The sequence below is a fragment of the Pseudomonadota bacterium genome (assembly GCA_038533575.1).
Lineage (GTDB): Bacteria > Pseudomonadota > Alphaproteobacteria > Rhodobacterales > Rhodobacteraceae > Shimia_B.
On record JBCAYL010000004.1, the window covers coordinates 1 to 51,068 of the forward strand.

A 51,068-nucleotide genomic window follows, 5' to 3' on the forward strand; every position below is an offset into this window, starting at 1 on the left:
GTTGAGCTGATCGCGCCGATCGCGATGGAAAACGGCCTCCGCTTCGCCATCCGCGAAGGCGGCCGCACCGTCGGCGCCGGTGTTGTATCGAGCATCATTGAATGATGATGCTCGAGGTGAGTGGCAGGGGCTTCCGCAAGGAAGCTCCCGAGAACTCACACGGCGCAGAATAAAGTAAGGGGGCTGGCCACGAACCAGCCCCTCAATAACGAAGGTTCGACGTGGGCGGGAGCCGTCCACCTCTCAACGAAAGGAAACAAGATGGCCGCTAGCCAGACCATTCGCATCCGGCTCAAGGCGTTCGATTACCGCGTTCTCGATGCGAGCACGCAGGAAATCCTGAACACCGCCAAGCGCACCGGTGCGCAAGTGCGGGGCCCGATCCCGCTCCCCAACAAGATCGAGCGGTTCACCGTTCTGCGTGGCCCCCACGTGGACAAGAAGAGCCGTGACCAGTTCGAGATCCGCACCCACAAGCGGCTTCTCGACATCGTCGATCCGACGCCGCAGACCGTGGACGCGCTCATGAAGCTCGACCTCGCCGCCGGCGTCGACGTGCAAATCTCGGTGTAAGGGAGGCCTCACATGCTACGCTCTGGCGTTATCGCAAAGAAAGTGGGGATGACCCGCATCTTCCAGGAAGATGGCAAGCAGGTCCCCGTCACGGTGCTTCAGCTCGACAACCTCCAGGTCGTCGCGCAGCGCACCGCCGAGAAAGACGGCTACTCCGCCGTTCAGCTCGGTGCAGGCACGGCCAAGGCCAAGCGCACCTCCGCCCCCTTGCGCGGCCATTTCGCCGCCGCCAAGGTGGAGCCGAAGCGCAAGGTCGCGGAGTTCCGCGTGGCCCCCGAAAACCTCATCGAAGTGGGCGAGGAGATCATCGCCGACCATTACTTCGAGGGGCAGTTCGTGGACGTCACCGGCACCTCCATCGGTAAGGGCTTCGCGGGCGCGATGAAGCGGCACAATTTCGGGGGCCTTCGCGCCTCCCACGGTGTGTCGATCTCCCACCGCTCCCACGGCTCCACCGGCCAGTGTCAGGACCCCGGCAAGGTCTTCAAGGGCAAGAAGATGGCCGGCCACATGGGCGCGGCTCGCGTGACCACACAGAACCTGCAGGTCATCAAGACCGACAGCGACCGCGGCCTCATCATGGTCAAGGGCGCCGTCCCGGGCTCCAAAGGCGGCTGGGTGACGATCAAGGACGCGGTGAAAAAGCCCACGCCCGAGAACGTAATCCTGCCCGCGGCGCTCATGAGCTCCAAGCGCGAGGCCCAGAAGGCCGCCGAGGAAGCCGCCGCCGCCGCCGAAGCCGAAGCCCGCGCCGCCGAGGAGGCGCGCCTCGCAGAGGAGGCCGCCGCCCAGGAGGCCGCGCTGCAGGAAGCCGAGGCGCAGATCGCCGAAGAAAACTCGGAGACGGACAATTCCGAACCCGAAAAGAAGGAAGGTGACGAATAATGAAACTCGACGTCATCAAACTGGACGGCGGCAAGGCCGGCTCCGTGGAGCTCGACGAGGCCCTTTTCGGCCTCGAGCCCCGCGCCGACATCCTGCACCGCGTCGTCCGCTGGCAGCGCAACAAGGCGCAGCAGGGCACCCACAAGGTCAAGACGCGGTCGGAGACGTCCTACTCCACCAAGAAGATCTATCGCCAGAAGGGCACCGGCGGCGCACGCCACGGTGACCGCAACGCGCCGATCTTCCGCAAGGGGGGCATCTACAAGGGCCCGACGCCGCGCTCCCACGCCCATGACCTGCCGAAGAAGTTCCGCAAGCTCGGGCTCATGCACGCGCTCTCGGCCAAGGCCAAGGAAGGCGCGATCGTGATCCTCGACGCGGCCGAAGCCGACGGCAAGACGGGCGCGCTGGCAAAGCAGGTGAGGAACCTCGGCTGGAAGCGCGCGCTCGTCATCGACGGCGCGGAGGTCAACGAGGGCTTCGCCCAGGCATCGCGCAACATCGAGGGGCTCGACATCCTGCCGTCCATGGGCGCCAACGTCATGGACATCCTGAAACGCGACACGCTGGTGCTGACAAAGGCCGGTGTCGAAGCTCTGGAGGCCCGCCTGAAATGAGCGCTGCAGCCAACCACTACGACGTGATCCGCAGGCCGCTGGTCACCGAGAAGACCACCATGGCGTCCGAGCACGGCGCCGTCGTGTTCGAGGTCGACATTGCGTCCACCAAGCCGCAGATCAAGGAGGCCGTGGAGGCCGTCTTCGGCGTGAAGGTGAAGGCGGTGAACACGACCATCACGAAGGGCAAGTCAAAGCGCTTCCGCGGCCGCCCCGGCACGAGGAAGGACGTGAAGAAGGCCTACGTGACCCTCGAAGAGGGCAACACGATCGACGTGACCACCGGCCTCTGATCGCAGGGCCCCGGGCCCGCGCAGACAAGACAGGAGAGGCCCCGCCGAAAGGTGGGGCCTTTTCCTTTCTCCTTGACCGGACGCGCGTGGGAGCGCATAGCGCCCCTGCTACGTTACCCCATCGACCCTTCTCCGTTATCCGGCGTTCGGCACTCGATTGTGACTGACAACGCCACGCTGCCGCATCCCGCGGGCAGGACTGATATAGGAGAGACGGCATGCCCACTGGCACCGTGAAATGGTTCAACACCGATAAAGGCTACGGCTTCATCGCGCCCGAAGGCGGCGGCAAGGACGTCTTCGTCCACATCCGCGCGGTCGAGCGCTCCGGCCTCACCGGCCTCGCCGACAACCAGAAAGTCAGCTACGAGCTCGAAGCCGGCCGCGACGGCCGCGAAAGCGCCGGGTCGCTGGAGCTGCTGTAAGCTGCCGAAATGCTTTGGAAAGGCCCTGCCGAGAGGTGGGCCTTTTCAGTTTGTGAACTCGGCTTGCCAGTCTCGGCGGATGTGCAGCACCCGCATGATGAGCAGTTGGCCCTCCATCACACGATAGATCACATGGTGCTTTCCGCTTTGGTAGAGGCGGATTGGTGGCTGAAACTCGGTCCGCTCGCGACAGATCTCCGGATTGTTCGAGAGCCGCGAGAAGGCGGCATGCAAGCTCATGATGTAGCTATCCGCCTGAGCCACCGACCATTCCCGTGCCGTGTAGAGCCAGATGTCGTCGAGGTCGTCATCCGCCCGCGGGCGAATGACGATGGACAGATCAGACACGATGCTTGGCGTGCATCCGCTTCAGGAACTCATCTGGGTCCCAAGGCTGCGCCGGGCCGCTCGCCTCCGCCTCATCCACGAGCGCCTGCAACTCCGCAATCGCCTGCTGCCGCTCCTGGTCCTGCCGGATCAGGTGGCGGACATAGTCGCTCGCATTGGAAAACTTCCCATCCTCAGACTGCGCCTCGACGAAGGCTTTCATCTGGTCGGGAAGGGAGACGTTCATTGTGGCCATGGTGGGAATCTGGGGCGGATGGCAAAGTTTGTCAAGCGACTACGGCAAGGATGTCTTCGTCCACATCCGCGCGGTCGAGCGCTCCGGTCTCACCGGCCTCGCCGACAACCGGAAAGTCAGCTACGAGCTCGAAGCCGGCCGCGACGGCCGCGAAAGCGCCGGGTCGCTGGAGCTGCTGTAATCTGAAGTATCCCTTGAGAAGGGCCGAAGCGACGCTCGGCCCTCTTTTACGGGTCGTTTTACGCGATCTCATAAGCGTGACGCCCGTTTATCGCAAAAGAAATGGAGGGTTCTAATCTTTACAGTTGTTCGCAGTATGTTCACCCTTCGTCAAGCGCCGGAAGGAGGACCGCCTGTGGAAATAGAACAGGTGATTGAGCTAGCGGAATGGTTCGAACGTTCGCTGGCAGACATCGAAACCCAGTACGAGGCCTTGGTCTCAGTGCTTCAAAATAACTCTCAGCATCCCAACCAACAGCCGGTCTCCCAGCCTCTCAAGGACTTAATGCGAGAGCTCTCAGATATGACGACCTCAGAGCTTTCTACCATGCAAATCCACGTCTTGGAGCAACTGGATGTGGCACACCTCGTCGGTCGTGCAGGCAAGGATTGGGTGCGAAGAAAGGTTCAGTCGACAACCTTTGATCCAGCAACAACATTTCAAACGATCAAAGAAGGCCTAAGTGACCTTCAGCAGGCTAGGACAAAACTGAAATCGCTGAAGTCCGCCGCGATTCAAATTGGGTTTTCATCCCGAGCGTCCGGCGAAGGGTCTTCTCCTTATGTGCTTAGTGTAGTTTTTCAAAATGATGCATCAATCGAGACGATGCAAGAATGGAAGCGATCGGCCTCTGACTGGGAGTTAATTGTTGCCGGAGCGGCGGAGGTGGCGGGCGAAAAGTCCAGCGATGTTTCCGTCGTGGGGGCACAGAATGGCTCGATCATTTTGACACTTAGCGCAGCGCCAATTGTTACTAAAATTCTGGCCACAATTTCTAAGCACATTGCGAGCATGGCCAACGACTACCTCGATTTCCAATAAAAGCGCGAGGAGCTAGAGAAGTCCCGTATGATGTCGCAGGCCATTCGCGAAGATCTTCAACGCCAAGAGAACAAGCGAAAAAGCGAGGGAAAAAAGAAGATACTTGAGGACATCAAGAAAATGGCACCAGGGGCTTCGAAAGAGAAACTAGCGAAGCTTCAGAAAGGCATTGATAAACACATATCTTTTTCAGAAGCCGGAGGTGATGTGGATTACGTTCTGCCACCCAGCTTGAGTGCCGACGAAGCAGATAAAGAAATCAGCGAGGTCGTGGAAGAGCTGCGGCAAGTGATTCAAGTCTTACGCGGAGAAAAGCAGCAGATGAGGCTCCTTGAGTACAAGGAAGCGGACGTCGAGGACGACGATGTTTAAGATCCTCTTCGGAGAATATTGAGCGTCTATCGCCCTAGACACCCCACCCACCCCCTGCTACACGCCCCCATCTCGTGGCGGCCTCGGATTCTCCGGGGCCTCTGAGTTTTGTACAAAATGCCCATTTGGGCTCTGAGATTTGTACAAAACGAGACAAACCGGGGACCTTCGGGGCCCTATACTCCGCCGGGCCTGCCCGGCTTACATAGCCCCGGGCAACCGGGGTGTCTGAAAACGGAAGACAGTTAACATGGCACTCAAGTCGTACAAGCCGACGACGCCGGGCCAGCGTGGGCTGGTTCTGATCGACCGTTCGGAGCTGTGGAAGGGGCGTCCTGTCAAGGCGCTCACGGAAGGCCTCACCAAGAATGGTGGCCGTAACAACACCGGACGGATCACGATGCGCCGCAAGGGCGGGGGCGCGAAGCGTCTCTATCGGATCGTCGATTTCAAGCGGACAAAACATGATGTTACGGCCACGGTCGTGCGCATCGAGTATGACCCGAACCGCACCGCGTTCATCGCGCTCCTGAAGTACGAGGACGGCGAACAGGCCTATATCCTCGCGCCCCAGCGCATCGCCATCGGCGATCAGGTCGTGGCCGGTCAGAAGGTCGATATCAAGCCCGGCAACGCGATGCCGTTCCAGGGCATGCCCATCGGCACGATCGTCCACAATATCGAGCTGAAGCCCGGCAAAGGCGGCCAGATCGCCCGCGCGGCAGGCACCTACGCCCAGTTCGTCGGCCGCGACGGCGGCTACGCGCAGATCCGGCTCAGCTCCGGCGAGCTCCGCCTCGTGCGCCAGGAATGCATGGCCACGGTGGGCGCGGTCTCGAACCCGGACAATTCCAATCAGAACTTCGGCAAGGCCGGTCGCAACCGCCACAAGGGCATCCGCCCCTCCGTGCGTGGTGTCGTGATGAACCCGGTCGATCACCCCCATGGTGGTGGTGAGGGCCGGACCTCCGGTGGCCGTCACCCCGTCTCGCCCTGGGGCCAGCCCACCAAGGGCAAGCGCACCCGCAACAAGAACAAGGCCAGCCAGAAGCTCATCATCCGCTCGCGGCACGCCAAGAAGAAGGGGCGGTAATCCATGTCACGCTCTGTATGGAAAGGCCCTTTCGTGGACAGCTATGTCCTCAAGAAGGCCGAGAAGGCTCGCGAGAGCGGGCGCAATGAAGTCATCAAGATCTGGTCCCGTCGCTCGACGATCCTGCCCCAGTTCGTGGGCCTGACGTTCGGCGTCTACAACGGCAAGAAGCACGTCCCTGTGCTCGTCTCCGAGGAGATGATCGGCCAGAAGTTCGGTGAATACTCCCCGACGCGCACCTACTATGGGCACGCCGCGGACAAGAAAGCGAAGCGGAAGTAAGTCATGGGCAAGGAAAAGAACCCCCGCCGCGTGGCCGAAAACGAAGCCATGGCGAAAACGCGCATGCTTCGCACGAGCCCGCAGAAACTGAACCTGGTGGCCGCCATGATCCGCGGCAAGAAGGTGGAAAAGGCCCTCACGGACCTGACCTTCTCGAAAAAGCGGATCGCGGTTGACGTGAAGAAGTGCCTTCAGTCGGCCATCGCCAACGCCGAGAACAACCACAACCTGGATGTCGACGAGCTCGTCGTCGCCGAGGCCTGGGTGGGCAAGAACCTGACGATGAAGCGCGGCCGTCCGCGCGCCCGGGGCCGCTTTGGCCGCATCATCAAGCCGTTCTCGGAACTCACCATCAAGGTGCGCCAGATCGAGGAGCAAGCCTAATGGGACATAAAGTAAACCCCGTGGGGATGCGTCTACAGGTCAACCGCACCTGGGACAGCCGCTGGTACGCGGACACCAAGGATTACGGTGACCTCCTGCTCGAGGATCTCAAGATCCGCGATTTCATCAAGGAAGAGTGCAAGCAGGCGGGCGTCAGCCGCGTGATCATCGAGCGGCCGCACAAGAAGTGCCGCGTGACGATCCACACGGCGCGCCCCGGCGTGATCATCGGCAAGAAGGGCGCCGATATCGAGACGCTGCGCAAGAAGGTCGCGAACATGACCGACAGCGAGCTGCACCTCAACATCGTCGAAGTCCGGAAGCCCGAGCTCGACGCGCAGCTGGTGGCCGAGTCCATCGCGCAGCAGCTCGAGCGTCGCGTGTCCTTCCGGCGTGCCATGAAGCGCGGCGTGCAGAACGCGATGCGCATGGGTGCCCTCGGCATCCGCGTGAACGTGGCCGGCCGCCTTGGCGGTGCGGAGATCGCGCGGACGGAGTGGTATCGTGAGGGCCGCGTACCGCTTCACACCCTGCGTGCCGACATCGACTATGCGCTGGCCGAAGCCGTGACGCCCTATGGCATCATCGGCGTGAAGGTCTGGATCTTCAAAGGCGAGATCATGGAGCATGATCCGTCCGCACGGGATCGCAAGGCGCAAGAGCTTCAGGATGGTCCTGCACCGCGCGGTGCCGGCGGCCGTCGCTGAGGGAGGTAGAGAGACATGCTACAGCCAAAGCGTACGAAATTCCGGAAGGCCCATAAGGGCCGCATCCGGGGCGAAGCGAAGGGCGGGTCCGACCTGAACTTCGGCACCTACGGCCTCAAGGCCCTCGAGCCGGAGCGCATCACCGCGCGCCAGATCGAGGCGGCCCGTCGTGCCATGACGCGCCACATGAAGCGTCAGGGTCGCGTCTGGATCCGCATCTTCCCGGATGTGCCGGTGACGGCCAAGCCGATCGAAGTGCGGATGGGTAAGGGTAAAGGCTCCGTGGACCGCTGGACCGCGAAGGTGAAGCCCGGCCGCGTGATGTTCGAGATCGACGGCGTGAATGATGCCGTCGCGCGCGAGGCCCTGCGCCTGGCGGCGATGAAGCTGCCGATCAAGAGCCGCGTGGTGCTCCGCGAGGACTGGTAAACCGGGCGGTGCGCCCTGCGCACCCTACGGTGAGAGATGAAAGCGCGGCCCCTCGGGGCCGCGTTTTTCTTTGCGCATCGCTCCTCTTTGGACTGCGACGCCCAGGACCAATCGGAGAATGGAGCGCGCCGGGCCCGGCACTAGGATGCCCTCGCCAAAGTCCCGCGGATGGCTATGGTGCGCGCTGGAACCAAGGAGTGCACCATGAGCGACTATCACGTCGGAGAGCGCGGCGAGGATTTGCCCGAGCCCACGCAATTTGAGGCCAAACCGTTTAAAAAGGCCAAACCGCCTGAACCGCTCGAATTCGAGGTCGTGCTGACGGCGGAATCCGCCGGGCGGCAGAAGAAGACGGGCTCGGTGCAGGTGAATATCCCCGGCTTCTCCGCGGTGCGCCTCTACTGCGATGAGCAGACGCCGGTGGGCGATGATACCGCGCCGCCGCCGCTCGCTTTCATGTGCGCGGGCATCGGCTTTTGCCTGATGACCCATCTGACGGATATCTACACGGCGCGCGGCATCGAGATTAAGGCGATGAAACTGGAGCAAAAGGTGGGCTTCAAGACGAACCTCTCGAACATGCGCCAGCTCGGGCATACGACCGAGGGGTCGATGGAGGGGATCGAGACCCATGTCCTGATCGAAAGCGACGAGCCGGAGGAGCGCATCCGCGACCTGATGGAGGAGGCGGAGAATGCCTGCATGGCTCATTTCGCGCTGCGCAACCCGATTCCGTGGCGCTCGCGCCTCATCCACAACGGTGCCGAGGTGATGGCCCATGAGGGCTTGCAAAAATCTTGAACGCCTTGCGGCGCCACGAATTTTTGCAGACATTCGTGGCCCTCAGCCCCACCGATAATTGAAGCTGACGGAGATGCGGTCTTCTTCGGCCATGTTCATCGGGACCTCGTGGCGCAGCCAGCTTTCCCAGAGGAGGACGTCGCCCATGGCGGGCTTGGCGTAGACGAACTGGCGCAGGGCCTCGGGCGCGTCCGCGCGGCGGGGCGGGGCGGCCATCATCATGGCGAGCCGCGGGTCCTCGAGCTTGAGCGCCGAGGTGCCCTCCGGCATGGCGACATAGGTCGTCCCCGAGATCACCGAATGTGGATGCAGATGCGCCGTGTGGATCCCGCCCTCGGGCAGGATGTTAATCCAGATATCCTCGAGCAGGAGCTTCTTCTCGCCTAGATCAAACGCCAATGCGTCAGCGAATTCAGCCACATGGGCATCGAGCGACGCCACGACGTCCGCAAAGATCGGGAACCGCCAGGCGAGATCTGTGAGCGAGGCGTAGGAGGTGTATCCTGGAAAGTCATTCTCCTCGCACCACGCCTGGCCCGCCGCGTCATCCTCGGCGATGGCGAGGCACGAGGCCTCGAGCTCTTCCGCCGAAACGCCCGGCCCATGATCGTTCAGCCGGGCTTTGTAGAGGCGGGTGGTGAAGAGGTCTGAGATGGCCATGGCGCGGCCTAGCGCGGCGCGTTTACGTTTGTCCAGAGAGGCCGCGAGGCGCGGCCAGCTTGCGTATGGATAGGGTATGGCTTGCGTATGGCTTCTGCCCGCTCCGCGCCCGTGAAGGAACGCGTCGCAGGGCCCGTGACGGTTCATCCTCTGGCAAGGATGGCGGGGGCTTGCGCGGCGCCCCGCACGGCGCTACACGCGGCGCTCATTCAGACCCCACCGGGAATCGGGTGACCTGTCGCCAAACGGGCAGGGCCTACCGGTGAGACGAAAAGGAGAGCGTGATGAACGCCAGTGAACTGCGGGAAAAAACGCCCGACCAGCTCCGCGAGGAGCTCACCAGCCTCAAGAAGGAAGCCTTCAACCTGCGCTTTCAGCAGGCCACCGGCCAGCTGGAGAACACCGCCCGCATGCGGCAGGTGAAGCGTGATGCCGCGCGCGTGAAGACGATCCTCAACGAGAAAGCAGCGGGAGCAGCCGACAATGCCTAAGCGTATCCTGACCGGCACTGTGACCGGCGACAAGAACGACCAGACGATCTCTGTCAGCGTCGAGCGCCGCTTCAAGCACCCGCTCCTGCAAAAGACCGTGCGGAAGTCCAAGACCTACCGCGCCCATGACGAGAAGAACGAGTACAAGATCGGCGACAGCGTGCGCATCATCGAATGCCCGCCCAAGTCGAAGACGAAGCGCTGGGAAGTGTATTCGGGCTCAGACGCGTGAGGCCGCGCCGGGCTGAAGTCCGGCCTACGAGATTTGAAAGCGCGTCCAGAGAGGGGCGCGTTTTTTTATAGGCGGATGAGGGAGTATGGGGTTGGCGGCTTTGCGGGACGAAGTTGCCGTTGAGCGAATGTCTGCTTAACGCTCTTGTAGAGCGAGACGGACACCGAGGGCACAGTAAATGGTGCCGACGACTTTCCCTTGCCATTTGAGGACAGTTGGGTTGCGGCGCAAGAAATTTCCAAGTCCGCCAGCTGCGACTGAATAAACGATTGTGCTGAAAAACCCAATCAATGCGAAGATGATACCCAGGATGCTGAGTTGCATGACCACGAAGCCACTTTCCGGGGCAACGAATTGCGGAAGAAAGGCGAGGAAGAATAGCGCTGTTTTCGGGTTCAGGACCTCAGCCAAGATCGCCTGCCTGAAAGCCTGCGGGGCAGTAATTGGAACGCGCCCCTGGCCTAGATCGACCGATGTTTTCTCGAAGATGGCCTTCAAGCCAAGGTATACCAGATAGGCTGCGCCAAGGTACTTCACGATGGTGAAGAGTGTAGCGGAGGCCGCTATGATCGCAGAGATGCCGACAACGGCCATGATCGTGTGAAGGAAGTCACCAGCCGTAATGCCAGCGCCAGTCGCGATGCCCACTTTGGTCCCCGACGTCGTGGCGCGTGCCACTGTCAACAGCGTTGCGGGGCCGGGGATGAAAACGAAGCCAAGAACGATCAACGAGTAAGTCAGCAATACGTTAGTGTCGATCATTCTGTTTCCCTCATAAATTCTTGGGCTTGCAGAAATCCACAGATTGTGACGATCGGCAAGCGTCAGAACCGGACGTTCGCTGCACCCTGACGAATTCAAGAGTTGGGCTCAAACCCGCCCTTCGTCGTGGAGCGGCAACAAATCTATGCTTGAGGGGTTGCGAGACTCGAGGAGCTTCTTTAGGAGGCCCCATCCGCATCTTGCCGGAGGCTAGGTGCGACCATACGAAACCCGGGTGTCCATGTCCCCTGCAGGGCGGCACCCAAGGTCGGGAGTATACCGATGATTCAGATGCAGACGAATCTGGATGTTGCTGACAATTCCGGCGCGCGCCGGGTGCAGTGCATCAAGGTTCTTGGCGGCTCGAAGCGTAAATACGCCTCGGTCGGCGACATCATCGTCGTCTCCGTCAAGGAAGCCATTCCGCGTGGCCGTGTGAAGAAGGGGGATGTCCGCAAGGCCGTCGTCGTTCGCACCGCCAAGGAAGTGCGCCGTGAAGACGGGACCGCGATCCGCTTTGACCGCAACGCCGCCGTGATCCTCAACAACTCGGGCGAGCCCATCGGCACCCGTATCTTTGGGCCGGTCGTGCGCGAGCTGCGCGCCAAGAACTTCATGAAGATCATTTCGCTCGCCCCGGAGGTGCTCTGAGATGGCAGCCAAACTGAAGAAGGGCGACAAGGTCGTCGTGCTCGCAGGCAAGGACAAGGGCAAGGAAGGGGAGATCTCTTCCGTGGACCCGAAGGCCGGCAAGGCCGTCGTTGACGGCATCAACATGGCCATCCGTCACACGCGCCAGAGCCAGCAGAGCCAGGGCGGCCGCATCCCCAAGGCGATGCCGATCGACCTGAGCAATCTCGCGCTGCTTGACTCCAAGGGCAAGGCCACCCGCGTGGGCTTCCGCATGGAAGACGGCAAGAAGGTGCGTTTCGCCAAGACCACGGGGGAGACTGTCTGATGCTGGACACCGCAAACTACACCCCGCGCCTGAAAGAGCTCTACAAGGGCACGATCAAGGCGGCGATGAAGGAAGAGTTCGGCTACTCGAACGACATGATGATCCCGCGTCTGGACAAGATCGTCCTGAACATGGGCGTGGGCGATGCCGTGAAGGACACCAAGAAGGTGAAGGCCGCGCAGGAAGACCTGACCGCGATCGCGGGCCAGAAGGCCGTGATCACGAAGGCGAAGAATTCCATCGCCGGTTTCCGTGTCCGCGAGGACATGCCGCTCGGCGTGAAGGTCACGCTCCGCGGTGACCGGATGTACGAATTCCTCGACCGCCTGATCACCATCGCCATGCCGCGCATCCGCGACTTCCGCGGTGTGAAGCCCACGTCGTTTGACGGGCGCGGCAATTACGCCTTTGGCATCAAGGAACACATCGTCTTCCCCGAGATCGAGTTCGACAAGGTCGTCGACATGCTCGGCATGGACGTCATCATCACGACGACGGCCCAGACGGACGACGAGGCGCGCGCGCTGCTCGCCAAGTTAAACATGCCCTTCACCAAGCAAGGAAACTGATCCATGGCCAAGAAATCCATGATCGCCCGTGAAGCAAAGCGCGAACGCCTGGTGAAGAAATACGCCGCCAAGCGCGCCGAGCTCAAAGAGATCGCCCGCGACGAAAGCCGCCCGATGGAAGAGCGCTTCAAGGCGCAGCTGAAGCTCGCGAAGCTGCCGCGCAATTCCTCGGCCACGCGCCTGCACAACCGCTGCCAGCTCACTGGCCGTCCGCACGCGTATTACCGCAAACTGAAGATCAGCCGGATCGCGCTCAGGGACCTCGGGTCCGCGGGCCAGATCCCCGGCATGGTCAAATCGAGCTGGTAAGGGAGGGTATCTGATATGAACGATCCTATCGGCGATATGCTCACCCGGATCCGCAACGCCCAGCTGCGTCGCAAATCCACCGTGATGACCCCGGCCTCGAAGGCGCGTGCGCGCGTTCTCGAAGTGTTGGCCGATGAAGGCTACATCCGCGGGTTCGAAGCCACGACCGGCGAAGACGGCCACCCGGCCATCGAGATCTCCCTCAAGTACTACGAGGGCGAGCCCGTGATCCGCGAGCTCAAGCGGGTCTCCAAGCCCGGCCGTCGCGTGTATCTCAACAAGAACGACATCCCGCAGGTCCGCCAGGGCCTCGGCGTGGCCATCGTGACCACGTCGAAGGGTGTCATGACCGATGCAAGCGCGCGCTCCCACGGTGTGGGCGGCGAAGTGCTCTGCACCGTCTTCTAAGGAGGTTCTGATGTCTCGTATTGGGAAACAACCGGTCGAGCTGCCCTCCGGCGTGGAGGCGACGGTTTCCGGCCAGATGATCGAGGTGAAGGGGCCGAAGGGCACCCGGAGCTTCAAGGCCACAGACGATGTCACCCTTGCTGTCGCTGACGGCAAGGTGACGGTGGAGCCGCGCGGCAAATCCAAGCGTGCGCGCCAGCAGTGGGGCATGTCCCGCACTATGGTGCAGAACTGCGTGACGGGTGTCACCGAGGGCTTCAAGAAAGAGCTCGAGATCCAGGGCGTGGGTTACCGCGCCCAGATGCAGGGCAATACACTCAAGCTGTCGCTCGGCCTCAGCCACGAGGTGAATTTCGATGTGCCGCAGGGCGTGACCGTCACGGCCCCGAAGCAAACCGAGATCGTCATCGAGGGCGCCGACGAGCAGCAGGTGGGCCAAGTGGCCGCAAACATCCGCGAGTGGCGCAAGCCGGAGCCCTACAAGGGCAAAGGTATCCGCTACAAGGGCGAGTTCATCTTCCGCAAGGAAGGAAAGAAGAAGTAAGATGGCTAATTCCAAACTCCAACTTTTTCAGAAACGTCGCCTGCGCAACCGCAACAAGCTGCGCAAGCTGGCCAACGGCAAGCCGCGGCTGAGCGTGCACCGTTCGTCCAAGAACATCTCCGTGCAGGTGATCGACGATTTGGCGGGCAAGACGGTGGCCTCGGCCTCCACGCTCGAGAGGGATCTCGGCGTCGTGGGCAAGAACAACATGGACGCGGCCTCTAAAGTGGGCGCGGCGATCGCGGAGCGCGCCAAGAAGGCGGGCGTCGAAGAGGTCATCTTCGACCGCGGCGGCTTCCTCTTCCATGGCAAGATCAAGTCGCTGGCCGATGCCGCACGCGAAGGCGGTCTGAAGTTCTGATCGTCGTGGTGCGCGATGCGCACCCTGCGGCGCTATGAAATCGTAGGGTGCGTATCGCGCACCTTACCTTGCAGAGGCAGCAGCCTCTCGATGATCCGGGGCGGTTCCGCCACCTGGATTGGACAACGAAAGCTCAAGGAGGCCTGAATGGCAGAGCGTGAGAACCGGGGTCGTGGTCGCAACCGCGATGATGAGACCCCAGAATTTGCTGATCGTCTCGTCGCGATCAACCGCGTGTCGAAGACCGTGAAGGGCGGTAAGCGCTTCGGCTTTGCCGCGCTCGTCGTCGTCGGCGACCAGAAGGGCCGCGTGGGCTTCGGCAAGGGCAAGGCCAAGGAGGTTCCCGAGGCGATCCGCAAGGCCACCGAGCAGGCCAAGCGCCAGATGGTGCGCGTGCCGCTCAAGGAGGGCCGGACGTTGCACCACGACATCGAGGGCCGTCACGGCGCGGGCAAGGTCGTCATGCGCACCGCCCCGCAGGGTACCGGGATCATCGCCGGTGGTCCGATGCGTGCCGTCTTCGAGATGCTGGGCGTACAGGACGTGGTGGCCAAGTCCATCGGCTCCCAGAACCCCTACAACATGATCCGCGCCACGATGAACGGGCTCGGCCGCGAGGCATCGCCCCGCATGGTCGCCCAGCGTCGCGGCAAGAAAGTGGCTGACATCCTGCCCGCCCGTGACGAGGCGCCGCAAGAGTCCAGCCAGGTCGCCGAGGAGGCATAAGTCAGATGGCCAAGACAATCGTCGTCAAGCAGATCGGCTCCCCGATCCGCCGCCCCGAGAAGCAGCGCCAGACGCTCATCGGGCTCGGCCTCAACAAGATGCACAAGACCCGCGAGCTCGAGGACACCCCTGCCGTACGCGGCATGGTCAACAAGATCCCGCATCTCGTGGAGATCATCGAGGAGAAGGGCTGACCTTCAAGTCCGCCTCGCTTTCGCGAAAAACATCAAGCGCCCCGGTTCACCACCGGGGCGTTTTTCGTTGGGCGCACCGCCTCTCAGGCCGCCTCGGCCAGCACGCGCGCCCGGAGGCGGCCCGTGAGGATCGAGAGCACCACGCCCGCGCTCAAGACGAAGAGGTAGGCCGGGTAGATCATGAGCACCGGGTCGATCTGGCCCACCGACCCCAGCGCGAAGCAGGCCGCGAGGAGCGCGATCACCCACTTGGCGAACGTTTCGCTCTCGGGGCGGGCGAGCGCCTTGGCCATGGTCACCACCCCCGCGGTGAGCGAGATGGCGCAGGAGATGAGAAGCGCGTAGGCGCCGTTATCGGTTCCCAGCCAGAGCCCGAGACCGCAGCCCGCAAGGAAGAGCGCGGCGGCATCCTTGCCCTGGGCATAGGTGCCCGCGCCGCGCGTGGTGGCGAGGCAGAAGATAAAGACCGAGCCGCCGCACTGGATGGCGGCGTAGAGGAGCGACGCCTCTGCGCCTTCCGCCCATTGCGAGGCCAGCGAGATAGCGCTGAGGACGCTCCAGATCAGCCAGGACGAGCGCTGGGGCTGCGTCCGGCCCGCGAGCGTGTCGGTGATGTAGGGGAAAAAGGCGAGGCTGCTCAGGGCGGCCGCGATGGCGGCGCACAAATACTGCGCCTCCGGCCCGAAGAAAGGGTCGAACATGAAAATCTCGAATATGTGGGGGCAGCGAATGGGGAGCTGCGCGGTTTTTGAATGATGTTCAAATACCGGGCGCGCGCTGCGCACGCGAGTGGGGAAAGCCCTACCTGGCCGTGGCGCTCAATCGCCCCACGAGGGCGCAGCCCAGCGTGGCCTGGAGCGCAGCGGTGAGCTCATCCACCGTCTCGGTCGTGACGAAGAGCCCGCCGGTGGCTTCCGCGAGGCAGGAGGCGACGTTGTCGGCCCCGAAGGCCTGCTCGGGGTTGTTCCAGCGGAAATAGGCGTCATGGGCCGAGAAGCGGAAGCCGATGACGTGGATGGTGAGATCATGCGCGCGGGCGGCGAGCCGCTCGGAGGCCGCGCAGGGCCGGCCGCCGCAGGTCTCGTTGCCGTCGGTGAGGAGGACGACGACGGCGGGCTGGGCCTCGTAGTCGAGCGCTTCGGCGGCGAGGCGCGTGGCCTTGGTGAGCGGCGTGAGGCCTGCCGGGCGCAGGGCGTTGATCTCGGCGATGATCGGAACGGCGGCGTTCTCGACGGGGCCGAAGCGCAGGTCCACCCCGGCGCAGGCCCCGGTGGTGCCGGCGGCCCGCGCATAGCCCAGCGGACCGTAGACCATGAGGCCGACCCGGCGAAAAAGCTCGATCTCGGGCATGGCCCGCGCGATGGCACGGCGCGCCTCCTCGATGCGCGGTGGCGCGCCGGTGTTGAAGTCCGCCTCGGCCATGGAGGTGGAGCCATCGAAGACGAGCATGGCGTCCGTGGTGCAGGCTGGCTGCGCGGCGGTGGCGATCATGGTGAGAAGGGCGGCGAGACGCATCCTGGTATGGTGCGCCATGGGGCCCGCCGGGAACAAGGCTTTTCGAAGAGGCTTCCCGCTCTTGCGTCGCCGCCATGCGCTTCGTATACGCCTGCGGTGCCGTGTGATGGCACGACTCGAAACATCAATGCCGTGTGCCGCTCTCGTTCGCTTCGGAGCGGAGGTCCGGCGAGGAGAAGCGACATGAAACTGCATGAACTGCGGGACAATCCCGGCGCAACGAAATCCCGCAAGCGCGTGGGCCGCGGCCCGGGCTCGGGCACCGGCAAAACCGCCGGGCGCGGCATCAAGGGTCAGAAATCCCGCTCGGGCGTGGCCATCAACGGCTACGAGGGCGGCCAGATGCCGCTCTACCAGCGCCTGCCGAAGCGCGGCTTCAACAAGCCCAACCGCAAGAAGTTCGCCGTGGTGAACCTGGGCATCATCCAGAAGTTCATCGACGCCAAAAAGCTCAGCGGCGACATCACCGAGGATACGCTCCTCGAAGCCGGCGTCGTGCGCCGCAAGCTCGACGGTGTCCGCGTGCTCGCGAAGGGCGATTTCTCCGCCAAGGCGAAGATCACGGTGACCGGTGCCTCCGCCTCCGCCGTCAAGGCCGTGGAGGCTGCAGGCGGCTCGCTCACCGTCACAGGTGCGAAAGCGGCTGCGGAATAAGGTTGTGGGCAGGCGCTGCCCTGCCTAAATCTTCACACAAGTTCCTGACGCCGCCACGGGACCCCGGGGGCGGCGTTGTCTTGGGAGAGACATATGGCTTCGCAACTCGAACAGATGGCCTCGAACACGTCCTGGGCGGCGCTCGGGAAGGCCACAGAGCTTCGACAGCGCATCTTCTTCGCGATCATGCTGCTCGTCGTCTACCGCGTGGGCACCTACATCCCGGTGCCGGGTATCGACGCGCAGGAGCTGCAGCGCTTCATGGAGCAGGCCGCCGGCGGCATCGGCGGGCTGCTCAGCGCCTTCACGGGCGGCGCTCTCTCGCGCATGGGTCTCTTCGCGCTGGGCATCATGCCCTACATCTCCGCCTCCATCATCGTGCAGCTTCTGGCCGCCATGTGGGAGCCCCTCAAGCAGCTTAAGAAAGAGGGCGAGCAGGGGCGCAAGAAGATCAATCAGTACACGCGCTACGGCACGGTCCTTTTGGCCACGTTCCAGGCCTACGGTCTGGCCGTCAGCCTCGAGGCGGGCGGGCTTGCCTCCGATCCCGGCCTCTTTTTCCGCGCCGCTTGCGTGATCTCCCTCGTGGGGGGCACGATGTTTCTGATGTGGCTGGGTGAACAGATCACTGCCCGCGGCATCGGCAACGGCATCTCGCTCATCATCTTCGTGGGAATCATCGCCGAGATCCCGGCGCAGCTCGCCGGCTTCTTCGCGCAGGGCCGCACGGGTGCGATCTCCCCGGCCGTCATCATCGGCGTTCTCGCCATGGTGGCCGTCGTGCTGACCTTCGTCGTGTTCATGGAGCGCGCGCTGCGCAAGATCAATATCCAGTACCCGCGCCGTCAGCAGGGCATGAAGGTCTACGAGGGCGGGACGTCCCACCTCCCGATCAAGGTGAACCCGGCAGGCGTGATCCCGGCGATCTTCGCCTCTGCGCTGCTTCTTCTGCCTACCACGATCTCGACCTTCTCGGGCGGCCAGTCCGGCCCGGTCATGTCCACGATCCTGGCTTATTTCGGCCCTGGGCAGCCGCTCTACCTGCTGTTCTTCGGGGGCATGATCATCTTCTTCACGTACTTCTACACCAAGGAAGTGTCGTTCAAGGTCGATGACGTGGCCGAAAACCTCAAGAACCAGAACGGTTTCATCCCTGGCATTCGGCCCGGCGCGCGCACGGCGGAGTATCTCGACTACGTGGTCACCCGTGTCCTCGTGCTGGGCTCCGGCTACCTCGCCCTCGTGGCGCTCCTGCCCGAGGTGATCCGAACGCAGCTCAACATCCCGTTCGTCTTCGGCGGCACCGCGGTGCTCATCGTCGTCTCCGTGGGGATGGACACGATCCAGCAGATCCAATCGCATCTCCTGGCCCATCAATACGAGGGCCTCCTGGAGAAATCTCAGCTCCGCCGGAAGAGCGGACGCAAGAACAGGGGACCCCAACGTCGATGAACATCATACTGCTGGGCCCGCCGGGGGCAGGGAAGGGAACGCAGGCCGCCAAGCTCGTGGAAAAGCGCGGGATGGTGCAGCTCTCCACCGGGGACATGCTCCGCGAGGCCAAGACCTCCGGGACGGAGATGGGCAACAAGGTCGCCGCGATCATGGATGCGGGCGAGCTCGTCACCGACGAGATCGTCATCGGCCTCATCGAGGAAAAGCTCGATCACTGCATGATGGACAGCGGCTGCAACGGCTTCATCTTCGACGGCTTCCCGCGCACGCTGGCGCAGGCGGATGCGCTGGGCGCGCTGCTCGAAACGAAGGAGCAGGCGCTCGACGCGGTCATCGAGCTGCAGGTAAATGACGACGTGCTCGTGGACCGGATCGTGGGCCGGGCGAAAGACGCCGCGGCGGCGGGCAAGCCCGTGCGTGCCGATGACAACGAGGAGAGCCTGAAGGTCCGCCTCATGGAATACTACAAGAAGACCTCCCCGCTGATCGGCTACTACCACGCCAAGGGCGAGTTGAAGAGCGTCGATGGCCTGGCGAGCATGGATGCGGTTGAGGCGTCTATTGCGTTGTTCCTCAAGGAGTGACTCCAAACAAAGCCGGAACAAGTGGTAGGAAAAGAGGCTTGAGAGGAACGTTTAGTGAAAGTAGCGTGAAAACGGCCGCCTTCGGGGCGGCGTGGGCTGGTTAGCGACTTTTCGTAACGCTACATTAATATGACAACAGATAAAGGTGTCGAATGTTCGGTTTGAGCACGTATCGAGAGATTTTCAGCGGTGATAGACGCACTAGCCTGCGTGCAATCCTCACGGTGGGCACTTGGCTCATGGCCGCGTGTTTCGCCGTATCCACGGGAGTATCGTATGCCCCGATTGATGTGGCTACGCCAACTGCTCTCTTCCTCGCTATTGCACTTGCATTCGCCGGAACGACGATCAACCTCGACTAATGCCAGACGATTTGATGTTGGCGGCGGCTTCGTCAGCCATTGCACTTGGAGTGGGTGTAGCCGCCATGTTCGCCCTGGTAGTGTGTAAGTGTCACATCAATCACGATGGAACGCTAGCTCGGCAGAAGATTGTTTCTGCATTCCTACTTGGTGCCCTGATCTACACCCTTATGGTGCTCGTAGTGTCTCAGCTCTTTGTAAAGGGGCCTGAGATTGATGAGCTAATCCGAAGTGGGTTTGGTAACGAGCGTCTCGGCTACTTGCTAGCAGGCGTGTTCTTGGACAGTTCTTTAAGGTTCTGGGAAATGTTTCGAGACAGGGCTGCCGCCTGAAGCAAACAACCTCTAGCCAACTGTGCCGTTCGCTTAGAGTTACATTGCACCACTTGACGCCTGCGCGGATTCGCCATAGCTGCACGCATCTTGGATAACGCGGGCCTCTTCGGGCGCGCTGATCACCTCTCCATCGAGGCCAGCGCGCATGCCGGGCCTTTGTCTGTGAAAAAAGGGTCTGGCATTACGGACCCGCAGCTTCGAAAGGAATACCGCCTTGGCACGTATCGCCGGCGTGAACATCCCCACCGCCAAGCGCGTCCCCATCGCGCTCACCTACATCCACGGCATTGGCCACACCACGGCCAAGGGCATCTGCGAGGCCGTGAACATCGACGCCACCCGTCGCGTCAATGAGCTCAGCGACGCCGAGGTCCTCGCGATCCGCGAGCACATCGACGCCAACCTGACCGTCGAGGGCGACCTGCGCCGCGACGTGCAGATGAACGTGAAGCGCCTGATGGATCTCGGCTGCTACCGTGGCCTGCGCCACCGCCGGAACCTTCCGGTGCGCGGCCAGCGCACGCACACCAACGCTCGCACGCGCAAGGGGCCCGCAAAGCCCATCGCCGGCAAGAAGAAGTAAGGGAGGCCCCGAGACATGGCACGTGATCGTCGCGCTCCCAAGCGCAAGGTATCCAAGAACATCGCGTCGGGCGTGGCCCACGTGAATTCCTCGTTCAACAACACGAAGATCCTCATCTCCGACGTGCAGGGCAACGCCATCGCGTGGTCCTCCTCTGGGACGATGGGCTTCAAGGGCTCGCGGAAATCGACGCCCTACGCCGCGCAGATGGCCGCCGAAGATGCGGGCCGCAAGGCACAGGACCACGGCGTCAAGACGCTCGAGGTCGAGGTGCAGGGCCCGGGCTCCGGCCGCGAGAGCGCGCTGCGCGCCTTCGCCGCGCTCGGCTTCACCGTCACCTCGATCCGTGACGTGACGCCCATCGCGCACAACGGATGCCGGCCGCCCAAGCGCCGCCGCGTCTGACCAGACTTCACGGGCGGGCGCCCTGCGCCCGTCTCACCCGGATGGGGTGCCGCAACGCCCTACCCACGACATTCGAAGACCCTCGGGACGCCCGCGCAACCGGATCCAACGCGCGGGCAAGAATGGAGGCACTATGATCCACAAGAATTGGGCCGAGCTCATCAAACCGACGCAGCTCGAGGTCAAACCCGGCAACAACCCGACCATGAATGCGACAGTCGTCGCCGAACCGCTCGAGCGCGGCTTCGGCCTGACACTCGGCAACGCGCTGCGGCGCGTGCTGATGTCCTCGCTCCAGGGCGCGGCCATCACGAGCGTGCAGATCGACAATGTGCTGCACGAATTCTCCTCGGTGGCAGGCGTCCGTGAGGACGTGACTGACATCGTGCTGAACATGAAGGGTGTGGCCATCCGCATGGAAACCGAAGGCCCCAAGCGCCTCTCGATCTCCGCCAAGGGGCCGGGCGTCGTCACCGCGGCCGACATCTCCGAGAGCGCGGGCATCGAGGTCCTGAACAAGGATCACGTCATCTGCCACCTCGACGAGGGCGCGGATGTCTTCATGGAGCTGACGGTCAACACCGGCAAGGGCTACGTCGCCGCCGACAAGAACCGCCCGGAAGATGCGCCCATCGGACTTATGCCGATCGATGCGATCTATTCGCCGGTGCGGCGCGTCTCATACGACGTGCAGCCTACCCGCGAGGGCCAGGTGCTCGACTATGACAAGCTGACCATGAAGATCGAGACCGACGGCTCGATCACGCCGGACGACGCCGTGGCCTATGCCGCGCGCATCCTGCAGGACCAGCTCGGCATCTTCGTGAACTTCGACGAACCGGAAAGCGCGCAGGCCGCGCAGGACGACGACGGTCTCGAGTTCAACCCGCTCCTCCTGAAGAAGGTGGACGAGCTCGAGCTTTCGGTGCGTTCGGCGAACTGCCTGAAGAACGACAACATCGTCTATATCGGCGATCTGATCCAGAAGACCGAGGCAGAGATGCTGCGGACGCCGAACTTCGGCCGCAAGTCCCTGAACGAGATCAAGGAAGTGCTTTCGGGCATGGGCCTGCATCTCGGCATGGATGTCGAGGATTGGCCGCCGGACAACATCGAGGACCTCGCCAAGAAGTTCGAGGACAATTTCTAAGACCGGGCGCCACGAATTTTTGCAAGAATTCGTGGTCCCGAACCCAGGGCAATCCCGCCCCAATAACGCGAGGGTCTTCCAACGCAGAAGGCCCCGAGACAAAGCATAAAGAAGGATTGAAACCATGCGTCACGCCCGCGGATACCGCCGCCTGAACCGAACCCATGAGCACCGCAAGGCCATGTTCTCCAACATGGCCGGGTCGCTTATCGAACATGAACAGATCAAGACCACGCTGCCCAAGGCCAAGGAGCTGCGCCGTGTCGTCGAGAAGCTCGTCACGCTCGGCAAGAAGGGCGATGCCCATGCCAAGCGCCTCGCCGCGTCGCGCCTCAAGCAGACCGCCCATGTGGACAAGCTCTTCGACGTGCTCGGACCGCGCTACAAGGAGCGCAATGGCGGCTACGTGCGCGTGCTGAAAGCGGGCTTCCGCTACGGTGACATGGCGCCCATGGCGATCATCGAGTTCGTGGACCGTGACGTCGCGGCGAAGGGCGCAGCCGACAAGGCGCGCCTCGAGGCGGAGGAGGCCGACGCTTGAGCGCGGCCAGGCACACCTGAGAGTTGAACGGGCCCCGCTGCATCGCAGCGGGGCCTTTCTTTTGCGGCGCGGCGCGATTTACCTTAGGGTCAGCCTATCCTTGATTTTAACTCTTTTTTAACGTTTGGTCCCCCGGTGGACTTTTGAAGGAGCGACCGAGCGCTACTTCAATCAGGGGTTGAAATACGTTAACAAATAGGCGCTCAATATTTCTATGTCTGGTAAATCTGGTCTCGACGAGATCTTGGCTGAAATCGCGCATCTGTCGCCCGCCGGGTACTTCCTCGGGCTTCATATCCGATTCACATCGCCGCTCATGACCCTCCAGACATTCCCACAAGACTGGATCGAGGCCTACACGGCCAAGGGCTACGCGCTCCGTGATCCTGTTGTCGCGTGGGGCTTCGGCCAGGAGGGACCCTCCCGCTGGAGCGAAATCGAGATCCCCGATCCATTCGGAATCCTGAAGGAGGCTGCCTCCCACGGATTGCGGTATGGTGCGGTCGTGCCGATGGGAGAGCTCCGTTCAAGGACCATCGCTTCGGTCGCCCGGTCGGATCGGGAATTCTCGGATGCCGAGATCGCTGTGATCTCGCATCACGTCGAGCGTCTGCACAAGTTCACGCAGCCGCCCGAGCGCCTCACCGAGGCGCAGATTACCGCTCTGCGTTTTATCGCTGCGGGGGACCGGCATCTGGCAGCTGCTGCCAAGCTTAACATCTCCGAAAGCGCCCTGAAGGCGCGGCTCACGGCGGCGCGTGAAAAGCTATTCGCGCGCACCACGGCCGAGGCCATTCAGAGGGCCAAGGATTACGGGCTGCTTTAGACGTCGTGCTCCCAAGGGGAAGCGTAGAGTGTCTTTGCCAATGTAACCTGGGGAATACCATGCAAACGACGACTCTTTCTTTCGCCAATCTACACAACCATGGCGAGCTCTTTGCCAATGTGCTTCGCGCACGCAGGCAGTCCTTCATTGTGCAGAACAAATGGGACCTGCCGGAAGCCATGGGCATGGAATACGACCAATACGACACGCCCGCGAGCCGGTGGGTGGCGGTGCACGAATTCGGACAGGTCTATGCCGGAATCCGACTGACGCCCACCACGGCCCGGTGCGGGATCTACAGCTACATGATCCGCGATGCCCAGCTGGGGCTCCTGGACACGATCCCGCAATCGCTCCTCTACGACGAGGCGCCGGTGGCCGAGAACATCTGGGAATCGAGCCGTGTCTTCGTGAGCCACGCCACGCCCCAGAGGATCCGCCGGCGGGTCCACGCGATGCTCATCATGGAGATGAGCCGCGCCGCGCGCGAGCTCGGCGCCGCGCAGGTGCTGGGGCTCATTCCCGCGAACTGGCCGCGCTGGACGCGACGCTGCGGGCTCGACGGGGTGGCCGCGGGCCCAGTCATGGAGCTCGACGGCATCGCCAACCAGTGCGTGATGCTCAACCTCGCGGAGAAGCTGCACTAGGCGCGCCGCGCCACGGTCGCTCTGCCAGAAAGGGGCTCCGGCGCGCCGGGGCCCCTTTTCTATGCCCGCGCGCTGGCCCATGCTGGCGCCATGGCCGATCTCTTCAGCAGCACCGAGGGCCCTGTCGGCGACGGCACGGAGGGCCCCGCCGACCAGCCGGGTAGCGCAGCACCGCGCCCCCTGGCCGACCGGCTGCGCCCGGCGGCGCTGGGCGAGGTCATCGGGCAGCGTCAGGTCCTCGGGCCCGAGGCCCCGCTCGGGGTCATGCTCGCCGCAGGATCCCTCGGATCGCTCATCTTCTGGGGGCCGCCCGGCGTGGGCAAGACCACGATCGCGCGCCTTCTTGCCGATGCCACGGACCGCCATTTCGTGCAGCTCTCGGCGATCTTCTCGGGCGTGCCCGAGCTGCGGCGGGTGTTCGAGGCGGCCAAGCTCAGGCGCTCGCAGGGGCGCGGGACGCTTCTTTTCGTGGACGAGATCCACCGTTTCAACAAGGCGCAGCAGGACGGCTTCCTGCCGCACATGGAGGACGGCACGATCCTCCTCGTGGGCGCGACGACGGAGAACCCGTCCTTCGAGCTCAATGCCGCGGTCCTCTCTCGCGCGCAGGTGCTCGTGCTGGAGCGGCTCTCGGATGCCGATCTCGAGGAGATGCTCGTGCGGGCGGAAGCCGCGCTCGAGCACGCCCTCCCGCTTGCAGCAGAGGCGCGCGCGGTGCTTCGGGAGATGGCCGATGGCGACGGGCGTGCACTCCTCAATCTCGTGGAACAGGTGGCGGCCTGGGACGTGGACGCGCCGCTCGACAGCGCGGCGCTCTCGGCACGTCTCATGCGCCGCGCGGCGCAGTACGACAAATCCGGAGACGCCCACTACAACCTCATCTCCGCGCTCCACAAATCCGTGCGCGGCTCGGACCCGGACGCCGCGCTCTACTGGCTGGCGCGCATGCTCGAGGGCGGCGAGGATCCCCGCTATCTCGCGCGGCGCATCACGCGCATGGCGGTGGAGGATATCGGCCTCGCCGATCCGCAGGCCGCTGCCATCTGTCGGGAGGCGTGGGAGATCTACGAGCGGCTCGGCAGCCCCGAGGGCGAGCTCGCGCTCGCGCAGGCTGTCACCTATCTCGCCCTCGCGCCAAAATCGAATGCCGGCTACGAGGCCTACAAGGCCGCCCGCCGCCTCGCGAAGGAGACGGGCTCCGCGCCGCCGCCGAAGCACATCCTCAACGCCGCCACGGACCTCATGAAAGAACAGGGCTACGGGGCAGGCTACGCCTATGACCACGACGCCGAGGGCGGCTTTTCCGGGCAGAACTACTTTCCCGACGGTATGGAGCGGCCCGAGCTCTACATGCCGGTGGAGCGGGGCTTCGAGCGGGATCTGAAGAAGCGGGTGGCGTATTTCCAGAAGCTTCGAGCTCAAAAGGAGCGCTGAGAAGGCATTTGCAAAAGCCTTCAGGGCGCCTCGAAGCGCCTTTGCGCCGGTTGACACTCCGGTGCTTCGCTTACATGGCGAGCGCATGTGGCAGATGCTGGGATACGTGGCGCTCGGGGGGGCCTTGGGCTCCGTGATGCGCGCGCTGGTGGGGATGGGAGTGGCCTTCCCCTTCGGCACGCTCACGGTCAACGCTTTGGGGTCCTTTGCCATCGGCATCGCCTGGGCGCTCGGGGTCTCGAAGATGCCGGGCCTCTACCCCTTCCTGATGGTTGGGCTTCTCGGCGGGTTCACGACCTTCTCCACCTTCTCGCTCGACGTGCTCCGGCTCTACGAAGGCGGGCAGGGGGCGGGTGCGCTCGGCTACATCCTGGCCTCGCTCGTCTTGAGCATCGGTGCTGTCGTGCTTGGCCTGGCCCTCGGAGGGCGGGTGTCATGAGCCGCGTCCAGACCATCGAGATCGAAGCGGGCGACGCGGGCCAGCGGCTCGACCGTTTTCTCAAGCGTGCCTTCCCGCAGCTGGGGCAGGGGCGGATCGAGAAGATGTGCCGCAAGGGCGAGCTCAGGCTCGATGGCGGACGGGTGAAAGCCTCCACGCGCGTGGAGGCGGGCCAGATGCTGCGCGTGCCGCCCCTGCCAGATCCAGCCGCACCGAAGCCCGCGCTCAGCGTGCCCGACCGAGACGCGGAGATGATCCGTGCAGCGGTGATCTACCGTGACGACCACATCATCGCGCTGAACAAGCCGCCCGGGCTTCCCGTGCAAGGCGGCTCGAAGCTCACCCGCCATGTGGACGGGATGGGGGCTGCCCTGCGCTTCGGCCTTGAGGAGAACCCGCGCCTCGTGCACCGGCTCGACAAGGATACCTCGGGCGTCCTGATCATGGCGCGGAGCCGCGCCGTGGCCGCTGGCCTGACAGAGGCCTTCCGGCACCGCGCCACGCGCAAGATTTACTGGGCCGCCGTGGCCGGTGTCCCTACGCCACGCGCCGGAACGATCAAGTATGGCCTTGTGAAAGCCCCGGGCCACGGCGCGGGCGGCGAGGGCGAGAAGATGCATGTCGTCCATCCCGACGCCGTCGATGAGACGCCGGGCGCGCAGCGCGCGGTGACCGATTTCACCGTCATCGAGGCGCTGGGGACGCGCGCTTGCTGGATGGCGCTCGTGCCGGTGACGGGGCGCACCCATCAGCTTCGCGCCCATATCGCTGCGCTGGGGCACCCGATCGTGGGCGATGGCAAATACGGCGGCTCCGGCCAAGAGAATCTCGGCGATGGCTGGGGCGCGGGGCTCGGCGGCGCGTTTTCGAAAAAGCTCCACCTCCACGCCCGCTCGCTCACACTCGAGCACCCGGTGACAGGCGCGGAGCTTCACCTCACCGCCCCGCTCCCCGAGCACATGGCGCGCACCTGGGCCGAGCTCGGCTGGGACCCGGCGGAGGCCGTCATCGACCCGTTCGAGGCGCTTGAGTGATGCGGTTCGTACTCTTCGACGTGGACGGGACGCTGGTAGACAGCCAGGCCCATATCGTGGGCTCCATGGCGGAGGCGTTCCGGTCGCTCGACCTGCCCGCGCCCACGCGCGCGCAGACCCTCTCCATCGTCGGGCTGTCGTTGCCACAGGCCATGGCGACGCTCGCGCCCGGCGGGCCGGTGGAAGCGCTCGTGGAGGGCTATAAGCAAAGCTACCAGGACCTGCGCGCCAGCCACGGCGAGGCGCAGGGCTCCCCGCTCTACGCCGGCATCCGGGAGCTGCTCCACGGCCTCCACGGGGAGCCCGAGACGCTCCTCGGCGTGGCGACGGGCAAGTCGAAGCGCGGGCTCGATCACGTCATGGAAACCCATGATCTAGCAGGCTTTTTCATCACGCGACAGGATGCGGACGGGCATCCCTCGAAGCCGCACCCTTCCATGGCGCTGGCCGCGCTCGCCGAGGCCGGACTCGAGACAGGGGTCATGGTGGGGGACACCACATTCGACATGGAGATGGGCCGCGCGGCGGGCATGGCGACGGTGGCGGTGACCTGGGGCTACCATGCGCCGGAACGGCTCGCTCCTCTGGCGGACCGCGTGGTGAGCGACATGGCCGCGCTGAGACAGGCAATCGACGAGGTGAGCCCATGAGCGAATGGCAGGCGAAGCGCTTCTGGAAGACCGCGACGGTGGAGACGGCCGCTGACGGCTTTACGGTGACGCTCGACGGGCGCGCGGTGAAGACCCCGGGCAAATCGCTCCTCGTGGTGCCCACGCGGGCCATGGCGGAGGCCGTTGCCGCGGAATGGGACGCGCAGGAGGAGATCATCGACCCGCGGACGATGCCGGTGACGCGCGCGGCCAACTCGGTCATCGAGAAGATCGTGCCGCAGCGCGCGGCAGTCATCGAGGCGCTGGCAGAATACGGCGCGAGCGACCTGATCTGCTATCGCGCGGAGCGCCCGCAAGAGCTCGTGGCGCGGCAGGTGGCGGCGTGGGACCCGCTCCTCGCCTGGGCGCGGGAGGAGCTTGGGGCCGAGCTCCGGACGACGACAGGCGTCATGTTCGCTGCACAGAGCGCCGAGGCGCTCGTGGCACTGCGAAAGCCGCTCGAGGCGGCGTCGGACTATGCGCTGGCAGGGCTCCACGATCTCATCATGCTCTCAGGCTCCCTCGTGATCGGGCTGAAGGCGCGCGAGGCGGCGGACCCCGACCCGCTCTGGGAGGCGAGCCGCGTGGACGAGACCTTCCAGGCCGATGAATGGGGCTACGACGAGGAAGCTGTGGAGGCCGCGGAGGCCAAGCGGGCCGCTTTCCGCGACGCGCATCGATTCTTTCAGCTCTCCGGACCGGCCGGCTAAGGCCGGGAAAGCGCGCCGGGGCTCGCCTTGTCGCGGTGGGTGGGCTCAGGGGTGCTTAGCGACTGTCCAAGGCCCCGCCTTGAGCGCCCAGCAAAGCGGCAGCCCTTGTATGATTTGCAGGCAATGCTGAAAAAATGAGATTTACGCGGCGATTTCGGCCCAGCCTGTTGACGATGGCCGGGGAATTTGCCCAAACTTTGGGCCATTGCCAGGAGGGAGACTAGCTGGCGATGGGCGGCGTTCTACGTCGCCTTTCATGAAACCGGCCAAGACCGGTCGGATATCAGGAAGAGGTAAACATGAAAAAATCTGTCATTTTGGGCGCACTGACCGTCGCCGGCATGGCTGCAGGCGCTGCAAGCGCGGCCACGCTCGACGATGTGCAAGCCCGTGGCACTCTGAACTGCGGCGTGACGACCGGCGTCCCCGGTTTCGCCGAGCCGGACGCGGATGGCGTCTGGCAGGGCTTTGACGTGGCCGTGTGCCGCGCCGTTGCCGCAGCAGTTCTCGGTGACCCGACTGCCGTCGAATTCGTGCCGACCACCGGTAAGACGCGCTTCACGGCGCTCGCATCCGGCGAGATCGACATGCTTGCACGGAACACGACGTGGACCTTCTCCCGCGACGTGGACCTCAAGTTCGAATTCACTGGCGTGAACTACTACGACGGTCAGGGCTTCATGGTCCCCGCCGATCTTGGTGTGACCTCCGCGGCCGACCTCGACGGCGCCACGGTGTGCATCCAGACGGGTACGACGACCGAGCTGAACCTCGCGGACTTCTTCCGCTCCAACAACATCTCCTACGAGCCCGTCCCGATCGAGACCGGTTCCGAGGCGGTGCAGCTCTTCCTTGCAGGCTCCTGCGACGTCTACACCACGGACCGCTCCGCGCTCGCCGCGCAGCGTGCCAACTTCCCGACGCCGTCCGATTACATCGTGCTGCCGGAAGTGGTCTCCAAAGAGCCGCTCGGCCCGCTCGTGCGCCACGGCGACAACGACTGGGGCGACATCGTGCGCTGGACGCTCAACGCGCTCATCACGGCCGAAGAGCTTGGCGTGACCTCCGAGAACATCGAGGAGCTCGCAGCCGGCACCGACAACCCCGAAGTGAACCGCCTGCTCGGTTCCGAGGGCACGCTCGGCGAGATGCTCGGGCTCGACGGCCAGTGGGCCATGCGCGCCATCATGGCCGAAGGCAACTACGGTGAGATCTTCGACAACAACATCGGCGAAGCCACCAATATCGGCCTTGCACGCGGGCTCAACGCACAGTGGACCGATGGCGGCCTGCTGTACTCCCCGCCGTTCCGTTAAGGACATCCAGGAAAGGGCGCGGTCACCCCGCGCCCTTTTCACATCCAGAATAAGCGAGGGGCATTGGCAGAGCGCGACAAGCGCCGGAGAGGCCCCCCAGCCAGCAGAGGACGACCATGTCCACGATTTCCGAAGAGCGTCTCGATAGCGGCCATGGCGGAGCCCCCTCGGGCTTCAAGCTGGGCATGCTGCTCAACGACACGCGCTACCGCTCCTACACGTTCCAGTTCATCGCGCTCGTGTTGCTGATCCTGTCGATCAGCTACCTCGTGTCCAACCTGATCGCGAACCTGGAGGAGGCTGGCCTCAATATCTCCTGGGCGTTCCTCGCGGAGCCCGCGGGCTACGACATCAACCAGCGCCCCATCGAATACGACTCGCAATCGACCCATGCCCGCGCCTCGATCGTGGGCGCGATCAACACGCTGATCGTGGCATTCCTCGCCTGTGTGACGGCGACGATCCTCGGCGTGGTCGCCGGTGTCTTGCGGCTCTCCAACAACTGGATCGTGGCCCGGCTCATGAGCGTCTATGTCGAGGCGTTCCGCAACGTGCCGGTCCTGATCTGGATCCTGATCATCTTCCTGGCGATGTCGAACGCCTTCCCGCAGCCTCGCGCCTTCCGGGGCGAGGCTCCGGATGCGGAGATGTGGCTCGGGCTCTTCGCCTTCACCAACCGCGGGGTCTATGCGCCGTCCTTCATCAACGGGGCGGGCTCCACGATCTTCTGGATCGTCTGCGTGCTCAGCATCGTGGGCGTCTTCGCCTACCGCCGCTATGCCAAGAAGCTCCTTTACGATACGGGGCGGCTCCTGCCCATGGGTTGGCCCTCGCTGGCGATCCTGATTGTGCCGCCGGTGCTGGCCTTCTTCTTGCTCGGCAGCCCTGTCTCACTCGAGACGCCGGAACTGCGCGGGTTCAACTTCCAGGGCGGTGTCCACCTGCGCCTGTCGCTCATCGCGCTCTGGTTTGCGCTGGCGATCTATACCGGCGCCTTCATCGCCGAGAACGTGCGCGCGGGCATCATGGCCATATCAAAGGGTCAGACCGAGGCCGCCGGCGCGCTGGGCCTGCGCCCCGGGCGCATCATGAACCTCGTGATCCTGCCGCAGGCGCTGCGCGTCATCATCCCGCCGCTCATCTCGCAGTATCTCAACATCACGAAGAACTCTTCGCTCGCCATCGCCGTGGGCTACATGGACATCACCGGCACGCTCGGGGGCATCACGCTCAACCAGACGGGCCGCGCGATCGAGGCGATTCTCCTTCTGATGCTCTTCTACCTGCTCGTGAGCCTCGCGATCTCTGCGATCATGAACGTCTACAACAACTCCGTGAAGCTGAAGGAGCGTTGATCCCATGAGCGATACGCATTCCGAATCCGTAGGCTTCGTCCGCAAGACCTTCATCGAGCCTGCCCCGCCTCCGGCGCGCGAGGCCGGCGCGGTGAAATGGCTGCGCGAGAACCTCTTCTCCGGTGTCGTGAACTCGGCACTGACGATCCTGTCGATCATCTTCATCGTGTGGATCGCCGTGAGCGTCTATCCGTGGTTCGCCAATGCCGCCTATGGCACGTCGAGCCTCGCCGAATGCCGCGAGGTCCTCGAGGGCGTGAATGCGGCCTGCTTCAGCGTGCTGCAGGAACGTGGAAACCAGATGCTCTTTGGCATCGCTTATCCGTCCGAACAGTATTGGCGGCCGCTTCTGGCCTTCGTGCTGCTCTTCGTGTGTGCGGTGCCGGTGCTCTTCTCGCAATATGTGCCGCGGCAGACGCTGATCGGGACCGCACTCTATCCCTTCTTCGCCTATTGGCTGATCTGGGGCGGGACCCTCTGGCTCTCCATCGCGATCCTTGGGCTGCTCATCGCGGCCTACTTCGTGCCGAAGGTCATCGCGGGCCTTCCCGATGGCGCGCGGTCGGGGCTGGGCCTCGTCGTGGGCGGCGCGACCGGCCTCCTATTGGCCTATTGGCTCGCCGTGGGCGGGCTCAATCTCTGGGGCCTGGCCAGCGGCTTTGCCGAGGGCGGCGGCACCGGCGGCATGATCGGTGCGGTGCTCTTCTACGCCATGGCGGCCTTCGTGGCGGTGACCTTCATCCCAATGGGCATCTTCACCGCCTATGCTGTCTGGCAGAGCGCGGAGCGCGGCCTGCTTCTTTCGACGGTCACGACGATCGCCTTCCTCTTCGTGGCGCTGAACTTCGTGGCTGGGCCACTCGCGGGCGTGCTCAACGGGATCGTCCCGATCGAGCTCGAGGCCGTGGCCTCCCGTGACCTCGGGGGCTTCATGCTCAACATGATCCTCGGCACGGTCTGCGTGTCGCTCTCGATCCCGCTGGGCATCCTGCTGGCGCTTGGGCGGCAATCCTCGCTGCCCTTCATCAAAGGCGTCTGCGTCGTCTTCATCGAGTTCATCCGCGGCGTGCCGCTTATCACGCTGCTTTTCGTGGCGAACGTGGTGTTGGCCTATTTCTTCCCACCGGAGAGCAACATCGACCTCGTGCTGCGCGTGATCATCATGATCACGATGTTCGCCGCGGCCTATATCGCCGAGGTGATCCGCGGCGGCCTCGCGGCACTGCCGCGCGGGCAGTACGAGGCGGCCGACAGCCTCGGCCTCGATTACGGGCAGGCCACGCGGCTCATCATCCTGCCGCAGGCGCTGAAGATCTCGATCCCGGGGATCGTGAACGTGGCGGTGGGCCTCTTCAAGGACACCACGCTTGTCTCGGTCATCTCGATGTTCGACCTCGTGGGCGCGATCCGCGGCCCGATACTCGGCTCCGCTGACTGGGCGGGGATCTACTGGGAGGCGTTCGGCTTTGCGGCGCTCCTCTTTTTCGTCGTCTGCTACGGCATCTCGCAATATTCGCAGTGGCTCGAGCGCGAGCTGGCGACCGATCACAGATAAGCGGCCCGGCGGCGCGCCAGGGCACAGGGAGTACAACATGGCTGAAGCTCAAACAGACCCGCTCGCAATGGAGACCTCGGTGGACACGTCCAAGATGAAGGTGTCCGACGAGGTGGCGATCTCGATCCAGAACATGAACAAGTGGTATGGCGCGTTCCACGTCCTGAGGGACATCGACCTCACCGTCTACCAGGGCGAGCGGATCGTGATCTGCGGGCCGTCGGGCTCTGGTAAGTCGACGCTCATCCGCTGCATCAACGCGCTCGAGGAGCACCAGCAGGGCTCGATCACGGTGGACGGGACGATCCTCTCCTCGGACCTCAAGAACATCGACAAGATCCGCTCCGAGGTCGGCATGTGCTTCCAGCACTTCAACCTCTTTCCGCACCTCACCATCCTCGAGAACTGCACGCTCGCGCCGATCTGGGTCCGCAAGACCCCGAAGAAGCAAGCCGAAGAGACAGCGATGCACTTCCTCGAGAAGGTGAAGATCCCTGACCAGGCCAACAAGTATCCGGGCCAGCTCTCCGGTGGTCAGCAGCAGCGCGTGGCCATCGCCCGCTCGCTGTGCATGCGGCCTCGGATCATGCTCTTTGACGAGCCCACCTCCGCCCTCGACCCCGAGATGATCAAGGAGGTGCTCGACACCATGATCGAGCTCGCCGAGGAGGGCATGACGATGCTCTGCGTGACCCACGAGATGGGCTTTGCGCGGCAGGTCGCCAACCGCGTGATCTTTATGGATGCCGGTCAGATCGTGGAGCAGAACGAGCCGGAAGAGTTCTTCGGCAACCCGCAATCGGACCGGACGAAACTCTTCCTGAGCCAGATCCTCGGGCACTGAGCCAAGGGGCCCTCAGAGGCCCTTTTGTGATGTCAGGTGAGATCGCGCGGGACGGTGAAGGCCCGCACGGTGGCGCGTCCGGCCGAGAGCTGTGGCCACTCCCCATCGTAATCGGCCACGAGCGTCGCCCCCGTCGGATATGCGTCGAAGCGCGCGTGACTGGGCGGCGCGGCGAGGATCTCGCTGGCAAAGGCCGCGATGCCGGGATTGTGGCCCAGGACCATCACGCAGCGTCCGGACGCGTTTCGAAACGCGTCGAGATACACCCCGGGCGCGGCATGGTAGAGTTCCCGCACGTAGCGCACCTCTGCCTCGAGCCCGAGACCGGCCCAGGTCTCCGCCGTTCGAACAGCGGTGGAACAGAGCACGAGGTCAGGCTGGAAGCCACCGAAGCGCAGCCATTCGCCGAGCGCCTGCGCGGAGCGTCTGCCGCGGGCGTTGAGTGGCCGCTCGATGTCGCGGGCGCCCGGGTCCGACCAGCTCGATTTCGCGTGCCGCATGATGATGAGGGTCTTCATGAGAGGAACGCGGCCATGTGAAAGCGCGCTTGCGCGGGCGGCTGGCCGAGAGAGGCCGGGCAGGCCCGGCGCACGAGGCAGCCGGCCTGCCGGCAGGCGCAATCTGGAGTGTCGCGGAGGTACTCCCTGCACCGCGCCACGTCATAGCCTCCGCCGCCCATGGCCCCGGCGGGGCAGGCCGTGAGGCAGGGCCGCGTGCAGCTCTCGCATGGCGACGTTCCCGCGCGGAATGCGATGTCGAAGGGAAGCGCGAGCGCGCCTCTGTAGGACGTGTCGAGCCCCATGCTTTCACTCACATGAAGCGCCACGGGCGATGGCCACGCCGCCCCGCTGCGACGCGCCCAGGCGAGGAACGGGCCCGGCGTCGGACCGAAGGGGAAATGCGCCACGGCGCCGAAGTCTTCGGCCAGTGCGCTGAGGATGCGCGCGCTCCAGCGGTCGAGCGGGTCGCGTGCGCCGCCCCGGTATTCAGGACTCTTAGAAAAGTGGCCCCAGAAGCCGGGACCAGGGCTCACGAGGGCGAGGGCCGCGGCATCGATGCGATCGTCCGGCGTGGGCCGAAAGCCGCCGGTCACGCGTAGCCCGTGCCGCGCGAGCGCGGCGTCGAGCTGGTCCTTGCCGTTGCGTGTCATCCATGCCCTCCCCGCCCGAAGCCTAGGCGCAGGCGGGGCTGGCGGGCAAGCGCGGCTTGCCGTGGTCAATCCGCGCGGATGAGGGTGCCTGCGCCGTGGTCGGTGAAGAGCTCGAGGAGGCAGGCCTGCGGGGCGCGTCCATCGAGAATGACGGCTGCCCTCACCCCGCCTTCGAGCGCGGCGATGCAGGTCTCGGTCTTGGGGATCATGCCGCCCGCGATGGTGCCCTCTGCGATCATGGTGCGGATCTGAGAGGTCTTGAGGTCCGTCAGGACCGTGTCATCAGCGCCCTTCACGCCTGCCACGTCGGTCAGAAGCAGCAGACGATCGGCCGCGAGGGCCGCGGCAATGGCGCCCGCGGCGGTGTCGCCGTTGATGTTCATCGTCTCGCCGCCACGGCCCGCGCCGAGCGGCGCGATGACGGGGATCATGTCCCCCTCGAAGAGCGTGGTGAGAAGCGAGGTGTCGATCTCGGAGGGCTCGCCAACGAGGCCAAGCTCCGGCGCGGCGGTGTCGCAGGTGATGAGCCGTGCATCCTTGCCCGAAAGCCCCACCGCGCGCCCGCCCTGGGCCGCGATGGCCTGCACGATACGCTTGTTCACGAGGCCTGAAAGCACCATCTCCACCACTTCCACGGTGGCGGCATCGGTGACGCGCTTGCCTCCGACGAAGGTGCTCTCCACGCCGAGTTTGGCGAGCATCTCGTTGATCATGGGACCGCCGCCATGGACGATGACCGGGTTCACGCCGACCTGCTGCATGAGCACCACGTCGCGGGCGAAGCTCGCCATGGCCTCGTCGGAGCCCATGGCGTGGCCGCCGAGCTTGATGACGACGATGGCCTCGTCATAGCGCTGCAGATAGGGGAGCGCTTGCGAAAGCGTCCGGGCGGTGGCGATCCAGTCTCTGTTCATGTCATCACGCTGCTTCATGGCGCGCGTGTCCTAGCGTTCCGGCCAGCCGTTGCCAACCATGGTGTTTTGGATGACACTTCGACACCATGCCCGATCGTCAGAAAACCCTGCTGCTCACCGGCGCGAGCCGTGGGATCGGCCACGCCACGGTGAAGCGGTTCTCGGCGGAGGGCTGGCGCGTCCTGACCTGCTCGCGCATGGCCTTTGATCCGCGCTGCCCCTGGCCCGGCGGAGAGGAAAACCACATCCAGGTGGACCTCGCGGACCCGAACCAGACGATCGAGGCCATCGAGGAGGTCCGCGGAAAGGTCGACGGAAAACTCGACGCGCTCGTCAACAACGCGGGCATCTCGCCCAAGGGCGAGGACGGCGCGCGGCTCACCACGCTCAATACCGACCTGCGCACGTGGGGCCATGTGTTCCACGTGAATTTCTTTGCCTCGGTCGTCCTCGCGCGCGGGCTCCAGGAGGAATTGGCGGCCACGAAGGGCGCGGTGGTCAATGTCACCTCCATCGCAGGCGCACGGGTGCACCCCTTCGCAGGCGCGGCCTACGCGACCTCCAAAGCGGCGCTCGCCGCACTCACCCGCGAAATGGCCCATGATTTCGGGCCGCTCGGTGTGCGCGTGAATGCCATCGCGCCCGGGGAGGTGGAGACATCGATCCTGTCGCCGGGGACCGAGAAGATTGTGGAGCGCCTGCCGCTCCGGCGCCTCGGACAGCCATCGGAGGTCGCCGATGTCATCTGGTTTCTCTGCACCGATGCCTCGAGCTACGTCACGGGGACCGAAATCGAGGTGAACGCGGGTCAGCACGTCTGAGCGCGGAAAGGCTCTTTCGAAGGGGCTGGAGGCGCGCGTTAGCGACTTTCAGGCAAGCGTGGCGATGATCGCGCGCAGGGTGTCGAGGCCCTCGCCCTTCTCCGACGAGGTGAGCACGAGCTTCGGAAAGGCCGCCGGATGCTTGGAGAGCTTTTCGCGCACCTGCGCCAGCACCGTCTCTGTCTGGCTGGCCTTGTTCTTGTCGGCCTTCGTCAGCACCACCTGGAATGTCACTGCCGCGCTGTCGAGGAGGGCCATGATCTCCGCGTCCACGGGCTTTACACCGTGGCGGGCATCGATGAGCACGAAGGCGCGGCGCAGGTTAACCCGACCCTGGAGGTAGGATTTGAGCAGCCGCTGCCATTTTTCCACCACGGCCACCGGCGCGTTGGCAAAGCCGTAGCCCGGCAGGTCCACGAGGTAGCGGCCTTCGAGCGAGAAGAAGTTGATCTCCTGCGTGCGCCCGGGCGTGTTGGAAGCCCGTGCGAGGCCCTTCTGGCCGGTCAGCGCATTGATGAGGGAGCTTTTGCCCACGTTCGAGCGCCCGGCAAAGCAGACCTCCACCCGGTCGCCGGGCGGCAGGCCATCCATGGCGACGACGCCTTTCACGAACTCCGTGGGCCGCGCAAAGAGCTTTCGCCCCGCCTCGCGCGTGGCCGCGTCTTCGAGCTCCGCCAGCGGGAAGGGCAGGCTCACCCGATCACCTCGAGCCCGTCGCCCACGGCCACGGGGCCGGGCGAGACCACGCGGGCGAAGACGCCGAAATCGATGTGACCCCAGCCCTCGCGCAGCGCGCCGAGCGTGTCGGTGTCGCGCCGTCCTGTTTCCGGGTCCACTTCCGTGGCGCGGCAGCGGTCGATGCGGTCCTCGACCACAAGCTCCGCGCCGCCGAGGCGGAGCCTTTTGCCCACCCATTCGAATTCTTCCCAGGGCCCGGTACCGTCCACCCAGAGATTGCCGCGAAAGCGGAGGGGCGAGAGGGAGCGGCCAGCCCGCTGCCCGAGGGCGCGCAGCGAGGATAGGCCGAGGAGGCTCAGATAGGGCGCGGGATTGTCGGTCATGCCCTGGCCCTCCGCGGCCGCGCGCGCGCGTACGACGCGTGCGGGTTTCCGCGCCTCGGGCCCCATGGCGCGCGCGATCCACGCCACGATGGCCGGGCCGTCCCGGTCTGGATGGGCGGTGAGATCTTCGAGCTCGGGATGGCTCAGCGTGATTTCTTCGCGCGCCTCATCGAGGCGGGATGTCACGGCCATGAGGGTCGGCACATGCGCCCCGCGGGAGAATTTCCCGCAGCGCTCCCAGGTGCTGCCATCGGCGTCGGAGTGTTCATGCGCCACCGCCCAGACCCTGTCCCAGGGCAGGGTGGCATCGGCGGCGAGCGCTACTTCGCTCAGGCTTTCGGACCCGTGCGCCTTGATCGGGTGCCGAAAGATGTGCGCCAGCGTGGCCACTTACTTCTCTTCGCCTTTCGCCGCCTTGCGGAAGCTCGCGCGGATATTGCCGAAGACGTCGGGCTTCACCCCCTGGCTGCGCATGATGAGATATTGCTGCGCGAAGGTGATGAGGTTGTTGGCGATCCAGTAGACGATCAGGCCCGAGGCGAAGGTGCCCAGCATGAACATGAAGACCCAGGGCATCCAGGCGAAGATCATGGCCTGCGTAGGGTCGGTCGGCGCCGGATTGAGCTTCTGCTGGAGCCACATCGAGATGCCGAGGATGAGCGGCAGGATCCCGATGAAGATGAGCGCCACGATCGAGCCGGGCTCGGGGCCCGCGAACGGCAGGAGACCGTAGAGATTCATGATCGAGGTGGGGTCGGGCGCGGAGAGATCCTGGAAAACGCCGAACCATTCCGCATGGCGGAGTTCCAGCGTCACGAAGATCACCTTGTAAAGCGAGAAGAAGATCGGGATCTGCAAGAGGATCGGCAGGCAGCCCGCGGCCGGGTTCACCTTGTTCTTCTTGTAGAGCTCCATCATCCCTTTCTGGAGCTTCTCGCGATCATCGCCCGCCGCTTCCTTGAGCTTCTCCATCTCGGGCTGGAGCTCCTTCATTTTGGCCATGGACGCGTAGGAGCGGTAGGCCAGCGGGAAGAGGACCGCCTTGATCACGAGGGTCAGCGCGATGATGGCCCAGCCCATGTTGCCGATGAGGGCGTTGAGCCAGTGGAGCAGGGCGAAGATCGGCTTCGTCAGGAAGAAGAACCAGCCCCAATCGATGGAATCGAGGAAGCGGTCGATGCCGGCTTCGCGCTCGTAGCCGCGAATGGCCTCCCATTCCTTGGCGCCGGCGAAGAATTGCGCGCTGGCGTCCAGCGTGCCGCCCGCAGCGAGGTCGCGCGTGGGGTAGAGCGTGAGCGCCTGCATGATGCCCGTATTTTCCGACATTTGCGCCGTGGAGGTGAAGGCGGTGCCCGGCGCGGGGACGAGGGTCGTCATCCAGTAATGGTCTGTGAAGCCGATCCAGCCGTTTTCCTGCACGCGCATGGTGCGAGAGGAGGCGCGATTGTCTTCCCCGGCCTCGAGGTCGACGATGTCGTCGTAATTCACCTCGCCGAGCTCGCCGTCGGTCATCCGGATGAGGCCTTCATGGAGGATGAAGAAGCCCATCAGATCATCGGGGATGCCGTGACGGCGGATGAGGCCGTAGGGCGCGAGGCGCACGGTGGCGTCTGTGGGGTTGGTGACGTTCTGCTCGACGGTAAACATGTAATCGGCGTCCACCGAGATCGTCTTGGAGAAGACGAGGCCCGCGGGGCTCTCCCAGGTGAGCGTGACGGGCGTGTCGACGGTGAGCGTCTGGTTGCCATCAGCCTGCCAGAGCGTCTCCGGCCCGGGGACGTCGCTCGCCTCGAGCCCGGTGCCATGGGCCCAGCCATGGGCGGCGTAATAGGCATCATCGGCGTTTTCGGGGGAGAGCAGCGTCACGATCGGGGCGTCGTCGTCGAGGCTTTCCCGGTAGTCGCGCAGGCGAAGATCGTCGATACGCCCGCCAAGCAGCGAGACTGAGCCTTCGAGGCGCGCGGTGTCGATGGTGAGGCGCGGCGCGGCGTCGAGGGCGGCGGCGCGAGCCTCTTCACTCGTCACCACGGAGCCGGGCGTCGCCGGGGCGTCAGAGCTTTCGCCGGCGACAATGGGGGCCGTGCCATCGGTGGTGGTCGTTTGGCTTGCCGTGGTGCTCGGCGCGGTGGCCGGCTCCTGCGGGGGCTCGGGCGCGAAGAAGGCCATCCACACCAGCAGGACAAGGAAGCTCAGTCCCGTCGCCAGAAGAAGGTTCTTGTTTTGCTCGTCCATGGGGTCCGGTTCATCCCTGCTCGTGTCGCGTGCTTTGAAAGCATGTAGTCGCGCAGAGGGCGCGTCTAAAGCCGCAAAAGGGTCGCGTCGTTCAACAGTGAGGGGCTCACGAGGTCAAGCAGAAACCCCGCTGGCAGGGGCCCCGCAGCGCGCCGCGGACCGCCTGATGCGCCAGGAGGCACAGGCTGCCGCGGCGCATCTCGCGCGGCCATGGTGTGAGTTTCCGGGCTTTTTTCTTGGGAGGGAGACGCGGGTCGCGAGGGCCGCGCCGCGGCCGGGGCAGCGGAGTGTGTCAGATGGCTGCGCGGCGCGCGGCGGTGTTGGCGCCCGCGAGTTTCTGCTCGTGGCGGTCCATCCAACTCAACGTGTCCGAAAATGGCATGGGCCGCGCGATGCCGTAGCCCTGCACATGCCCGCAGCCGAGCTGCGAGAGGACGGCGTGCTCGCCCATGTTTTCCACCCCCTCAGCCAGGGTCTCGAGCCCGAGCCGCTCCGCCATCATGAGGATCGCGGCGATCATGCGTTGCTGCTCGGGGTCCTCGTCCACCTTCATCACGAAGGAACGGTCTATCTTGATCCGGTTCACCGAGAAGCGGCGGATCGAGGAGATCGAGGCGTGACCGGTACCGAAATCGTCGAGGTCGATCATGCAGCCGAGCTCGGCCAGGGCCGCGATGTTGCGGGTGACGACATCGTCGTCGGAATTGGCCACCACGCTTTCGAGGACCTCGATGGACAGGCGGCCCGGCTCGATCTCGAAGCGGTCGAGCTCCCATTTGACTTTCTCAACGAGTTTCGGGTTTCGGAGCTCGTCGGGCGAGAAATTGACCCCCACGGAGGGCACGCGGATCTCGGCCTTGTCCCAATCCTTGAGCGCGGTGAGCGCGTGGTAGAGCATGGCTTCCCCGAGCCGTTCCATCAGCCCGGCCTGCTCGATGGCTGGCAGGAACTCCGCCGGCGAGACGAGGCCGCGCTCGGCATGCTTCCAGCGGGCCAGCGCCTCGAACCCGGTCACGCGCCCCGTCTCGGTGGAGACCTGCGGCTGGAACCAAGGGTGGATGTCGCCGGAATCGAGCGCCGCGGCGGCCTCCTCGATGAGCGAATGCCGCGCCTCGATGCGAGCGCGCATTTCGGGCGTGAAGGCACGGATGGCCGAGGGGCCGTTGCGCCGCGCCTCCACCATGGCGGCGAGGGCGGCGTCGAGCATGGCCGTGCCCGTCTCGCCGGGGCTGCGCGAGGAGAGGCAGAAACCAATGGAGGACGTGATATAGACGGTGGAGGCATCCACCGACACCGGCACCTCGATGGCCTGTTGCAGACGGCCCGCAAGTTGGATGGCGAGCTCCAGGTCGCATTTGCGCGAGGGCGGCATGGCCACTGCGAAGGTCGCGGGATCCACCCGCGAGATGATGTCGTAGTCCCGCAGGCTGTCGGCGATGCGCTCGGCCGTCTTGCTCAGGATCGCCTCCCCGGCCTTGCGGCCGTAGCGCTCTTCCAGTGTCTTGAAATCGTCGATCTCCACCGCGAGGCAGATCGAGGTGTGTCCGGCCTGGGCGCTGGGCCCGATGGAGGATTGGAGCACGTCGGTGAGCGCGTCGCGGCTATTGATGTCGCTGAGCATGTCCTCCCCGCCTGCGGGATAGGAGGGGGCGATCACGCGGATGCCGAGGAGCGCCACCACGAGCGGCACCGCGAGTGCCGCGGCGATGAGCGCCTGCTCCCCGCCCAGCCAGTAGCTCGCCAGGGATATGGCCGGGAGAAAGGCCAGCGCCTGCGGCCCGGTGAGTAGGGTGGGCAACGCGCCTCCGACGCGCCTCATCCGACCCGTGATGCCCTCGCTGCGGCGCGCGACCATGCTGCCCTCTCCCTCTGATACGCGCGAAACGATCGGCAGCACTCGCCGACTCCCGCGTGGGGCGACTGTCGCCGCGTCAGGTTAACAAATCGTGCGCGAGCGCGGATTTGGGCCCGCGGCGCTCAGGTCCGGCGGGCGAGGCTCTCGAAATCGAAGAGCGCGGGGTCGAGCAGGTGGGAGGGCCGCGTATTCATGAGCGCGCGAAACATCTTCTGTCGCCGCCCTGGATGGTTCGCCTCCCAGCCGTCGATCAACGCCTTGACCTGCTGGCGTTGCAGCCCGTCCTGGGAGCCGCAGAGATCGCAGGGGATGATCGGATACTGCATCGCCTTGGAGAATGCCTCGCAATCGGCCTCGGCCACGTGGGCGAGGGGCCGGTAGACGAAGAGATCACCCTCCTCGTTGAGAAGCTTCGGCGGCATCGTGGCGAGGCGCGAGCCGTGAAAGAGGTTCATGAAGAACGTCTCGAGAATGTCGTCGCGGTGATGGCCGAGCACGACCGCCGAACACCCTTCCTCGCGCGCGATGCGGTAGAGATTGCCGCGCCGGAGCCGAGAGCAAAGCGCGCAATAGGTGCGCCCGGCGGGGACCTTGTCCATGACGATGGAATAGGTGTCCTGGTATTCGATCCGGTGCGGCACGCCCATCTTCTCGAGGAACTCCGGCAGCACCGTCGCCGGGAAGCCCGGCTGCCCCTGGTCGAGATTGCAGGCCAGGATGTCCACCGGCAGAAGCCCGCGCCATTGCAGCTCCGTGAGGGCGGCCAGCAGCGTGTAGCTGTCCTTGCCGCCGGAGAGGCAGACAAGCCAGCGCGCGCCGCGTTCCACCATCCCGTACTGCTCGATCGCCTCGCGCGTGTCGCGCACGATCCGCTTCCGGAGCTTCTTGAACTCCGTGGTCTTCGGGGCCCCGTGAAAGAGCGCGTGGATCTCGTTGGCGTCGTCGAGCATGTCATCGCTATGCCAGAGCGCGCTGCGCAATCCAATGGGGCGCGCGCTGCGTAAGAGGGACATGCGATACATCCTCCTCTGCGCCGCCGTCCTCCTCGCTGCCTGCACCGGCAAGCCGAGCCTCGATGATCCCAAGCTCTCGGACCGGGAGCTCAATCTCGAGGAGTTCTTCGACGGGCGGCTCGTGGCCTATGGCCAGTTCCAGGATGTCTTCGGGACGGTGCGGCGGCGCTTCGAGGTCGTCATCGAGGGGAGCTGGGATGGCGAGACGCTCACCCTGGTGGAAGATTTCGTCTATGAGGACGGCGCCACAGAGCAGCGCATCTGGTCACTCGTGAAGACGGGGCCCGAAACATGGGAAGGCACCGCGCCGGGCGTCGAGGGTGTGGCCACGGGCGAGGAGCGCGGTGACGTCTTCAACTGGCGTTATACGATCGACCTGCCGATCCCGGCCGCGGACGGCTCCGTGGAGACGCTGACGGTGAGCTTCGACGACTGGATGTGGCTCCTGAGCGAGGACCGGCTCCTCAACATCGCCTACATGAAGCGTTTCGGCGTCGATATCGGCGCGGTGACGATCACCTTCGAGAAGGAGTGAGGCTCCGCACCGCGCCCTCGGGGCCGGGCGCGGAGCCATGGACCTACCGCATCAGATCCGGCGGCCGCGGCGGCGGCTCGCGGGCCGGGAGGCCCACATCCCGCCGGAGATGGTTCGGCAGCTGATCTGCCGGGAGGATGCGCGGCACCCGGACGCGGCGGCGCCGGGTGGCCAGGAGCGCGCGCAGCACGGCCCAGGGGCCGTTTGCTTTGATGGCGGCCTCGAGGAGGGCGGCAGGAGAGAGATCTTCCAAACGTGTCATGGCAATGCCCGCCCACGGGACACGGGGCGGTTCCTTTTTGCAAATGGGAATGGTGGCGGGAGCAGGGGCCTGCGCGCTACCGGTTCCGATGGTGGGTGAAGGGCCCCTCGACGCTGGCAATCGCTTCAGCGGGAGAGGCGGGGGCGGATCCTAGGTGCAGCGCACGCCGGGATTACGCCAGGACGGGCTCGCGCCGCGGAGGAGAAATGCAAATTTTGTCATGGTCGCCTCCTTTCGTGCTGGCGTGGCCGTGGGGAGGCAGTAGCAGCCCCCCGCCAGTCGACCAAGACATTTCTGCGGTCCGGGCTATTTCGGCGGAACGTTGTCGATCCCGGAGCCGCCCCAGGGGTGGCAGCGCGCGATGCGCTTCATCGCCAGCCAGCTGCCTTTGATCGCGCCATGAGTCTCGAGCGCCTCGAGGGCATAGGCCGAACACGTGGGATGAAACCGGCATTCGAGCCCGAGCCACGGCGAGAGCACGAGGCGGTAGAAGCGGATGGGAAGCGCGATGAGCGCAGCGAGCGGCGACATCTCCCCATGATATCCCCTCGCCACGGCGCTGCAATGGCGCCTCGAGCGCAGAAGAGTTTTCGCAAAACTCTTTCCAAGGCTTTTCGCAAAAGCCTTTTGGCGCTCAGCTCGGCGGGTTGTGCAGCGTGGCGAGGGCGCGGCGCAGATCATTAAGCAGCGCCGGCCAGGGACGGGCATCGGTCCGCCCGCTCAGACCGATGAGCACGTAGTCCCATCCCGGCTGTCCCGCCTCAGGCAGGACCGCGCGCGCGGCCTCGCGCAGGCGGCGCTTGGCGCGGTTGCGCGCCACGGCGTTGCCGACCTTCTTGGAACAGGTGAAGCCGACGCGGATCGCGGCGCCCTCCTCGGGCGCTTCGCCTGCGCCGCGGGCGCGTCCCTGGATCACGAAGCTCGGGCTCCGCGTGTGTCGCGCCTTCGCCGCGCGCAGGAAGTCCGCGCGTTGCTTGAGAGTCCGGATGTCAGACATGACAAAGGCCCCGCATCCGCAGGGCCTCCATGACGCCGCCGAGGCGTGTCGGATCAGGCGCTGAGCGACTTCCGGCCGCGCGCGCGGCGGGCGTTGAGCACCTTGCGGCCGGCCTTCGTGGCCATGCGGGCGCGGAAGCCGTGGCGGCGCTTGCGCACCAGGTTCGAGGGTTGAAACGTCCGCTTCATCTCTTCGTCTCCGTTGGCAGGCTGCGCCGCGCAAGGCACCAGAGCTGGCACCCCGGGTGCAGCCGGGTAGCTGAAGCCCGCGCAATAGCGTCAAGCCGGAGGCCTGTCAAACGGATGTCGCCGGGCCCGGCGGCCGCCTTTTGCAACAAACCGCATGGCAAGGGCGACGGTGGGCCGTGATTCCTGTAACATTCGGAGGGAGGGGGTCAACGGCCCGTGAGAGGGGTAGGTTTCTCAGCCGCATTAACGCACTTCAGTCTCAACAGACGCATACCAAGGCATACCCAGCCGACCAACGAACCCACCCGATCACACCCCCTCCCGGCGCCCGACCCGCGCCTCGCATCCGAAAAGGCCCCGACCATGACCGACACGACCCACACAGACGCCGCGGCGCCCAAGTCCAAGCTCAAGCGCTTCGCCCCCCTCGCCATCATCGCCATCGTCGCCGTGCTCGGCGTGACCTTCCTCGGAGAGTATCTCAGCTTCGAGACACTGCGCGACAACCGCGAGGCGCTGCTCGCCTTCCGGGACGAGAATTTCTTCCTGCTCACGCTGATCTTCATCCTGGCCTACGCGGCCATCATCGCCTTTGCCCTGCCGGGCGCGGCCATCGCCTCCATCACCGGCGGCTTTCTCTTCGCGCTCTTCCCGGGCACCCTCTTCAACATGATCGCGGCCACGCTCGGCGCGACGGCGACCTTCATGGCCGCGCGCTACGGCTTCGGCGAGGCCGCCGAAAAGAAGCTGGCCGAATCGAAGGGCGTCATGGGCCGCATCAAGGCGGGCATCGACGAGAACCAGTGGGAGACGCTCTTCCTCGTGCGCCTCCTGCCGATCTTCCCCTTCTTCGTGTCCAACCTCGCGCTCTCCGTCGTGGGCGTGCCGCTCTGGAAATACGTCGTCGGCACGTTCTTCGGCATCCTGCCGGGCGCGGTGGTCTACACCTCCATCGGCGCGGGGCTCTCTGATGTCTTCGCCCGCGGTGAAACGCCCGATCTCGGCATCATCTTCACCTGGCCCATCCTCGGGCCGCTCCTCGGGCTCGCGGCGCTCGCCGTCCTCCCGATCATCGTGAAGGCCGTGCGCGGCAAGAAATCCCTCTGAGCCGCGGGCCACGTCCACCGCCATTCCCTTGAAATCCTTTCGTCAGGACCCCGACCCATGACCGACCAATCCAAGATCGACACCGCCACCGCCACCGCTCCCCAGGCCAAGAAAGAGAAACTCACCGCCGACCTCCTCATCATCGGCGCAGGCTCCGGCGGACTCTCCGTCGCGGCCGGTGCCGCGCAGATGGGCGCCAAGGTCATCCTGCTCGAAGGCCACAAGATGGGCGGCGACTGCCTGAATTACGGCTGCGTGCCCTCCAAGGCGCTGCTGGCCGCCGGCAAGCAGGCCCACGCCATGGAAACCGGCAAGCCCTTCGGCGTGAGCCCGGTGATGGCCGAGGTCTCCTACCCCGCCGCCAAGGATCACGTGGCCGCCACGATCGCGGAGATCGCCCCGATGGACAGCCAGGAGCGCTTCGAAGGCTTCGGCGTGCAGGTGATCCGCGAATACGGCCGCTTCACCGGCAAGGACAGCGTGGAGGCGGGCCCCTACGAGATCACGGCGCGCCGGATCATCGTCTCCACGGGCTCCGGCCCCCTCGTGCCCCCGATCCCCGGGCTCGACACGGTGGAGCACTACACGAACGAGAACATTTTCGATCTCCGCGAGAAGCCCGAGCACCTCGTGATCATTGGCGCGGGGCCCATCGGGCTCGAAATGGCGCAAGCCCATCGCCGGCTCGGCTGCCAAGTCACCGTCATCGAGGCGGGCAAGGCGCTGGGCAAGGACGACCCGGAGATCGCGGAGATCGCGCTTAGGAAGATGCGCAGCGAAGGCATCGAGATCATGGAAGGCGCCGCCGCCGAGGAGGTCACGAACGCCACGGGATCCGTCACCGTCAAGACCTCGCAGGGCGACGTCACGGGCACGCATCTCCTCGTGGCCGTGGGCCGCAAGGTCAATGTCGACAAGCTCAACCTCGAAGCCGCGGGCGTCACCTACGATCGGCGCGGCGTGAAGGTGGGGGCCGATCTCCGCTCGGTCACCAACAAAAAGGTCTATGCCATCGGCGATGCCGCGGGCGGGCTGCAGTTCACCCACTTGGCGGGCTACCACGCGGGCATCGTCGTGCGCTCCGCCGTCCTCGGCCTGCCGGCAAAGGCCAAGACCGACCACATCCCCTGGGCCACCTACACGGACCCAGAGATCGCGCAGGTGGGCCTCACCGAGGCGCAGGCGATCAAGAAGTACGGCAAGATGAACGTCTTCGTCGCGCGCTGCGAGACGGGCGAGAACGACCGCGCCGTGGCCGAAAACGCGGGCGACGGCCTCATCAAGGTCATGGTCGTTAAGGGCCGGCCCGTGGGGGCCTCCATCGTCGGCAAGCAGGCGGGCGAACTCATCGCAATGTGGGCCATGGCCATTGGCAACAACCTGAAAATGACGGCAATTTCGAACACCGTCCTGCCTTACCCGACGCTTTCGGAGATTAACAAACGGGCCGCGAGTGCCTATTTCTCCCCAAAGCTCTTCGGGAGCGACAAGGTAAAGACAGTGGTGCGCTTCGTGCAGAAGTGGCTGCCCTGACGGGAGACAGCGACGGTGAACACCCTTTCAGGACGCTTCCTGATCCTGACCATCATCTTCGTGATGTTGGCAGAGGTGTTCATCTTCGTCCCCTCGATCGCGAGGTTTCGCGAGGATTTCCTGCTGCAAAGGATCGAGCGATCGCAGATCGCGTCGCTCGTCCTCTTGGCGGAAGACACCATCACCCCCAATCTCGAGACCGAGCTTCTGGAGAATGCCGGCGTCTACAACGTCGTGCTCCGGCGCGACGAGGCCCGCCAGCTCGTGCTCTCCTCGCCCGTCATCCAGCCGATCTATGCCACCTACGACATCCGCGACCCAGGCGCGTGGGAGCTCATCCGCGATGCCTTCATTTGCCTCTTTGACACCGAAGAGCGGGTGATCCGCGTCATCGGGAACCCCACGCAGGAGGCGGGCCTCCTCATCGAGATCACCATGGGCACGCAGGAGCTGCGCTCCGCGATGATCAATTATGGGCTCACGATCCTGGCGCTTTCGGCGGCGATCTCGATCTTCACGGCGGTGCTGCTCTTCGTGGCGGTGCAGCGGCTCCTCGTGGTGCCGATCAAGGGCGTCGTTTCGGCCATGCGCCGCTATTCTCGCGCGCCCGAGGATGCGCGCAACATCATCACGCCGGGCGCGGGCGTGCGCGAACTGCGCCAAGCCGAGGACGCGCTCCTGCAGCTTCAGACCGACCTGACGAGCTCGCTCAAGCAGAAGGACCGGCTGGCCCAGCTCGGCGAGGCGGTGGCCAAGGTCAATCACGACCTGCGCAACATCCTGACCTCTGCCCAGCTCTTCACTGACCGCATCGAGACATCCGAGGACCCGCTGGTGAAGCGGCTCGCGCCCAAGCTCGTGAATTCCATCTCGCGAGCGGTGAGCCTCTGCGAGGCGACGCTGACCTTCGGCAAGGCCGACGAGGCGCCGCCCAAGCTCGCCCGTTTCGGGCTCGAGCCCTTGGTCGAGGACCTGATGGAGAGCGAGCGGCTCGCCGCTCAGAGCGAGGTGGCCTTCGTGGCCGATATCCCGCAGGGCATGATGCTCCGGGCCGATCCCGAGCAGCTCTACCGTGTCATCGGAAACCTGTCGCGCAATGCCCGGCAGGCGCTGGAGCAGGTGGGTCAGCCTGGCATGATCACGCTGAGCGCCTGCGAGGACGAGGAATACTGGTGGATCCGTGTGAGCGATGATGGCCCGGGCCTGCCGCCGAAGGCACAGGAGAAGCTCTTCACCCCCTTCGCCGGGGGAGCGCGCAAGGGCGGATCCGGGCTCGGCCTCGCCATCGCCGCCGAGCTCATCCGCGGCCACGGCGGGGAGCTCAAACTCGAAAAGACGGGCCCCGAAGGCACCGTTTTCTCCATCTGCCTGCCCAAGGCGGAGGCCGCGCAGGAGATCACCCTAACGGGGGTGAAACTGGCCAAGAATGGGGTTGCAAATGACGGGGGCGACGCGTATCCCGCCGCCTCACGGACTGGTAGCTCAGTTGGATAGAGTACTTGACTACGAATCAAGGGGTCGGGGGTTCGAATCCTCCCCAGTCCGCCACTTCTCCTGAAAATGACACGCTGAAGCGGCCACGCGGCTGAGTTGCGTGAGACGCGTTTCGCTCGACGTCATTCCCGCTAGGGTTGAGCGCTTACCTATAAATTGAGCAACAATCCCGCGTTCAATCAGTGATCGTTGACTTAACGTAAGGTCAGGCGCACCCTTCTGAGCACGGGACTGGGAAGCAAGCGTAAAGGGGCTTCCTCAAGTGGAACAGACGGATGAGCGCATCGTCCGTGGCGTTGTAAAATGGTTCGATCTTGCCAAGGGATTTGGTTTTGTAATTGCCGAGGACGTAGCACAGGACGTGCTCCTGCACGTGAATGTAGTGAGGAAATCTGGGAGGCCCTCGGTGGCCGCCGGCGATGGTGTGACCCTGTCGGTGGGATCAACGGCCAAGGGCTTTCAGGCCATAGAGCTCCTCGAGGTGACCTCCGCGGTCGAAAGCGGCGGTGACGCTGTTCCAAACGACGTGGACCCGAGCGCCGAACTCCTGCCCGCCCGGCTCAAGTGGTTCGACAAGGCGAAGGGCTACGGATTTCTCAATGTTTTCGGCACCGAAGAGGACGTGTTCGTCCATGTCGACGTGCTGCGCGCCGCCGGGCTCCTCGATGCCCAGGTGGGCGAGGCCATGTGTGCCGTGCTGACCCACGGGGCCAAGGGTGCCGCCGCGCTCTCCGTACATCCATGGGAGGCCGCCGAGGGCTGGAAACACGCGCAGACCGCCGCCGCGGCCAGCTAGAAGTCCACCGTCACGTCCGGCAGATTGAGCGCCTTCACGAGATCGCGTACCTCCTGCCGCGCGGCCACGTTGGAGATATTGAGCCGCGCCACGCCCACGTCGCGCAGATCAAGCAGCGTCAGCCCGCGCGGGAAGAGCTCGCGGAAGATCACACGCTCCGAGAAGCCCGGCACATGGCGAAAGCCGATGCGCCGCGCGAGCTTGTCGAGTGCCGCGCCCATCTTCTCCTTGTTGAGCATCTGCTGCGCACCGAGGCGGTTACGCACGACGACCCAGTCGATCGGCTCGAGGCCCGCCTGCGCGCGCAGCTGCCGCGCCTGCCAGACCATCTCGGAATAAACGGACGGGCCGAGGATCTGCTGCCCGTCCGGGTCCACCTTCGCGAGGAGATCGAAATCAACGAAGCTGTCGTTGAGCGGGGTCACGAGCGTGTCGGCCAACGAATGCGCCACCTGGCTCAGCCGGGTATGAGAGCCCGGGCAGTCGATCAGGATGAAATCGCTATCCTCCTCGAGGAGGGCCACCGCCCCCGCCAGCCGGTGATCGAAGACATTCTCGCCCTCGGGCACGGTGGCGGGGTCGATCTCCGGCAGCGGGGCGTAGCGCGGCGTGGGCAGCGAAAGCCCTTCCCGCGCGCAGTAGGTCCGGCGGTTCTCGGTGTAGCGTCCGAGGCTCTTCTGGCGCAGATCGAGGTCGATCACGCCGACACCGTGCCCCATCCGCGCGAGCGCGGTCGCCACGTGCATGGAGGTCGTCGACTTGCCCGAACCGCCCTTTTCATTGCCGACAACGATGATGTGCGCCACGGGGTTCGACCTTCTGCTTGCGGGTTAGGGGGACCATATGTTGTGGCTCTGGTGGAGGAAAGGGGCACAATCGCCGTCTTTGCCCGGTGTTGCCGGATTTCTGCGCGCGGGCGCATGGTCCTTGCCGTGACTTTTGTCAGCCCTGCGCCACCTCCTCTTCAAGGGAGGGCCGAGAATGACCGATCACGCGCTGCCGAAGGCCGCCTTCGATCTCCTTGCCGGTCTGGAGGCGCACAATTCCAAGGACTGGTACGATGCCAACAAGGCCGAGTTCGAGGCCGCGCTCCGCGTGCCCTTCGCAGGCATACTCGAGGCGGTGACAGCGCGCCTCGAAGGCTCGATTTCCCCGCTCATCGGCTCGAAGAAGACCATGTTCCGGCAGAACAGGGACATTCGCTTTTCCAAGGACAAGAGCCCCTACAAGACCAATGTCTCGGGCCTGCTCACGCCCACCGGCACCAAGTCCGAGATGGCAGGCATCCTCTACCTGCATCTCGATTCCAGCGGCGGCTTCATGGCCACGGGCTTCTATCAGTTTCCCACCGCCAAGCTCGGCCTCATCCGCGACCGGATCGTCGGCGATCCCAAGCGCTTCCAGTCCATGCTCGACAGCCTCGCCGCCCACGACCTCGCCCTCGACATGTCCGCCTCGCTCACCCGCATGCCAAAGGGCTATGCCGAGTACGAAGACCATCCCCATGCCGCCTACGTGAAGCTCAAGAACTTCCTCGTCATGCAGCCCCTGACCAAGACGGCCTGGACGAGCGGCGCCGTCGTGGACGAGGCCAGCCACCTGGCCCTCGCATCCGCCGATTTCCTCGGCTTTTGTGCCACCGCGCTCCTCAAGGATCCCGCGTGAGCCTCTTTACGACCTGAAAGGACCCAGCCCATGACCCTCACCCGACGCCAATTCGGCACGCTCGCCGCGACCTCGCCGCTGGCGGGCTTCGTCCACGTGGCCAGCGCCAATGCCGCGGGCCATGCCGCGCCCGCGCAGCCCGCGCTCTACGACATGCCCCTGGGCAGCTACCGCATCACCGCGCTTCTCGATGGCGTGGCGCCGCTCGGTCGGGGCTTCTTCTTCGGAGATGACGCCGCCATCGACGCAGCCGCCGCCGCGGCCGGCCTGGGCGACCTGCTGCCCGCGCCAGTGAACGCCTATCTGCTGCAATCGGACGACCGCACGATCCTGATCGATGCGGGGATGGGC

The 51,068-nt window shown here is 64.7% G+C and carries 72 protein-coding genes and 1 tRNA gene (1 of these 73 running past the window's edge); 54 read left to right on the forward strand and 19 right to left on the reverse strand.

Annotated features, from left to right (window positions below; translation table 11 throughout):
* The 6 genes from AAFM92_15160 to AAFM92_15185 all read left to right on the forward strand — a co-directional run.
* On the forward strand, positions 1-105 hold a 105-nt coding region (locus tag AAFM92_15160), incomplete at its 5' end, for an elongation factor Tu (protein ID MEL7301715.1).
* 156 nt (positions 106-261) lie between these two features.
* Positions 262-573 (forward strand): 30S ribosomal protein S10, encoded by a 312-nt coding sequence (gene rpsJ / locus AAFM92_15165; protein ID MEL7301716.1) that lies wholly within the window; start codon positions 262-264, stop codon positions 571-573.
* A gap of 12 nt (positions 574-585) precedes the next feature.
* Entirely contained in the window at positions 586-1,458 is an 873-nt protein-coding gene (rplC, locus tag AAFM92_15170; GenBank protein MEL7301717.1) for a 50S ribosomal protein L3, read from the forward strand.
* On the forward strand, positions 1,458-2,075 hold the full coding sequence (gene rplD / locus AAFM92_15175; GenBank protein MEL7301718.1) for a 50S ribosomal protein L4: 618 nt from the start codon (positions 1,458-1,460) through the stop codon (positions 2,073-2,075). The genes rplC and rplD overlap by 1 nt, the downstream gene beginning before the upstream one ends.
* Positions 2,072-2,368 (forward strand): 50S ribosomal protein L23, encoded by a 297-nt coding sequence (locus tag AAFM92_15180; protein ID MEL7301719.1) that lies wholly within the window; start codon positions 2,072-2,074, stop codon positions 2,366-2,368. The genes rplD and AAFM92_15180 overlap by 4 nt, the downstream gene beginning before the upstream one ends.
* A 218-nt stretch (positions 2,369-2,586) precedes the next feature.
* Complete coding sequence (locus AAFM92_15185) at positions 2,587-2,793, forward strand: cold-shock protein (protein ID MEL7301720.1); 207 nt, start codon at positions 2,587-2,589, stop codon at positions 2,791-2,793.
* A gap of 45 nt (positions 2,794-2,838) precedes the next feature.
* Here AAFM92_15185 and AAFM92_15190 read toward each other — a convergent pair whose 3' ends face one another.
* Together AAFM92_15190 and AAFM92_15195 are read right to left on the reverse strand one after the other, a co-directional pair.
* Entirely contained in the window at positions 2,839-3,141 is a 303-nt protein-coding gene (locus AAFM92_15190; GenBank protein MEL7301721.1) for a type II toxin-antitoxin system RelE/ParE family toxin, read from the reverse strand.
* On the reverse strand, positions 3,134-3,376 hold the full coding sequence (locus tag AAFM92_15195) for a type II toxin-antitoxin system ParD family antitoxin (protein ID MEL7301722.1): 243 nt from the start codon (positions 3,374-3,376) through the stop codon (positions 3,134-3,136). Before AAFM92_15195 ends, AAFM92_15190 begins: the two co-directional genes overlap by 8 nt.
* Here AAFM92_15195 and AAFM92_15200 point away from each other — a divergent pair.
* The 9 genes from AAFM92_15200 to AAFM92_15240 all read left to right on the forward strand — a co-directional run bounded on the left by AAFM92_15200 (position 3,375) and on the right by AAFM92_15240 (position 8,486).
* Entirely contained in the window at positions 3,375-3,557 is a 183-nt protein-coding gene (locus tag AAFM92_15200) for a cold shock domain-containing protein (GenBank protein ID MEL7301723.1), read from the forward strand. The genes AAFM92_15195 and AAFM92_15200 overlap by 2 nt on opposite strands.
* Positions 3,558-3,731: 174 nt before the next feature.
* Positions 3,732-4,418: a hypothetical protein gene (locus AAFM92_15205; GenBank protein MEL7301724.1), complete on the forward strand. Its 687-nt coding sequence runs from the start codon at positions 3,732-3,734 to the stop codon at positions 4,416-4,418.
* Positions 4,419-4,445: 27 nt separating this feature from the next.
* Positions 4,446-4,790, forward strand: coding sequence for a hypothetical protein (locus AAFM92_15210; protein ID MEL7301725.1), 345 nt, complete (start codon positions 4,446-4,448; stop codon positions 4,788-4,790).
* Between the two features lie 250 nt (positions 4,791-5,040).
* Positions 5,041-5,883, forward strand: a complete 843-nt coding sequence (rplB, locus tag AAFM92_15215; protein ID MEL7301726.1) for a 50S ribosomal protein L2 — start codon at positions 5,041-5,043, stop codon at positions 5,881-5,883.
* Positions 5,884-5,886: 3 nt separating this feature from the next.
* On the forward strand, positions 5,887-6,165 hold the full coding sequence (gene rpsS, locus AAFM92_15220; GenBank protein ID MEL7301727.1) for a 30S ribosomal protein S19: 279 nt from the start codon (positions 5,887-5,889) through the stop codon (positions 6,163-6,165).
* A 3-nt stretch (positions 6,166-6,168) separates the two neighbouring features.
* Positions 6,169-6,549, forward strand: a complete 381-nt coding sequence (gene rplV / locus AAFM92_15225) for a 50S ribosomal protein L22 (GenBank protein ID MEL7301728.1) — start codon at positions 6,169-6,171, stop codon at positions 6,547-6,549.
* On the forward strand, positions 6,549-7,256 hold the full coding sequence (gene rpsC, locus AAFM92_15230; protein ID MEL7301729.1) for a 30S ribosomal protein S3: 708 nt from the start codon (positions 6,549-6,551) through the stop codon (positions 7,254-7,256). The genes rplV and rpsC overlap by 1 nt, the downstream gene beginning before the upstream one ends.
* A 15-nt stretch (positions 7,257-7,271) precedes the next feature.
* Positions 7,272-7,685, forward strand: coding sequence for a 50S ribosomal protein L16 (gene rplP / locus AAFM92_15235; protein MEL7301730.1), 414 nt, complete (start codon positions 7,272-7,274; stop codon positions 7,683-7,685).
* Positions 7,686-7,889: 204 nt separating this feature from the next.
* On the forward strand, positions 7,890-8,486 hold the full coding sequence (locus AAFM92_15240) for an OsmC family protein (protein MEL7301731.1): 597 nt from the start codon (positions 7,890-7,892) through the stop codon (positions 8,484-8,486).
* A gap of 42 nt (positions 8,487-8,528) precedes the next feature.
* Here AAFM92_15240 and AAFM92_15245 read toward each other — a convergent pair whose 3' ends face one another.
* Positions 8,529-9,146, reverse strand: coding sequence for a TIGR02466 family protein (locus AAFM92_15245; protein ID MEL7301732.1), 618 nt, complete (start codon positions 9,144-9,146; stop codon positions 8,529-8,531).
* Positions 9,147-9,430: 284 nt separating this feature from the next.
* Here AAFM92_15245 and rpmC point away from each other — a divergent pair, with 284 nt between their 5' ends.
* Together rpmC and rpsQ are read left to right on the forward strand one after the other, a co-directional pair.
* Positions 9,431-9,637 (forward strand): 50S ribosomal protein L29, encoded by a 207-nt coding sequence (gene rpmC / locus AAFM92_15250; GenBank protein MEL7301733.1) that lies wholly within the window; start codon positions 9,431-9,433, stop codon positions 9,635-9,637.
* Positions 9,630-9,869, forward strand: a complete 240-nt coding sequence (gene rpsQ / locus AAFM92_15255; protein ID MEL7301734.1) for a 30S ribosomal protein S17 — start codon at positions 9,630-9,632, stop codon at positions 9,867-9,869. The genes rpmC and rpsQ overlap by 8 nt, the downstream gene beginning before the upstream one ends.
* 135 nt (positions 9,870-10,004) lie before the next feature.
* Here the strand turns inward: rpsQ and AAFM92_15260 are convergent, their stop codons facing one another.
* Positions 10,005-10,631, reverse strand: coding sequence for a LysE family translocator (locus AAFM92_15260; protein ID MEL7301735.1), 627 nt, complete (start codon positions 10,629-10,631; stop codon positions 10,005-10,007).
* Between the two features lie 282 nt (positions 10,632-10,913).
* Here AAFM92_15260 and rplN point away from each other — a divergent pair, with 282 nt between their 5' ends.
* The 9 genes from rplN to rpmD all read left to right on the forward strand — a co-directional run bounded on the left by rplN (position 10,914) and on the right by rpmD (position 14,700).
* On the forward strand, positions 10,914-11,282 hold the full coding sequence (rplN, locus tag AAFM92_15265; GenBank protein MEL7301736.1) for a 50S ribosomal protein L14: 369 nt from the start codon (positions 10,914-10,916) through the stop codon (positions 11,280-11,282).
* Between the two features lies 1 nt (position 11,283).
* Entirely contained in the window at positions 11,284-11,589 is a 306-nt protein-coding gene (gene rplX, locus AAFM92_15270) for a 50S ribosomal protein L24 (protein ID MEL7301737.1), read from the forward strand.
* Positions 11,589-12,158 (forward strand): 50S ribosomal protein L5, encoded by a 570-nt coding sequence (gene rplE / locus AAFM92_15275; GenBank protein ID MEL7301738.1) that lies wholly within the window; start codon positions 11,589-11,591, stop codon positions 12,156-12,158. Before rplX ends, rplE begins: the two co-directional genes overlap by 1 nt.
* A 3-nt stretch (positions 12,159-12,161) precedes the next feature.
* Positions 12,162-12,467 carry a 30S ribosomal protein S14 gene (gene rpsN, locus AAFM92_15280; protein MEL7301739.1) on the forward strand — a complete coding sequence of 102 codons (306 nt, stop codon included), beginning with the start codon at positions 12,162-12,164 and terminating at the stop codon, positions 12,465-12,467.
* A gap of 15 nt (positions 12,468-12,482) precedes the next feature.
* Positions 12,483-12,875, forward strand: coding sequence for a 30S ribosomal protein S8 (rpsH, locus tag AAFM92_15285; protein MEL7301740.1), 393 nt, complete (start codon positions 12,483-12,485; stop codon positions 12,873-12,875).
* Positions 12,876-12,885: 10 nt separating this feature from the next.
* A complete protein-coding gene (gene rplF, locus AAFM92_15290; protein MEL7301741.1) occupies positions 12,886-13,419 on the forward strand; it encodes a 50S ribosomal protein L6 in 534 nt (177 codons plus the stop codon).
* A gap of 1 nt (position 13,420) precedes the next feature.
* Positions 13,421-13,780, forward strand: coding sequence for a 50S ribosomal protein L18 (rplR, locus tag AAFM92_15295; GenBank protein ID MEL7301742.1), 360 nt, complete (start codon positions 13,421-13,423; stop codon positions 13,778-13,780).
* A gap of 147 nt (positions 13,781-13,927) precedes the next feature.
* Complete coding sequence (gene rpsE, locus AAFM92_15300; protein ID MEL7301743.1) at positions 13,928-14,506, forward strand: 30S ribosomal protein S5; 579 nt, start codon at positions 13,928-13,930, stop codon at positions 14,504-14,506.
* Between the two features lie 5 nt (positions 14,507-14,511).
* The gene (gene rpmD / locus AAFM92_15305; protein MEL7301744.1) at positions 14,512-14,700 is read left to right on the forward strand and encodes a 50S ribosomal protein L30; all 189 of its coding nucleotides are present in this window, start codon (positions 14,512-14,514) and stop codon (positions 14,698-14,700) included.
* Positions 14,701-14,783: 83 nt separating this feature from the next.
* On the opposite strand, the gene AAFM92_15310 is transcribed toward rpmD, so the two are convergent.
* Together AAFM92_15310 and AAFM92_15315 are read right to left on the reverse strand one after the other, a co-directional pair.
* Positions 14,784-15,401, reverse strand: coding sequence for a hypothetical protein (locus AAFM92_15310; GenBank protein MEL7301745.1), 618 nt, complete (start codon positions 15,399-15,401; stop codon positions 14,784-14,786).
* Positions 15,402-15,501: 100 nt separating this feature from the next.
* Positions 15,502-16,215 (reverse strand): VWA domain-containing protein, encoded by a 714-nt coding sequence (locus tag AAFM92_15315; protein ID MEL7301746.1) that lies wholly within the window; start codon positions 16,213-16,215, stop codon positions 15,502-15,504.
* 183 nt (positions 16,216-16,398) lie between these two features.
* Here AAFM92_15315 and rplO point away from each other — a divergent pair, with 183 nt between their 5' ends.
* The 19 genes from rplO (at position 16,399) to AAFM92_15410 (ending at position 33,094) form a co-directional block, all read left to right on the forward strand.
* Positions 16,399-16,869 carry a 50S ribosomal protein L15 gene (gene rplO, locus AAFM92_15320; protein ID MEL7301747.1) on the forward strand — a complete coding sequence of 157 codons (471 nt, stop codon included), beginning with the start codon at positions 16,399-16,401 and terminating at the stop codon, positions 16,867-16,869.
* A gap of 93 nt (positions 16,870-16,962) precedes the next feature.
* Positions 16,963-18,321: a preprotein translocase subunit SecY gene (gene secY, locus AAFM92_15325; GenBank protein MEL7301748.1), complete on the forward strand. Its 1,359-nt coding sequence runs from the start codon at positions 16,963-16,965 to the stop codon at positions 18,319-18,321.
* Positions 18,318-18,908, forward strand: coding sequence for an adenylate kinase (locus AAFM92_15330; protein ID MEL7301749.1), 591 nt, complete (start codon positions 18,318-18,320; stop codon positions 18,906-18,908). Before secY ends, AAFM92_15330 begins: the two co-directional genes overlap by 4 nt.
* A 361-nt stretch (positions 18,909-19,269) precedes the next feature.
* The gene (locus tag AAFM92_15335) at positions 19,270-19,602 is read left to right on the forward strand and encodes a hypothetical protein (protein ID MEL7301750.1); all 333 of its coding nucleotides are present in this window, start codon (positions 19,270-19,272) and stop codon (positions 19,600-19,602) included.
* 217 nt (positions 19,603-19,819) lie between these two features.
* On the forward strand, positions 19,820-20,188 hold the full coding sequence (gene rpsM / locus AAFM92_15340) for a 30S ribosomal protein S13 (GenBank protein MEL7301751.1): 369 nt from the start codon (positions 19,820-19,822) through the stop codon (positions 20,186-20,188).
* A 15-nt stretch (positions 20,189-20,203) separates the two neighbouring features.
* On the forward strand, positions 20,204-20,593 hold the full coding sequence (gene rpsK / locus AAFM92_15345) for a 30S ribosomal protein S11 (protein ID MEL7301752.1): 390 nt from the start codon (positions 20,204-20,206) through the stop codon (positions 20,591-20,593).
* A 133-nt stretch (positions 20,594-20,726) separates the two neighbouring features.
* Positions 20,727-21,743 (forward strand): DNA-directed RNA polymerase subunit alpha, encoded by a 1,017-nt coding sequence (locus AAFM92_15350; protein MEL7301753.1) that lies wholly within the window; start codon positions 20,727-20,729, stop codon positions 21,741-21,743.
* Positions 21,744-21,867: 124 nt separating this feature from the next.
* Positions 21,868-22,284: a 50S ribosomal protein L17 gene (gene rplQ, locus AAFM92_15355; protein MEL7301754.1), complete on the forward strand. Its 417-nt coding sequence runs from the start codon at positions 21,868-21,870 to the stop codon at positions 22,282-22,284.
* A 214-nt stretch (positions 22,285-22,498) separates the two neighbouring features.
* Positions 22,499-23,110: an autoinducer binding domain-containing protein gene (locus AAFM92_15360; GenBank protein MEL7301755.1), complete on the forward strand. Its 612-nt coding sequence runs from the start codon at positions 22,499-22,501 to the stop codon at positions 23,108-23,110.
* A gap of 59 nt (positions 23,111-23,169) precedes the next feature.
* Positions 23,170-23,757 (forward strand): acyl-homoserine-lactone synthase, encoded by a 588-nt coding sequence (locus tag AAFM92_15365; protein ID MEL7301756.1) that lies wholly within the window; start codon positions 23,170-23,172, stop codon positions 23,755-23,757.
* Positions 23,758-23,847: 90 nt separating this feature from the next.
* Positions 23,848-25,191, forward strand: coding sequence for a replication-associated recombination protein A (locus tag AAFM92_15370; GenBank protein MEL7301757.1), 1,344 nt, complete (start codon positions 23,848-23,850; stop codon positions 25,189-25,191).
* Positions 25,192-25,276: 85 nt separating this feature from the next.
* Entirely contained in the window at positions 25,277-25,630 is a 354-nt protein-coding gene (locus tag AAFM92_15375; protein ID MEL7301758.1) for a CrcB family protein, read from the forward strand.
* A complete protein-coding gene (locus AAFM92_15380; protein MEL7301759.1) occupies positions 25,627-26,664 on the forward strand; it encodes an RluA family pseudouridine synthase in 1,038 nt (345 codons plus the stop codon). The genes AAFM92_15375 and AAFM92_15380 overlap by 4 nt, the downstream gene beginning before the upstream one ends.
* Entirely contained in the window at positions 26,664-27,314 is a 651-nt protein-coding gene (locus AAFM92_15385) for an HAD-IA family hydrolase (protein MEL7301760.1), read from the forward strand. The genes AAFM92_15380 and AAFM92_15385 overlap by 1 nt, the downstream gene beginning before the upstream one ends.
* Positions 27,311-28,024: an ATP12 family protein gene (locus AAFM92_15390; GenBank protein ID MEL7301761.1), complete on the forward strand. Its 714-nt coding sequence runs from the start codon at positions 27,311-27,313 to the stop codon at positions 28,022-28,024. The genes AAFM92_15385 and AAFM92_15390 overlap by 4 nt, the downstream gene beginning before the upstream one ends.
* Positions 28,025-28,323: 299 nt before the next feature.
* Positions 28,324-29,340 carry an amino acid ABC transporter substrate-binding protein gene (locus tag AAFM92_15395; protein MEL7301762.1) on the forward strand — a complete coding sequence of 339 codons (1,017 nt, stop codon included), beginning with the start codon at positions 28,324-28,326 and terminating at the stop codon, positions 29,338-29,340.
* 116 nt (positions 29,341-29,456) lie between these two features.
* Positions 29,457-30,695, forward strand: coding sequence for an ABC transporter permease subunit (locus tag AAFM92_15400; protein MEL7301763.1), 1,239 nt, complete (start codon positions 29,457-29,459; stop codon positions 30,693-30,695).
* A 4-nt stretch (positions 30,696-30,699) separates the two neighbouring features.
* Positions 30,700-32,250 (forward strand): amino acid ABC transporter permease, encoded by a 1,551-nt coding sequence (locus AAFM92_15405; protein MEL7301764.1) that lies wholly within the window; start codon positions 30,700-30,702, stop codon positions 32,248-32,250.
* A gap of 37 nt (positions 32,251-32,287) precedes the next feature.
* The gene (locus AAFM92_15410; protein ID MEL7301765.1) at positions 32,288-33,094 is read left to right on the forward strand and encodes an amino acid ABC transporter ATP-binding protein; all 807 of its coding nucleotides are present in this window, start codon (positions 32,288-32,290) and stop codon (positions 33,092-33,094) included.
* Between the two features lie 32 nt (positions 33,095-33,126).
* On the opposite strand, the gene AAFM92_15415 is transcribed toward AAFM92_15410, so the two are convergent.
* The 3 genes from AAFM92_15415 to argB form a co-directional block, all read right to left on the reverse strand.
* Positions 33,127-33,612 (reverse strand): histidine phosphatase family protein, encoded by a 486-nt coding sequence (locus AAFM92_15415; protein ID MEL7301766.1) that lies wholly within the window; start codon positions 33,610-33,612, stop codon positions 33,127-33,129.
* Positions 33,609-34,244 carry a ferredoxin gene (locus AAFM92_15420; GenBank protein MEL7301767.1) on the reverse strand — a complete coding sequence of 212 codons (636 nt, stop codon included), beginning with the start codon at positions 34,242-34,244 and terminating at the stop codon, positions 33,609-33,611. Before AAFM92_15420 ends, AAFM92_15415 begins: the two co-directional genes overlap by 4 nt.
* Positions 34,245-34,309: 65 nt before the next feature.
* Positions 34,310-35,176 carry an acetylglutamate kinase gene (argB, locus tag AAFM92_15425; GenBank protein MEL7301768.1) on the reverse strand — a complete coding sequence of 289 codons (867 nt, stop codon included), beginning with the start codon at positions 35,174-35,176 and terminating at the stop codon, positions 34,310-34,312.
* Positions 35,177-35,244: 68 nt separating this feature from the next.
* Between argB and AAFM92_15430 the strand changes: the two genes are divergently transcribed.
* Positions 35,245-35,979 carry an SDR family oxidoreductase gene (locus AAFM92_15430; GenBank protein MEL7301769.1) on the forward strand — a complete coding sequence of 245 codons (735 nt, stop codon included), beginning with the start codon at positions 35,245-35,247 and terminating at the stop codon, positions 35,977-35,979.
* A 48-nt stretch (positions 35,980-36,027) separates the two neighbouring features.
* Here AAFM92_15430 and yihA read toward each other — a convergent pair whose 3' ends face one another.
* The 5 genes from yihA to ttcA all read right to left on the reverse strand — a co-directional run bounded on the left by yihA (position 36,028) and on the right by ttcA (position 42,077).
* Entirely contained in the window at positions 36,028-36,675 is a 648-nt protein-coding gene (yihA, locus tag AAFM92_15435) for a ribosome biogenesis GTP-binding protein YihA/YsxC (protein MEL7301770.1), read from the reverse strand.
* On the reverse strand, positions 36,672-37,430 hold the full coding sequence (locus tag AAFM92_15440) for an MOSC N-terminal beta barrel domain-containing protein (protein ID MEL7301771.1): 759 nt from the start codon (positions 37,428-37,430) through the stop codon (positions 36,672-36,674). Before AAFM92_15440 ends, yihA begins: the two co-directional genes overlap by 4 nt.
* Positions 37,431-39,272, reverse strand: coding sequence for a membrane protein insertase YidC (yidC, locus tag AAFM92_15445; protein MEL7301772.1), 1,842 nt, complete (start codon positions 39,270-39,272; stop codon positions 37,431-37,433).
* 292 nt (positions 39,273-39,564) lie between these two features.
* Positions 39,565-41,127, reverse strand: coding sequence for a bifunctional diguanylate cyclase/phosphodiesterase (locus AAFM92_15450; protein MEL7301773.1), 1,563 nt, complete (start codon positions 41,125-41,127; stop codon positions 39,565-39,567).
* Between the two features lie 122 nt (positions 41,128-41,249).
* A complete protein-coding gene (ttcA, locus tag AAFM92_15455; GenBank protein MEL7301774.1) occupies positions 41,250-42,077 on the reverse strand; it encodes a tRNA 2-thiocytidine(32) synthetase TtcA in 828 nt (275 codons plus the stop codon).
* A gap of 61 nt (positions 42,078-42,138) precedes the next feature.
* On the opposite strand from ttcA, the gene AAFM92_15460 reads away from it, so the two are divergent.
* Complete coding sequence (locus tag AAFM92_15460; GenBank protein MEL7301775.1) at positions 42,139-42,675, forward strand: DUF3833 domain-containing protein; 537 nt, start codon at positions 42,139-42,141, stop codon at positions 42,673-42,675.
* Positions 42,676-42,718: 43 nt separating this feature from the next.
* Here AAFM92_15460 and AAFM92_15465 read toward each other — a convergent pair whose 3' ends face one another.
* The 4 genes from AAFM92_15465 to rpmH form a co-directional block, all read right to left on the reverse strand.
* The gene (locus AAFM92_15465) at positions 42,719-42,937 is read right to left on the reverse strand and encodes a hypothetical protein (protein MEL7301776.1); all 219 of its coding nucleotides are present in this window, start codon (positions 42,935-42,937) and stop codon (positions 42,719-42,721) included.
* Between the two features lie 306 nt (positions 42,938-43,243).
* Positions 43,244-43,468, reverse strand: coding sequence for a membrane protein insertion efficiency factor YidD (gene yidD, locus AAFM92_15470; GenBank protein ID MEL7301777.1), 225 nt, complete (start codon positions 43,466-43,468; stop codon positions 43,244-43,246).
* A gap of 103 nt (positions 43,469-43,571) precedes the next feature.
* Positions 43,572-43,934 (reverse strand): ribonuclease P protein component, encoded by a 363-nt coding sequence (gene rnpA, locus AAFM92_15475; protein ID MEL7301778.1) that lies wholly within the window; start codon positions 43,932-43,934, stop codon positions 43,572-43,574.
* 53 nt (positions 43,935-43,987) lie between these two features.
* A complete protein-coding gene (gene rpmH, locus AAFM92_15480; protein MEL7301779.1) occupies positions 43,988-44,122 on the reverse strand; it encodes a 50S ribosomal protein L34 in 135 nt (44 codons plus the stop codon).
* A gap of 363 nt (positions 44,123-44,485) precedes the next feature.
* Here rpmH and AAFM92_15485 point away from each other — a divergent pair, with 363 nt between their 5' ends.
* The 5 genes from AAFM92_15485 to AAFM92_15505 all read left to right on the forward strand — a co-directional run bounded on the left by AAFM92_15485 (position 44,486) and on the right by AAFM92_15505 (position 49,052).
* Entirely contained in the window at positions 44,486-45,229 is a 744-nt protein-coding gene (locus AAFM92_15485; GenBank protein MEL7301780.1) for a TVP38/TMEM64 family protein, read from the forward strand.
* Between the two features lie 57 nt (positions 45,230-45,286).
* Complete coding sequence (locus AAFM92_15490; GenBank protein MEL7301781.1) at positions 45,287-46,762, forward strand: FAD-dependent oxidoreductase; 1,476 nt, start codon at positions 45,287-45,289, stop codon at positions 46,760-46,762.
* A gap of 63 nt (positions 46,763-46,825) precedes the next feature.
* Entirely contained in the window at positions 46,826-48,256 is a 1,431-nt protein-coding gene (locus AAFM92_15495) for a HAMP domain-containing sensor histidine kinase (GenBank protein ID MEL7301782.1), read from the forward strand.
* A tRNA-Arg gene (locus tag AAFM92_15500) sits at positions 48,234-48,310 on the forward strand. The genes AAFM92_15495 and AAFM92_15500 overlap by 23 nt, the downstream gene beginning before the upstream one ends.
* A gap of 208 nt (positions 48,311-48,518) precedes the next feature.
* Positions 48,519-49,052, forward strand: a complete 534-nt coding sequence (locus AAFM92_15505) for a cold shock domain-containing protein (protein MEL7301783.1) — start codon at positions 48,519-48,521, stop codon at positions 49,050-49,052.
* Here AAFM92_15505 and AAFM92_15510 read toward each other — a convergent pair.
* A complete protein-coding gene (locus AAFM92_15510) occupies positions 49,049-49,858 on the reverse strand; it encodes a division plane positioning ATPase MipZ (protein MEL7301784.1) in 810 nt (269 codons plus the stop codon). The two genes, AAFM92_15505 and AAFM92_15510, sit on opposite strands and share 4 nt — an antisense overlap.
* Before the next feature lie 175 nt (positions 49,859-50,033).
* Between AAFM92_15510 and AAFM92_15515 the strand changes: the two genes are divergently transcribed.
* Together AAFM92_15515 and AAFM92_15520 are read left to right on the forward strand one after the other, a co-directional pair.
* Positions 50,034-50,717: a DUF2461 domain-containing protein gene (locus AAFM92_15515; protein ID MEL7301785.1), complete on the forward strand. Its 684-nt coding sequence runs from the start codon at positions 50,034-50,036 to the stop codon at positions 50,715-50,717.
* Between the two features lie 30 nt (positions 50,718-50,747).
* Positions 50,748-51,068 carry the 5' end (the start) of an MBL fold metallo-hydrolase gene (locus AAFM92_15520; protein MEL7301786.1) on the forward strand. The gene runs 630 nt beyond the window's last position, so only the first 321 of its 951 coding nucleotides appear in the window; it begins with the start codon at positions 50,748-50,750; its stop codon lies beyond the right edge, outside the window.

What these genes read in the sequence shown, in the direction of transcription:
- rpsJ (MEL7301716.1), top strand. Translation starts at nt 262, where the DNA reads ATGGCCGCTAGCCAGACCATTCGCATCCGGCTCAAGGCGTTCGATTAC.
- rplC (MEL7301717.1), top strand. Translation starts at nt 586, where the DNA reads ATGCTACGCTCTGGCGTTATCGCAAAGAAAGTGGGGATGACCCGCATC.
- rplD (MEL7301718.1), top strand. Translation starts at nt 1,458, where the DNA reads ATGAAACTCGACGTCATCAAACTGGACGGCGGCAAGGCCGGCTCCGTG.
- AAFM92_15180 (MEL7301719.1), top strand. Translation starts at nt 2,072, where the DNA reads ATGAGCGCTGCAGCCAACCACTACGACGTGATCCGCAGGCCGCTGGTC.
- AAFM92_15185 (MEL7301720.1), top strand. Translation starts at nt 2,587, where the DNA reads ATGCCCACTGGCACCGTGAAATGGTTCAACACCGATAAAGGCTACGGC.
- AAFM92_15200 (MEL7301723.1), top strand. Translation starts at nt 3,375, where the DNA reads ATGGTGGGAATCTGGGGCGGATGGCAAAGTTTGTCAAGCGACTACGGC.
- AAFM92_15195 (MEL7301722.1), bottom strand. Translation starts at nt 3,376, where the DNA reads ATGGCCACAATGAACGTCTCCCTTCCCGACCAGATGAAAGCCTTCGTC.
- AAFM92_15210 (MEL7301725.1), top strand. Translation starts at nt 4,446, where the DNA reads ATGATGTCGCAGGCCATTCGCGAAGATCTTCAACGCCAAGAGAACAAG.
- rplB (MEL7301726.1), top strand. Translation starts at nt 5,041, where the DNA reads ATGGCACTCAAGTCGTACAAGCCGACGACGCCGGGCCAGCGTGGGCTG.
- rpsS (MEL7301727.1), top strand. Translation starts at nt 5,887, where the DNA reads ATGTCACGCTCTGTATGGAAAGGCCCTTTCGTGGACAGCTATGTCCTC.
- rplV (MEL7301728.1), top strand. Translation starts at nt 6,169, where the DNA reads ATGGGCAAGGAAAAGAACCCCCGCCGCGTGGCCGAAAACGAAGCCATG.
- rpsC (MEL7301729.1), top strand. Translation starts at nt 6,549, where the DNA reads ATGGGACATAAAGTAAACCCCGTGGGGATGCGTCTACAGGTCAACCGC.
- rplP (MEL7301730.1), top strand. Translation starts at nt 7,272, where the DNA reads ATGCTACAGCCAAAGCGTACGAAATTCCGGAAGGCCCATAAGGGCCGC.
- AAFM92_15240 (MEL7301731.1), top strand. Translation starts at nt 7,890, where the DNA reads ATGAGCGACTATCACGTCGGAGAGCGCGGCGAGGATTTGCCCGAGCCC.
- AAFM92_15245 (MEL7301732.1), bottom strand. Translation starts at nt 9,146, where the DNA reads ATGGCCATCTCAGACCTCTTCACCACCCGCCTCTACAAAGCCCGGCTG.
- rpmC (MEL7301733.1), top strand. Translation starts at nt 9,431, where the DNA reads ATGAACGCCAGTGAACTGCGGGAAAAAACGCCCGACCAGCTCCGCGAG.
- rpsQ (MEL7301734.1), top strand. Translation starts at nt 9,630, where the DNA reads ATGCCTAAGCGTATCCTGACCGGCACTGTGACCGGCGACAAGAACGAC.
- AAFM92_15260 (MEL7301735.1), bottom strand. Translation starts at nt 10,631, where the DNA reads ATGATCGACACTAACGTATTGCTGACTTACTCGTTGATCGTTCTTGGC.
- rplN (MEL7301736.1), top strand. Translation starts at nt 10,914, where the DNA reads ATGATTCAGATGCAGACGAATCTGGATGTTGCTGACAATTCCGGCGCG.
- rplX (MEL7301737.1), top strand. Translation starts at nt 11,284, where the DNA reads ATGGCAGCCAAACTGAAGAAGGGCGACAAGGTCGTCGTGCTCGCAGGC.
- rplE (MEL7301738.1), top strand. Translation starts at nt 11,589, where the DNA reads ATGCTGGACACCGCAAACTACACCCCGCGCCTGAAAGAGCTCTACAAG.
- rpsN (MEL7301739.1), top strand. Translation starts at nt 12,162, where the DNA reads ATGGCCAAGAAATCCATGATCGCCCGTGAAGCAAAGCGCGAACGCCTG.
- rpsH (MEL7301740.1), top strand. Translation starts at nt 12,483, where the DNA reads ATGAACGATCCTATCGGCGATATGCTCACCCGGATCCGCAACGCCCAG.
- rplF (MEL7301741.1), top strand. Translation starts at nt 12,886, where the DNA reads ATGTCTCGTATTGGGAAACAACCGGTCGAGCTGCCCTCCGGCGTGGAG.
- rplR (MEL7301742.1), top strand. Translation starts at nt 13,421, where the DNA reads ATGGCTAATTCCAAACTCCAACTTTTTCAGAAACGTCGCCTGCGCAAC.
- rpsE (MEL7301743.1), top strand. Translation starts at nt 13,928, where the DNA reads ATGGCAGAGCGTGAGAACCGGGGTCGTGGTCGCAACCGCGATGATGAG.
- rpmD (MEL7301744.1), top strand. Translation starts at nt 14,512, where the DNA reads ATGGCCAAGACAATCGTCGTCAAGCAGATCGGCTCCCCGATCCGCCGC.
- AAFM92_15310 (MEL7301745.1), bottom strand. Translation starts at nt 15,401, where the DNA reads ATGTTCGACCCTTTCTTCGGGCCGGAGGCGCAGTATTTGTGCGCCGCC.
- AAFM92_15315 (MEL7301746.1), bottom strand. Translation starts at nt 16,215, where the DNA reads ATGCGTCTCGCCGCCCTTCTCACCATGATCGCCACCGCCGCGCAGCCA.
- rplO (MEL7301747.1), top strand. Translation starts at nt 16,399, where the DNA reads ATGAAACTGCATGAACTGCGGGACAATCCCGGCGCAACGAAATCCCGC.
- secY (MEL7301748.1), top strand. Translation starts at nt 16,963, where the DNA reads ATGGCTTCGCAACTCGAACAGATGGCCTCGAACACGTCCTGGGCGGCG.
- AAFM92_15330 (MEL7301749.1), top strand. Translation starts at nt 18,318, where the DNA reads ATGAACATCATACTGCTGGGCCCGCCGGGGGCAGGGAAGGGAACGCAG.
- AAFM92_15335 (MEL7301750.1), top strand. Translation starts at nt 19,270, where the DNA reads ATGCCAGACGATTTGATGTTGGCGGCGGCTTCGTCAGCCATTGCACTT.
- rpsK (MEL7301752.1), top strand. Translation starts at nt 20,204, where the DNA reads ATGGCACGTGATCGTCGCGCTCCCAAGCGCAAGGTATCCAAGAACATC.
- AAFM92_15350 (MEL7301753.1), top strand. Translation starts at nt 20,727, where the DNA reads ATGATCCACAAGAATTGGGCCGAGCTCATCAAACCGACGCAGCTCGAG.
- rplQ (MEL7301754.1), top strand. Translation starts at nt 21,868, where the DNA reads ATGCGTCACGCCCGCGGATACCGCCGCCTGAACCGAACCCATGAGCAC.
- AAFM92_15360 (MEL7301755.1), top strand. Translation starts at nt 22,499, where the DNA reads ATGTCTGGTAAATCTGGTCTCGACGAGATCTTGGCTGAAATCGCGCAT.
- AAFM92_15365 (MEL7301756.1), top strand. Translation starts at nt 23,170, where the DNA reads ATGCAAACGACGACTCTTTCTTTCGCCAATCTACACAACCATGGCGAG.
- AAFM92_15370 (MEL7301757.1), top strand. Translation starts at nt 23,848, where the DNA reads ATGGCCGATCTCTTCAGCAGCACCGAGGGCCCTGTCGGCGACGGCACG.
- AAFM92_15375 (MEL7301758.1), top strand. Translation starts at nt 25,277, where the DNA reads ATGTGGCAGATGCTGGGATACGTGGCGCTCGGGGGGGCCTTGGGCTCC.
- AAFM92_15380 (MEL7301759.1), top strand. Translation starts at nt 25,627, where the DNA reads ATGAGCCGCGTCCAGACCATCGAGATCGAAGCGGGCGACGCGGGCCAG.
- AAFM92_15385 (MEL7301760.1), top strand. Translation starts at nt 26,664, where the DNA reads ATGCGGTTCGTACTCTTCGACGTGGACGGGACGCTGGTAGACAGCCAG.
- AAFM92_15390 (MEL7301761.1), top strand. Translation starts at nt 27,311, where the DNA reads ATGAGCGAATGGCAGGCGAAGCGCTTCTGGAAGACCGCGACGGTGGAG.
- AAFM92_15395 (MEL7301762.1), top strand. Translation starts at nt 28,324, where the DNA reads ATGAAAAAATCTGTCATTTTGGGCGCACTGACCGTCGCCGGCATGGCT.
- AAFM92_15400 (MEL7301763.1), top strand. Translation starts at nt 29,457, where the DNA reads ATGTCCACGATTTCCGAAGAGCGTCTCGATAGCGGCCATGGCGGAGCC.
- AAFM92_15405 (MEL7301764.1), top strand. Translation starts at nt 30,700, where the DNA reads ATGAGCGATACGCATTCCGAATCCGTAGGCTTCGTCCGCAAGACCTTC.
- AAFM92_15410 (MEL7301765.1), top strand. Translation starts at nt 32,288, where the DNA reads ATGGCTGAAGCTCAAACAGACCCGCTCGCAATGGAGACCTCGGTGGAC.
- AAFM92_15415 (MEL7301766.1), bottom strand. Translation starts at nt 33,612, where the DNA reads ATGAAGACCCTCATCATCATGCGGCACGCGAAATCGAGCTGGTCGGAC.
- AAFM92_15420 (MEL7301767.1), bottom strand. Translation starts at nt 34,244, where the DNA reads ATGACACGCAACGGCAAGGACCAGCTCGACGCCGCGCTCGCGCGGCAC.
- argB (MEL7301768.1), bottom strand. Translation starts at nt 35,176, where the DNA reads ATGAAGCAGCGTGATGACATGAACAGAGACTGGATCGCCACCGCCCGG.
- AAFM92_15430 (MEL7301769.1), top strand. Translation starts at nt 35,245, where the DNA reads ATGCCCGATCGTCAGAAAACCCTGCTGCTCACCGGCGCGAGCCGTGGG.
- yidC (MEL7301772.1), bottom strand. Translation starts at nt 39,272, where the DNA reads ATGGACGAGCAAAACAAGAACCTTCTTCTGGCGACGGGACTGAGCTTC.
- AAFM92_15450 (MEL7301773.1), bottom strand. Translation starts at nt 41,127, where the DNA reads ATGGTCGCGCGCCGCAGCGAGGGCATCACGGGTCGGATGAGGCGCGTC.
- ttcA (MEL7301774.1), bottom strand. Translation starts at nt 42,077, where the DNA reads ATGCTCGACGACGCCAACGAGATCCACGCGCTCTTTCACGGGGCCCCG.
- AAFM92_15460 (MEL7301775.1), top strand. Translation starts at nt 42,139, where the DNA reads ATGCGATACATCCTCCTCTGCGCCGCCGTCCTCCTCGCTGCCTGCACC.
- AAFM92_15465 (MEL7301776.1), bottom strand. Translation starts at nt 42,937, where the DNA reads ATGACACGTTTGGAAGATCTCTCTCCTGCCGCCCTCCTCGAGGCCGCC.
- yidD (MEL7301777.1), bottom strand. Translation starts at nt 43,468, where the DNA reads ATGTCGCCGCTCGCTGCGCTCATCGCGCTTCCCATCCGCTTCTACCGC.
- rnpA (MEL7301778.1), bottom strand. Translation starts at nt 43,934, where the DNA reads ATGTCTGACATCCGGACTCTCAAGCAACGCGCGGACTTCCTGCGCGCG.
- rpmH (MEL7301779.1), bottom strand. Translation starts at nt 44,122, where the DNA reads ATGAAGCGGACGTTTCAACCCTCGAACCTGGTGCGCAAGCGCCGCCAC.
- AAFM92_15485 (MEL7301780.1), top strand. Translation starts at nt 44,486, where the DNA reads ATGACCGACACGACCCACACAGACGCCGCGGCGCCCAAGTCCAAGCTC.
- AAFM92_15490 (MEL7301781.1), top strand. Translation starts at nt 45,287, where the DNA reads ATGACCGACCAATCCAAGATCGACACCGCCACCGCCACCGCTCCCCAG.
- AAFM92_15495 (MEL7301782.1), top strand. Translation starts at nt 46,826, where the DNA reads ATGTTGGCAGAGGTGTTCATCTTCGTCCCCTCGATCGCGAGGTTTCGC.
- AAFM92_15515 (MEL7301785.1), top strand. Translation starts at nt 50,034, where the DNA reads ATGACCGATCACGCGCTGCCGAAGGCCGCCTTCGATCTCCTTGCCGGT.